Below are 57,671 nucleotides of genomic sequence, written 5' to 3' on the forward strand. Positions count from 1 at the left end.
TCTCACTTCAGAAGGTTCCGCTTGCTCATCTCATCGAGCGACCGCTGATACCCGTCCTCTTCGACGGGCTCCGAGAGGACCCATTCGACGAAAGCGGTGACGCCCTCCTGGAAGGAGACGCGCGGGGTGAATCCGAGCGTCTCGGCGAGGTGGGAGGTGTCCGCGACGTTGTGACGGATGTCCCCCAGGCGGTAGTTGCCGGAGATCCGAGTCGGCACCTCGCGCCCGAACGCGGTGAACAGCGCCGCGACCACCTCGTTCACGGTCGTCGCGACGCCGGAGCCGACGTTGAACGTCTCCCCCGCCGCCCGCGGGTCGGTGGCGGCGAGGAACGTCGCCTCGACGATGTCGTCGATGTAGACGAAGTCCCGGCTCTCTTCGCCGTCCTCGAAGATGTTGATCTCCTTGCCCTGACGGATGAGCGTGGAGAAGATCGAGAGGATGCCGGTGTACGGGTTCTTGAGCGACTGACCGGGTCCGTACACGTTCTGGTACCGGACCGACGTCCCCTCGATCCCGATCGTCGGTGCGACGGTCATGACCAGGGATTCCTGCATCTGCTTCGTGATGCCGTACACGGAGGACGGATGCAGAAGCGCATTCTCATCGGTCGGGACGAGGCGCAGCGGCCCCTCTCCTTGCACGTGCACGTCAAAGTCTCCCGACGCCATGTCGGCATCCGCACGATGGCCGGGGTACACCTGGCGCCCGTCCTCGGTGAGGTACGCGCCTTCGCCGTAGATCGATCTCGACGACGCGATCACGACACGGCGGACGGCGTGCTCCTCGTTGGCGAGGATGTCGAGGAGCTTGGCCGTGCCTCCGACGTTCGCCTCCACGTAGCGGTCGATCTCGTACATCGACTGCCCCGTGCCGGTCTCCGCGGCCAGGTGGACGACGATCGTCGCCCCGGAGAGCGCTGCGCGCAGGTCGTCCTTCGAGGCGACCGTACCCACGATCACATCCGCGATCCCGTCGAGCGAGCGCAGCAGGGGCGAGGTCTGCTCCGGCGTGTCCCCGTGCACCTGGGGGATCAGCGAGTCGAGCACCGTGACACGGTGGCCGTCACGAGCGAACCGCGCTGCGAGCCGGGTGCCGATGAAGCCTGCACCACCGGTGATGAGCACGTGTTCGGACATACGGGAGCCTCCTGCAGGTGTATCGACGCGGCGATCCGGCGCGCCGGTCTGTGATCAGACGGCGAAGATATGCGCCAGCGTCGATTGTAGCCCAGCGCGATTCCCGTGCCGGATGACACCGGGGAGCTCCGTCACGGCGTGCAGACGCGACATGACCCGCGCCCGAGCGGTCACACGGGTGCGACGCCACCCCTTCTCGTCCGCGAGGCCACGGGCGATCGCGAAGTACGCCCGCTCGTCGCGGAAGCGCCGCCCGTCGAGCAGCGTCTTCTGAGAGGCGCTCGACCCGTGGCGACGGTACGAGAAGGCGAGCTCGGGCACGTATGCGAGCGAACCGCCCTCGAAGGCGATGTCCATGAGCAGCGCCAGATCCTGGATGATCGGCAGCCCATCGCGGAAGTCGATCCGCTGGAGCGTCTCGGTCCGGAAGGTGAGCGACGGCCAGTAGAGCCAGTCGCCGCGGATGAGGCTGGTCGCCATGCGTTCCCCGGCGAGGAGAGCGATTCCCTTGCCGCCCCGAGGCGCGAGCAGGCCCTGCTTCACGCGGTCGACGAGCGGCCGGATCACGGTTCCGTTCTCGTCGATCACCTCGACACCGGGCTGGATGACGTCGACCTCGGGGAGGCGGGCGATCACCCGTTTCACGAGGCCGACGTAGTTCGGGTGGAGCAGGTCGTCGCAGCCGAGGATCGTGATGTGCGAAGTCGTCGCGCGACGGATCGCCTCGCGGTAGTTCTCGGTGATGCCGAGGTTCTTCTCGTTCCGGATGTAGCTGATCCGCTCGTCATCGATGCCTGCGAAGTACTCCGGCACCGACTCGTCGGGATAGCAGTCGTCGATCACGATCAGACGCCAGTCCCCGTCGCGCTGCGCGCGCACCGAGTCGACGGTCTCCCTGAGGAGCGCGGGGTCGCCCCAGAACGGTACGAAGATCTCCAGGGTCATGCTCTTCCCTCCTCACGATCGCGGATACCGCGGTCGTCTCTCGTCGCGCTCATCCGCACAGCACGACCTTGTACAGCACCGCGTCCCCGACCTCGTCGACCTTCTCGACGGCCTGGGACGATCGCAGTCGGTCAAGACCCTTGTACGGGTGCTTGCCGTCGTTGACCTCCTGGGTGCCGAAGTCGAGAACGTACTCCACTCCGAGGTCGTCGATCGCGGCGCACACCTCCGCCGAGCCCGGCTTCGCCGAGTCGAGTCGGTCGAGGAGCACGGACATCTCCTCGGTGATGTCCATCAGCGTGTGCGGCATGACCACCGGACGATCGGCGATCGCGTAGGCCAGGGCGGTTCCGGTCCAGGGGCTGCCGAGGATCACCGCGTCCTCCGGTACCTCGTCGTCGAGACGCTCGATGAGGGCGAGCTCATCCGAGGTCAGCAACGGTGACTCGTCGGTGGTCGCGAAGGCCCCCTGAGCGCTCGCCACGGCCTGACGCATCGTGCCGACCTGCGGGACCACGACGAGGACGAGCAGGACGACAGCCGCCAGCGACGCGCGGCGGAGACCCGTACGACGGATGCGGCGCGTGCTCCAGCGTGTCGCGGCGGCCCAGAGGGTCGCGCCGCCGACGGCCGCGAGCGGGACCCAGGCGATCGCGAGCAGAGCCGCGAGTCGCGGGGCGTTGTTGTACCACGCGCCTGTCAGGATGTCCCGCTGCACCAGGTAGGGCAGACCCGAGACGACGATGTACAGCCCCGCAGCCGCGGCGAAGAAGCCGACCGCCATCCAGTCGGTCGCCGATCGGCGACGGAGGCAGACGACGAGACCGGCGATCGCGAGCGCCGCCACGACCAGGTTGACGGGGCCGAACCAGACGGATGCGGTGAGGACCTCGCCGACCGCCTGCCCGACGGTCTCGGTCGGCAGCCACGACCGCGCGTCGACAGGAGGCCGGAGGACGTACCACGCGACCAGCGCGATGATCGAGTAGGCCGCCGCACAGACCGAGGAGACGATCTTCGCGCGCGTTGATGCCCGCGAGGCGAGCAGTCGGATCCAGAGCACCAGAAGCACCACTGTCGTGAAGACGAGCAGCGCCACGAACCCACCGGGATGCGCGATCGCGATCGCCGGCACCGAGCCCAGCGCGCCGACCACGAACGGCCAGCGCTCGCTCCACGACGCTCGCGCGCTGGCGGCGATGACGAAGGCGATCGGCACCCCGATCATGCTCAGCGACATCATGTAGGGGAAGAGCACGCCGTAGTCGACGAGCAGCAGCGGGAATGCCGGGATCGCGACGCTGATCGCGGCGCCCGCCACCATCTGCGGAGCCGAGGATCCCGCGAGCATCCGGGTCAGGAGCAGGATCGACACCGGCCACGCGAACGCCGCGAAGAAGATCATCACGGCATTGGAGACGATCGGGATGCTCACGCCCGTGAGCTGCACGACGAGCGAGGCCACAGCGTGCCAGCCGGACGGGTAGAACGGCAGTCCTCCGGTCGCGGCGGAGGTCATCGAGCCGATCGTGAGCGGCGACACCGACCCGGTGTCGAGCGCGTAGCGGATGGCGTTGAGGTGGAAGATGTTGTCGAAGGTCTGCGAGATGTTCTCGGGCGTGCCGATCACGACGATCAGCTGCACCACCACGACGGCGACGGCGCCGCCGATCGCGAGGAGTGCGGTCCGACCGAGACGGTCGCCGATGCGGAGCGCGGATGTCGAGAACCACGGCATGAACCGCAGGACCGTCGCGATCACGGCGATGACCGCGGTGACGGCGATGACCGGCACGAGGCCCCACCCGAGACCGACGAAGGGAGCCGCGAGGGCGGCGAGAACGATGACGGTCGTTCCGGCCGGCACCGCGAGCGCCCAGGCGACGTGCCCCCGGGCGCCGAGCAGCAGGGAGATGAGGAGCCCCGGGACGAGGACGATCGCTGCGGTGGCGAGCACGGCCAGACCGAGGTCGATCCATACCATGTGCGCAGCACCTCTCTCATCCTCGCAACCGGATGTCGGTCGCCGGCGTCGATCCTATCGAGGATCGCCTGGGCGACCGCCGACACACCGCACGCGGGCACGATGAGCTCGACGACTGGACGAGAACCTATGATTGGTGAGGCGTTCCACCCGAACCGGACGTCTGACGGAGGTGACGAGAACGCCGTGTCTCACACATCAGTACCCGATGAGCTGCGACTCACGCAGCCCGGCGGGAGTACCGGACTGCTCGACGTGTTCCGGCGGCGGTACCTTCTCAGCCTGATCGTCCGCAAAGAGGTGGGCATCCGGTATCGGGGCTCGGTGCTCGGATGGCTGTGGTCGTATGTCAAGCCGCTGATCCAGTTCCTCGTCTTCTTCTTCGCCCTCGGCGTCTTCCTCCGTCTGAACGACAGCATCGAGTACTACCCGCTCTACCTGCTGTCGGGCATCACCGCGGTGACCTTCTTCAACGAGTCCTTCTCGAACGCCACGAGGTCGCTGGTCGACAACGCCGCGCTGATCAAGAAGATCTACTTCCCGCGGCAGATGTTCCCGGTCGCGAGCACGATGGTCGCCGCCATCAACACGGTCCCCCAGATCATCGTCGTGGTGGTGATCGCCCTCTTCTTCGGATGGACGCCGACGTTCATCGGGATCGGCGCCCTCCTTCTCGGCCTCGTCATCATCGCGCTGCTGGCCACGGGGCTCGGCCTCCTCTTCGGCGCGATCAACGTCACCTTCCGCGACGCGCAGAGCTTCGTCGAGATCATCGTGATGGTGTCGGTGTGGGCGTCGCCCGTCATGTACCAGTGGCAGATGGTGGCGTCCAAGGTTCCCGAGTGGCTGTTCCAGCTGTACGCGCTGAACCCGATCACGGGTGCCGTCGAGCTGTTCCACTACGGCATCTGGCATGCACTCGACCCGGCCAACGCGGCCCCGCTGCCGTCGCTGTGGCTGCACTCGCTCATCGCTCTCGCAGTGTCCATCGTCATCCTGATCATCGGCGAGATCGTGTTCCGCCGTCTGGAGGGTCGCTTTGCCCAGGATCTCTGACGCGCCTCGCATCCTCGTCGAGGACGTGCACAAGCACTTCAAGCTCCGTCACACGCACTCCATCAAGGAGACGTTCGTGGCGGCCGTGCGGCGCAAGCCGCTCACCACCGACTTCCAGGCCCTGGACGGCGTCTCCTTCGAGATCGGCGAAGGAGAGGCCGTGGCGCTGCTCGGCTTCAACGGATCCGGCAAGTCGACGATGCTCAAGCTGATCTCGGGGGTGCTGCGCCCGGATGAGGGCCAGGTGCGCACCAGGGGCCGTGTGGCCGGTCTGATCGAGGTCGGAGCGGGCTTCCATCCCGACCTCTCAGGTCGCGAGAACATCTTCCTGAACGCCGCGATCCTCGGCATGTCCAAGCAGGAGACGAAGGATCAGTTCGACTCGATCGTCGAGTTCAGCGAGATCGAGAAGTTCATCGACACCGAGGTGAAGCACTACTCGTCCGGCATGTTCCTCCGGCTCGCCTTCTCCGTCGCGATCCACACGCACGTCGACGTGCTGCTCATCGACGAGATCCTCTCCGTGGGTGACGAGCCGTTCCAGCGCAAGTGCCTCGCCCGCATCCGCGAGCTGCACGCCCAGGGCAAGACCCTCGTGGTCGTGAGTCACGACCTGAACATGGTCTCCGACCTCTGCGAGCGGGGAATCCTGCTCCAGGACGGGAAGATCCGCTACGACGGGCCGAGCAAGGACGCCGTCGAGCTCATGCGCGTGTGAGGCGACGCGGGTCTCACAGATCCGCGTGCAGCCCCCACACCCGCTCGGCGGCTCCGAGCCAGGAGAACGCGCGAGAGCGATCTGCTGCCAGGACGCTGAGCCGACGCGCCCCGCTCCCGAGCGCGTCCACGACGGCATCCGGGATCTCCGCGGGGTCGACGATCGCGCCGCCGTCGGCGATGACATCGCGGTGCATCCCGCTCTCGACGGCGATCACCGGGACTCCGAGCGTCATCGCCTCGACGACGCGCCAGGGCCACGCGAACAGATCACTCGTGGCGACGAGCGCGGACGCCCCGGCGAACACCGCCGCGCGGTCGTCGCGCGACAGAGCACCGCGCATGTGCGCACGCGATTCCGGCAGACCGGCGGCCACCGCGATCTCGGCGAGTCGCGGCTCCGCGCCCTCTGCGACATCCAGCACCACCGCCTCGGCTCCGGCCGCGACCGCTGCGCGGAAGCCGGCTTCGAGACTGCGCTCCGACCCGGTCAGGACGATGTAGCCGCTCGGGAGCGACAGAGCGGCACGTCGCGCCGCCGCGTCGAGAGGCACGACGAAGCCCGATGGCGCGGCGCCCGCGATCACGCGGATCCGATCGCCGAGCTTGGTGGTCTCGCCGAGCCTCGCGGCCATCGCATGCGACGGCACGACGACGGCATCCGCGTGCTTCACCGCACGCTTCAGCATCGCCCGCTGCCACGCGACCGCCGACTTCGAGAGGGACTCCGGCGCATCCCACGCCAGCAGATCCCAGGTCGTGACGGTGGTCTGGTCATGATCGTGCAGCCGGTCGTGGCGGACCAGCGGCGCCATCAGGGTGGACGAGTGGATGAGCCCGCCGCCGACCCCCTGGGTCAGGCCGAGCTGCCAGGATGCCGCGAGCTCGCGGCGCGCGAGGGGCAGTCTGCGCACCTCGACGAGACCCTCGATCGACGGCTCGGACGCGGCGGGGACGATCGCCTCGACCACGCATCCCGACGGCGCCGTCCGGACGAGCCCCGAAGCGAGCTCGACGGACGCCGCGGCCTGGTCGGCGTCGACGACATGCGCCAGCTGATCGAGGACAACACGCAGCCGAGCACTCATGCGACAACAGTAGTCGTCGGCGACCTCGGATCCTCGCAGCGCGACCGCGCGTGACCCGGATTCGCCGCTCACACGCACGTCCTCGCCTCGCTTCGTGCTTGAATGCTCAGATGAGTGACGGACGCCTCCCGGTGCGACGCCGGTGGCTGCGATGGTCCATCGGTGCGGTCCTGACCCTGATCGTGCTGGCGATCGGGTGGGTCACCGTGCGCGGCATCGGAGCGGTCAACGATCTGCAGGAGGTCGCGTCGACCTCGCCAGAGCTCAAGGCGGCCATCGGCGAGGGCGACCTCGACCGAGCGGCCTCACTCGCGTCGGGGATCGCGCACCATGCCGACTCCGCCCACGGCCTCACGTCCGACCCCGTCTGGCATGCCTTCGGAATCATCCCCTGGCTCGGACCCAACTTCACCGCGGTCAGCGAGGTGGCGGAGATCGTGGACTCCGTCGCCGAGGACGCGCTCGTGCCCGTGCTCGACGTCGCCGACGACCTGGACCTCGCGAGCCTCGGGTTCTCGGGCGGCGCCATAGATCTTGCTCCGTTCACCGGTATCGAGCCGTCGCTCGCCGAGGCGAGCGCGACGCTGACGGTGGCCGAGTCCCAGGCGCTGCGCATCGACGCGGACGGCACCCTGCCTCCCCTCGCCGAGGCGGTGCGCGAGATGCGCGCGACGGTGACGCAGGCGGCGACGGTCGTCGGCTCCCTGCACGGTGCGGCCGTTCTGCTCCCGAGCATGCTCGGGGCGGAGGGGCCCAGGAATTACGTGATCGCCATGCAGAACAACGCGGAGCTGCGCTCGTCCGGCGGCATCATCGGCGCGATCGCCCTCCTGCACGCGGAGGGAGGTCGGATCAGTCTGATCCAGCAGGCCTCCACACTCGACTTCCCCGTCCTCGACGAGGCGCTCCCGCTCAGCGAGTCGACCATCGCGCTCTTCGAGGATCGTCCCGGCCGATATCTGCAGAACATCACCAGCATCCCCGACTTCACCGAGGCCGCCCCGCTGATCGCCTCCCGCTGGGAGCAGCGGTTCGGCACGCCGGTCGACGGTGTCATCGCGGTGGACTCGGTCATGACCGAGCACCTGCTGGCGGTCACGGGACCGCTCTCCTTCGGTCCGTTCACCGCCGACGAGGACAACGTCGTGAGCATCCTCCTGTCGGAGATCTATGCCGCTGTCCCCGACCCGGCCGTGCAGGACCAGGTGTTCGCGCAGGCCGCCAGCGCGGTGTTCGGCGCGGCTCTCACGGGCGGCGACCCGAAGCAGCTCCTCGGCGCCCTCTCGGCCTCGGCGGAGGAGAACCGCATCCGCATCTGGAGCGTGCACGACGACGAGGAGCAGGTGCTCGCCGCGACCACGCTCGGCGGTGCGCTGCCGACCGACGACACCGAGACCCACGTCGGCGTCCTGGTGAACGACGCGACCGGCGGCAAGATGGACTACTACGCGGATGCCGCCATCACCACCGCGGTCGGCGTGTGCGACGGCGAGCCGACGACGCAGATCCGCGTGACCTGGACGAACGGCGTCACCGCCGAGACGGCGGGCACGCTCTCGTCGTATGTCACCGGCGGAGGGTTCTACGGCGTGCCGCCCGGCTCCCTGCGCACCCTCGTCATGGTCTACGGACCCGAGGGAGCCACCCCGTCGCACATCGACCGCGACGGGACGGAGGAGACGGTGCAGACCGCGCTCCTCGGCGACCGCACGGCCGTGCAGCACGATGTGCTTCTCGCGCCCGGGGAATCCACCACGATCACGGTCGAATACACCGGCGAGGGTGCCGGTGAACGCCTCACGACGGTCGAGCACACGCCCCTGGTCGGCACCCCGGAGATCACCCGCGAAGAACTGCGTTGCGCATCGTGACTTTGCTCTCGCGATGATGTAGTGTCATCCCCACTGGGGAATATCTGGGCTCAGTGATTCTGTCGTGGGGACAGAATGAGCCCACACAGTCGGACGCAGGGGTGTGTCCGAATGTGATTCCGCGTGTATTTCTGGGGAGAATCATGCTGAAGAAACTGGCTGCAATCAGCCTTACCGCTGGCGTACTGGTGCTGATGGCACCCGCTGTCGCCTCTGCCGCACCGGCCGACTCCGATTCCTATGCGGAGACGCCGCGCGTCGCCGTCGGTGATCCGATCATCGACATCTGCGAAGTATCGACCGTCGTCTTCGGCGCAGGGTACTTCCAGCCGTCTGAGAACGTCGGCGTCTCGGTGTCGGGTTTCGACGCCGGAGCCTCGGCGGTGTCGGGCAACACGGCTGCTTCTGACGGCAGCATGATGGTCACGTTCCGTCCGCCCGCTGACGGGGAGGGTTCGTACTCCCTCGCCTTCGCGGGAACGCGTTCGTACACGGCGACGATCACCGTGTCCCACGGACACGACTCGGCCGTGAGCTGTGACCACGATCCGGCTGTGGCAGCAGCCGGAAGCGAGCTTCCGCTCACCGGCGGGGGGCTCGAGCTGGCTCTGACCGGCGCAGAGGTCTCCCCCTGGATCCTCGGTGGCGGCGCAGCCGCTGTCGTGGCGGGTGGCGCTCTCGTCGCCACAGGAATCGTGCGCCGCAACAAGCAGCGCGCCTAGGTCAGGCTCCCGCCGTGTGCGGGGGTCGGCTGGACGACGGTGATCCCTCCCCCTCCGATCACCGTCGTCTGGCGACTCCGGTGACTCACCGGAGGCCCACGGTCGCGCCCTTACTCTCGAGGAGCGGCCGTGGGCTTGTTCATGCACGGCGCACGATCACCCAGCCATCGCGGTGATCCGTCACCGCCCACCGCATGCCTCAGGTCGGCTCTCTCAGGGAGGGCGATCAGGGAGTGGGATCAGGCGTCGGCGTCGGCCGGTGCAGCGCCTGCTGGATCATCGAGTGGATGTAGGCGTAGTCGGGGCTGAGCTCCTCCACGCCGTTGTCCGGCGTGAGCTCGATCGTCGTGACCTCCTGCTCCTTCGCCTTCGTCATCAGCTCGAAGAACTCGGGAAGCTTGTCCTGAGGCAGATCCGTGCTGATCAGGGCGGTGCCGGCAGCAGCGACCTCGTTGAACCGCGTGAGCACGGTCTGCGGTGTGAACTGCGCGAGGATCGCCTCCTGCAGCTCCCGTTGGCGCTTCATCCGGTCCCAATCGCTGGTCGTGTAGCGCGAACGCGCGTACCACTGCGCGGTGTCGCCGTCCATCACCTGCGTACCGGGCTCGATCCACCCGATCGCCCAGGCGTCCACGTCGTAGGGGTCCGTGCCGTCCGGCGGCCCTCCCTTGGGGAGGCGCTCGGTCGCGGTGATCGTGACACCTCCGAGGGCGTCGACGAGCGCGGCGAAGCCGTGCATGTCGACGAACACGTAGTACGGGATCTCGATGCCGAGCACACCCTCGGCGGCGTCCTTCGTCGCCTCGATGCCCGGGTCGGATCCGTTGGCCACCGCGTCCGGATAGAGGCCGGTTCCGTTGTCCTCGCGGCAGATCTCCGCAGCGTTGCGGATGTGGTTCATCCACCCGTTCCATCCGCACGCACTCGACTGATGTCCTTCGAACCCGTTCGGGTACAGCGCCTGCATCGGGCTGCCCTCGCTGAACGGGGCGTGCGGCAGCTCGCGCGGGATTCCCGTGATCGTCACGGCCCCGGTCGACGCGTTGACCGACACCACCGAGATGCTGTCGTAGCGCATGGAATCGCGCCCCTCGCCGCTGTCCGCGCCGAGGAGGAGGATGTTGTAGTAGCCGTCACTGGGCGGCAGGCTCGGCCCGCTCTGCCCGAAGATCGTGCTGATCGTGTTCCTCGCGGAGCCGACGATCGACGCCGCATACGCGGTGCCGGTGCCGACGAGGCCGAAGATCAGGAGCGCGACGAGCGGGATCGCCAGCCGCGACAGCCCTGGCACCTTGACCAGCCGGACGAGGCGAAGGGTGTCGAAGGTGAGGACGAGCCACAGCACGACATACGCGATCAGCAGCACCTGGATCAGGGTCAGGACGGCAGCGGAGAAGAACCCGCCTCCCACCGTGAGCCAGAGGAAGAACGGACGAGCGAAGAGCCCGAGTCCCGCGGCCACGATCACGAGCAGCCATGCGACCAACGTGGCTCCGAGACCGAATCGGCCCAGCCGTCGGTGGCCCGCGAGCACCTGCGCGGAACCGGGGACGAGCACGTTCAGCAGCACCAGCCACCAGCCTCGCTTGGTCATCATCCCGCCGTCCGAGGAATCGGGATGACGCAGCGGTCTCGTCTCGATGAGAGGTCGCGCCGCACCACGCGGCGGCGCGAGGGTCACAGCGACCCCTTCAGCCGTTCGTTCTTCTCCTCGACCTGGGCCTCCAGGTCCAGGGCGTAGGCCTCGACCCGGTCGGCGAGGTCGTCGTCGGACGTACCCAGAATCCGAGCGGCGAGGAGTCCTGCGTTCTTCGCGCCGCCGATCGACACCGTCGCCACGGGGATGCCGGCCGGCATCTGGACGATGGACAGCAGCGAGTCCATCCCGTCGAGATAGGCCAGCGGGACCGGGACGCCGATCACCGGCAGCGGCGTCATCGAGGCGAGCATCCCCGGCAGGTGCGCTGCTCCCCCGGCTCCCGCGATGATCACCCGCACGCCGCGACCGCGCGCTTCGCGTGCATACTGCATGAGCTTGTCAGGCGTGCGGTGAGCCGACACGACCTCCACCTCATGCGGAATGGCGAAGTCCGTCAGCGCCTGCGAGGCGTCGCTCATCACTCGCCAGTCGGAGTCGGATCCCATGACGACCCCGACGAGGGGCGCAGCGGAGGAGTGCAAAGGCTCAGTCACCCACTCAGGCTACGGTCTGGTGCTGGGAGAAACCCCGAACGGCACGCCTCTCGTTCCAGCCCGTCGCTTCTCAATCGAAGTGGGCCGCGGCGGCACGTGCCACGTACACGGCGTCATCGAGGTCGTCTCCCGAGACGTTCACGTGTCCGACCTTGCGGCCGGGACGCGGATCCTTGCCGTAGGTGTGGATCTTCGCCGCCGGATGCTCGGCCATCGCGCCCGCGAATCGCTCCCCGAGCGACCCCTCGCGAGGTCCGCCGAGGATGTTCACCATGACCGACCACTGCGACCGAGGAGCGGTGTCGCCGAGCGGCAGATCCGCGACGGCCCGCAGATGCTGCTCGAACTGCCCGGTCACTGCGCCGTCCTGACTCCAGTGACCGCTGTTGTGCGGCCGCATGGCGAGTTCGTTCACGAGGATGCGCTCGTCGTCGGTCTCGAACAGCTCGACCGCGAGCATCCCGGTGACTCCCAGGCCCTCGGCGATGGAGCGCCCGATGCCCTCGGCCACCTGAACGAGCCGATCGGCTGCCGCCGGCGCCGGCGCGATCACCTCGGCGCACACTCCGTCGCGCTGCACGGTCTCGACCACGGGATACGCGACGATCTCGCCGCTCGGTCGGCGCGCGACCTGCTGCGCGAGTTCGCGCACGAACGGCACCAGTTCCTCGACGAGCAGAGCTTCTCCGTCGCCGAGAGCGGCGAGCCAGTCCTGCGCGTCGTCCGCCGAGCGCACGACGCGCACGCCCTTGCCGTCGTAGCCGCCGCGAGGCGTCTTGACGACTCCCCTGCCGTCGTGGTCGTCGAGGAACGCCTGCAGCTCGGTGCCGTCGTGCACGGCCGCCCAGTCGGGCTGCGGGACGCCGAGTTCAGCGAGCCGGGCGCGCATGACGAGCTTGTCCTGAGCGAACTGCAGGGCGTCGGGACCGGGATGCACCGCCACACCGTCCGCCACCAGGGCGCGCAGCACGGCCTGGGGAACGTGCTCATGATCGAACGTGACGACGTCGACATCCTTCACGAAGGCACGGACCACCTCGATGTCGCGATAGTCGCCGACCGCGGTCGCGGCGAGATCCGCCGACATCCCCTCGCCTTCGGCCAGCACCCTGAGGTCGAGACCCAACTCGACCGCCGGGGCGATCATCATCCTGGCCAGCTGGCCGCCACCGATCACGCCAACGCGCAGCGCCATGTGCGCCTCCATTCGTCCCGACCATTCTCCCGTATCCGCGCGCGTGTCGCTCGCACGCCCCGTCGACAGCGGCCCTCGGAGGTCAGAAGCCGCCGGAGGCGTCCTGGCCGGACTGCGCATCGCGGTGCGCGAGGATCTGGCTCACCTCGATCTGATCCGCCAACGCCTCGTGGACCAACGTCACGTTGGGCACGTTCGCGAGACGCAGCGGCGCATCGACCCCGTTCGACAGGGTGATGGTCCCGACACCCCACATCCGCTGCACGATGCCGCGGCGCACGCCGATCGTGTATCCCCGGATGTGCGACATCTCCCGACGGTTGCGGGAGCCGAGACCGTGATTCACGATCACCCGGCGCGTCGTCACGGTGGTCGACCGCGAGAACCAGATCGCGTAGGGAACGACCACGAGCAGCAGCAGCGCCGCTCCCGCCGCGGCGAGCAGCATCCAGTTCTCGAACGGAGCGGGAAGGTTGTCGAAGAAGAAGGCCGTCGCTCCGAACACCGCGATCAGCACGAGAGCGGACCAGAACAGCCTGCGGGCATGACCACGGAACCGAGCGATGAGCAGCTCTTCGGTGGGCACGCCTGGTGGCGGCATCGTGGGCCGACCACCGAGGGTCACGGGCTGGGTCACCCCTCCATTGTGCCCGCCGCCGCCGACAACGCCATCTGCGCGCCGGGCGTGTCAGGCTCCCGTCGGCCTGACATGCACGACATCCCCCGCGGAGACAGCGTGCAGAGCATCGCCCTCTCTGACGACGAGACGCCCCTCGGAGTCCAGCGAGACGGCCGTCCCCTCGAGCGCCCGATCACCCGGAAGCAGCACCCTCACCTGCTGCCCGAGGGTGCCGCAGCGCGCGCTCACGGCCGCGTGCAGGCCGCTGATCCCAGCGTCGCCGGTCGCGACCAGGCCGACGAGCGCCTGATCGAGTCCCTCCAGGTATCGAGCCAGCAGTCGGTCGACCTGCACATCGATCCCGAGCACGGCGAACGACGTCGCGGTCGGAACCGGGAGCTGTGCCGCGGTCATGGTCGTGTTGACGCCGGTGCCGACGATGACGGCGTCGCCGGTGGCCTCCGCGAGGATGCCGCAGATCTTCCGACCGTCGACGAGCACATCGTTGGGCCACTTGACGGACACCGTATGCGCCTCGGCCTGATCAGCGACCGCCTCCGCCATGGCGAGACCCGCGGCGAGCGGGATCCAGCCGCGGGCCTCCGCGACGACCGGAAGCCGACGCAGCAGCACAGAGACAGCGAGCGCGGTGCCTGCGGGCGCAGTCCACTGGCGGTCGAGTCGTCCGCGGCCCGCCGTCTGATCGTCGGTCAGCAGGACCGACAGGTGCGGCCACGCGTCGACGTCTGCCGCCAGCTCTCGGAGCATCGCATTCGTCGAACCCGCCTCCGCGATCACCTCGACGCGTGCGGCGATCGATCGCAGATGCGGAAGCTCGACCATCACAGCTCCTCGTCGGCGACTTCTTCGTCGTCGTCATCCTCGTCGCCGCGCACCGCGCCGACCTCATTCGCATGCCAGTGGTCCCACTCGTTCATGAGGTGCCCGATGGCCGCGTGGAACTTCTCGGTCGCGACCCCCTGTGTCGTGTCGCCGAAGTAATGCTGGACCCACATCCGGAGTCGCGCCGTCGCGGCCACGTCGGCGCGGACGCGTTCGACCTCGGTGATGATCTCGCCCGCGGCATCCGCGTCGAGCCACTCGCAGTCCGACAGATACCCGTTGGTGTCGACGGAGGCGCGGTCGTCCGTCGGGCGCGTGATCAGAAGCGGCTTCCCGACGGCGAGACGGTCGTAGACCATCGCCGAGATGTCGACCACGGCGACATCGGCGGCCGCGAGCTGCCAGCCGAGCTCGGCACCGTGGTCGTAGACGTGCGTCGCGCGGGGGTCGCGGTCGTTCGCCGCGGCGATCGACGCGATGATACGTCGGTGCGCGGCGCCGTACTCGGGGTCCACCACTCCGCTCCGGGGGTGGGGGCGATAGATGACCCGGTGCTTTCCCGAGGCGAGGAGAGCCGAGACGAGGGCCTCGCCGTGGGTCGCGATGGAACCGTAGTGCGCACTGGGGCGATCGCCCTCCCACGTCGGCGCGTACAGCACGACGATGCGATCATCCGGCGTGTACGGCAGGACGCCAGAGTAGTGGTCCGCCTGCGGTCGACCGATCTCCAGCGTCCGCTTGTCGATGTCGTAGTCCCACAGCGTCCGCGAGAGCCGATCGCGTGCGGCCTGGCCAGCGACGAAGGCGTAGTCGTAGGCCTTGTACTGGTTGGTGGTCATGTACATCTTGTCGGACTCGCCGTGGTTGATGAACACGTGCCAGCGCCGTCCGTAGCGGAACATCTGGAAGTTGCGGGTGTTCTGGTTCACGTAGAGCACGACACGGATGTCCTGCGTGGCGATGAAGCGCTCGAGGTCGCGCACAGTGGGGACGAATGCCACGGGCGGGGCGTCCTCGTCGAGAAGCTTGTCCGCCCCCGTCGCCGACCGCGCGAGCACGACCACGGGCCAGTGCTTCGCGAGCTCGGCGAGCGGCCGGTACCACTGACGCATCTGATACATGTTCACGGCGCCGTCGGCGAAGTACACCGCGACCTGATATCGACCCGGTTCATGCGGTTCATCCGCCGCCAGACGACGCCGCACCCGCTGGACCGCGGTGCGCGAGGCGAGCGCCCGCTTCAGCAGACGGTAGGCCTTCTTCGCATCCGACACAGCACCCATCTCTCCAGGATACCGAGCGCCCGGCCGCCTCCCGTCGAATCAGCGAACGTCCGACGAGCGCATGCCATGATCGTCATGTGCCCCACGACGATTCGCCCGCTCCCGAGACCGGGGTGTCCTTCGTCATGCCTGTCCTGAACGAGCGGGCGTATCTGGAGCACGCCGTCGCCTCGGTGCTGGCGCAGGAACTGACCATCCCCGCGGAACTCGTGCTGGCGCTCGGGCCCTCCTCCGACGGCACCACGCAGCTCGCCCGGCGTCTGGCTGCGGAGGACGGGCGGATCCGTCTCGTCGACAATCCCGCCGCGCACATCCCGGTCGGGCTCAATGCCGCGATCCGCGCGAGCCGGTACGCCACCATCATCCGCGTCGACGCGCACTCGGAGCTCTCTGCCGGGTACGCCGCGCGCGCCCTCGAGACGCTCGAACGCACGGACTCGGCCAACGTGGGCGGGGTCATGCATGCCGAGGGACGCACGCCGTTCCAGAAGGCGGTCGCGCGGCTCTACAACTCCCCTGTGGGCCTCGGCGGCGGCGCGTATCACGGTGGCACCCAGGAGGGCGAGGCCGAGTCGGCATATCTCGGCGTGATGCGTCGTGACGTGCTCGACGAGGTCGGTCTCTTCGACGAGACGATCCGCCGGGGCGAGGACTGGGAACTCAACCTCCGCATCCGGCAGGCGGGGTACCGGGTGTGGTTCGACCCTCGACTGTCGGTGACCTACTGGCCTCGGGAGAGCTGGATCCGCCTCGCCCGCCAGTTCCGCGCGACCGGCGCATGGCGTGGGGAACTCGTCAGGCGGTTCGGGCGACGGAACGGCATCCGCTACTTCGCTCCCCCCGCGCTCGTCGTCCTCGTCGTGGCCGCGTTGGTGACCGGCATCCTCCAGCTGACCGGCCTCGTCAGCGGATGGCTCTCCCTCGCACTCTCCCTGATCGTGCACCTGCCGATCGTGCTCTACGTCGTGCTGGTCGTCGCGGTGGCGGGCATGCGCGGCGGCGGCGGCCCACGTCAGCGCCTCTGGACCCTCATCGTGCTCCCCACCATGCATCTGTCGTGGGGGCTGGGATTCCTCGGCGGTGTGCTGCGCGGCGCCCGTGACACGGTCGACGCGTCGCGGCTCGGCACGCAGAACACTCCGCTTCCCTGATCTGCGCTTCCCTGATCCTGCGCTGCGCTTCTACCGGTGGGGTCTAACGCGTGAGGTAGCCCTGATCGAGGATGCGAGCCACGACCCGCTCAGAGGCGTTCCCGTCGTCACGCCTGTTGAACTGGGCTCGCCACGCCGAATATCGCTCAGCGAAGGTCTGCTCGTGCGTCTCGTCGGCCAGAGCCGCCACGAGCTCGTCCTGCGTGTGCACGAGAGGCCCGGGCGCACGGCTGGCCAGATCGAAGTAGAAGCCTCGCAGCTCTCCGCGGTAATGGTCGAGGTCGGGGACGAGGAAGTACATCGGCTTGCCGGTGACGCTGAAGTCGAACATCACGGAGGAGTAGTCGGTGATCAGGGCGTCGGCGGTGAGCAGCAGCTGCGCCGTCTCCGGGAATCCGGTCACATCGATGACGCGGGCCCCTGCGCGGTCTCGGCCCGTGTCGATCGTCCGCGAATGCCCGCGCACCAGCACGACCGAATCCGTCTGCTGCGCGAGTCGCTCGGGGTCGATGAAGTCCACCATCTCCTTGCGGTCGTCCCGCCAGGTCGGCGCGTAGAGCAGCACGTGCTCGCCCTCGGCGATGCCGAGCGCCGCCCGGATCGCTGAGGCATCTCCCGTGACCAGCGAGTCGTTGCGCGGGTAGCCCTCGACCCAGATCGGCCGGCCGAAGAAGGCGTACGCCTTGCGGAGGATGCGCTCTGCATAGGTGTTCTGCGCGAGAAGAACGTCCCACCGGCGCGATTCCTTCACGACCGCCGCCATGCGCCGCGGATCGAAGCCCGGGCGATGCAGAGCCAGACGCTTGAGCGGTGTGCCGTGCCATGTCTGCACGACCTTCTGGCCGGGTTTGCGCACGAAACGCCGCCTCAACCAGTCGTTCACGATCAGGAGCCGAGCGGCGGCACGGGCCCGCCACCACTCCGGGCTGCCCTCGACCACCGCGACGGCGCCCTCCGGCACCTCGACCGAGAGGTCGACGACGCTCCAGTACCGCACGACGTCCGGGGCCGCCGCGGCGAGCGCGCGGTCGATCGCTCGGGGGTTGCAGCCGACGCTGCGCCCATAGAAGCTCTCGAAGAACACGGCGTTCTCGGTCCCGCCCGGGTGCGAGACGTAGCGTCCTTCGAGGGTCGCCTGCCCCTCGGCCGTCTCGTAGACGGGGTCGATGGGCGCCGCGATCTGCGCGGTCGTGGAGTCCACGGCGATGCGGACGCCGTCGAGCACGACGGGTGCGACGGACAGGTCGTCGAGTTCGGCGCCGGGGATGCGGATCTCATACGCGCCGGCGGGCAGGGGCAGCTCCGGTCCGCCCCATCGTGCCGCTCGCAGAGGGAACGTCGCCTTCCAGGTCTTGCCGCCGCCTGACACGCGCGCAGTCACGCGGGCACGAGGTCCCACGAGCTCGGCGGCACGGGGACGGGGTCCTGTCCCCGCGATGATCAGCGTCTCTGCCGTCTCATCGATACGGGCCGTGGTCATGCTGCTCCCTTCGGCGCGGGGATCCCCCGCGCGCGGATCGTCTCGTACACCCGTCGGGTGTTGCGTCCGTCGCGGAACGCATGCATCTCCGCGCTGAGCGTAGCGGACCTCGCGGAAGCGTCTGCGAACGCCACGTCGTCGTCGAGCAGCTGCGCGAGCCGTGCGAGCAGCGCTCCCCAGTCGGCCGCGGGGTCCTCGCCCGCCACGTCCTGAAAGCGTCCGTAGAACCCGCGAGTCCGCGCGTACTCGTCCGCGTCGGGAGCGAGGAAGAGCACCGGCATCGCGATCAGCCCGACGTCGTACGCGAGCGACGAGTAGTCGGTCACGAGCACGTCGACCGCGGGGAGCACGGGCGTCACGTCGGGAAGCACGTCGGACCCCAGCGTCCGCACCCGATCCGTGGGCAGAGGCGGTGCGTACCCGCCCGCGCCGAGCGGGTGCGAGCGGACGAGCAGGATCGCATCGTGCTCGTCGAGCACCGCGACGATCCGCTCCCACTGCTGCGCTGACGGCACCGCGGGATCCGGGGATCCGTCGCGCCATGTCGGCGCGTAGAGGATCGTCCGTGCACTCCCCGGCAGAGAGCCGACGGCGTCGCGGAGGCGTGCGCGGGCCGTGTCGCGGCGGTCGTGGCTCGACCCGGCCGAGAGCACATCGACACGGGGCTCCCCTGTCACGACGACCCGGTCATCGCCGAGAGCGAACGCCGACTCGAGGCGTCCTCGCGCACGGTGCGATGCCGCCGGGAGCACCCGAATGCGCTGTGCCGTGGCCCGGTACAGCAGCGCGACGACTCGGCGCAGCATCGGCGCTCCCGGGACGTCGGGGACCTGGACCGTCGCCGGTGAATCCAGGCCGATGCGCTTGAGCGGGATCCCGTGCCAGAGCTGCACCACGAACGCGCCGGAGTTCGCGTACCGGTTCACATCTCCCAGACCGTGAGTGACGACGAGCACTCCGGCGCGGGCGGTCGCCCACCATCCGCGCAGTCCGGACTTCGGGACCGTGCGGATGCCGAGTTCGGCCGCATCTCGCTCTTCCCGTTCCGACGATGTGAGCCACAGGGTGTCGTGTCCGTGTTCGGCGGCGACACGCTGCAGAGCCAGGGCACCGTCCCCGATACCCGCGCCGCACCCGAAGACCCAGCGATCACCACGCGGGACGAGGGCCGTTCCGACGCGTCCGGCGAGGTAGAGCGGGATCCTGAGCAGCTTGGCCGCATTGCCGGAGCCGAAGGAGAAGGACGCCACCCCGCGAGCCTATCGCGGGGTGGCGTCCTTCTCGGCGCACTCGTCGTGACTGTCGTCAGCCGGCGAGCGTCCCCAGGGTCACATCGATCTCGTACTCCTTGCCGCCACGGATGTACGTGACGGTGGCGTCGCTGCCGCCGGCCGCCGCGCGGACCTGCGCGGTGAGGTCGGTGGCGCTCGTGACGGGCACTCCGTTGAACGCCGTCACGACGTCGTTCGCCTTGAGGCCCGCCGCCGCCGCAGCACCTCCGTCGGACACGTTCGCGATCAGCGCGCCGGCGACCTCGGCGTTCTCCGCGCTCGCGGCATCCTGCACCGAGGCGCCGAGCAGACCATGGCTCGCGGCACCGTCGGCGATGATCTCCTGCGACACGCGCTTCGCGACGTTCGAGGGGATCGCGAAGCCGATGCCGATCGAGCCCGACTCCTCGGAGCTGCCCGAGCTCGCGATGGCCACGTTGATGCCGATGAGCTCACCCTTGCTGTTGACGAGGGCACCGCCGGAGTTTCCGTGGTTGATGGCGGCATCGGTCTGAATGACGGCGATCGAGATCGACTCCGACGTCTGCTGCGAGGTGTTGCCGGGAAGGTCGAACTGGAACGGACCCTCACCCTGCCCGTTCTCCGGAGACTCCTCCTGCTGAGGGGCATCCTCCGACGACGAGTCGGGCAGCGCGGACGACGCGATCTGGATGCTGCGGTTGAGCGCGCTGACGATGCCGGTGGTGACCGAGTTCGACAGGCCCAGCGGCGCGCCGAGCGCCACCGCGGTGTCACCGACGTTGAGGTCGGAGGAGTCCGCGAAGTCCATCGGCGTGAGGTCCGTCGCATCCGTGAGCTTGATCACGGCGAGGTCGTAGAGCGGATCCGTACCGACCACCGTTGCCGAGAAGATGCGACCGTCGGAGGTCGTGACGCGGATCGTGGGGTCGGCGACCGCGCCGCCGAGCGTGACGACGTGGGTGTTCGTCAGCACGTATCCGTCGTCGCTGATGATGACGCCCGAGCCGCTGCCCGCTTCGCTCGACCCTGCGACCTCGATCGTGACCACCGACGGGAGCGCGGCGGTCGCCACCGCGGTCGTCTCGTTCACCGACCCGGGGTTGTTCACCGTCACGGTCTCGGGCCCCTGGGCGACGCCGGTCGAGTTCTGGTTCGAGATGCCGTTGAGGATCGCCCCGCCGCCGAAGCCGGCGACACCGCCGACGAGAGCCGCAGCGACCACGATCGCGGCGAACTTCACTCCGGCGCGAGGCTTCTCCTTGACCTTGGGGGCACCGGGTGTCGGCTCGCCGCCGACGCCGGGCTGCGCCGCGGTGTGGATGCCGAATGCGGCCCCGGGGGCGCTGGCGGTCGCTGCGCCGGGGGCCTGCGGTGCCGCGTACGGCGACTCGGGGCGCGGCGGAGTGCCGACCGGGTGCTGCGCGGCGGGAGGCGACGTGAAGGTCTGCGGGACCTCGTGCCCCTGACCGACGTTCGCGGCGGCGCGAGGGGTCTCAGCGGCTGCCTGGGTCGTCGAACGGTCGACGACCTCTGCTGCCTCGGTGGACGGCACGGCGTCGTGCGACGCGGGTACCGAGTGGTCCTGGGTGCTGTCTTCGTTCATGGTGTGCTCCTTCAACAACGCCCCTTCAGAGTGACGTGTGTATCTGTGCGTTTCGTATGGCGAAGATGAGTTTCACCTATGGCCTTAGCCTGTTCTTCATGAGTGTCATCCCCGGCGCATGGCGGCGCACGGCAGCGGGAGCCGGTCTGCTCGCATCCGACGGAACCGTCGCGCCCACCATCTTCGCAGAGATGTCAGCAGCTGCGGCCAGAACCGGCGCGATCAATCTCGGACAGGGGTTTCCGGACGAGGACGGACCCACCGAGGTGCTCGAGGCGGCTCGGGCCGCGATCGCCGCCGGCGCCAACCAGTACCCACCCGGGCGGGGCGTCCCCGATCTGCTCGCGGCGATCAGCGAGCATCAGCGACGCTTCTACGGACTCGAGGTCGACGCCGCGACGGAGGTGATCGTGACGGCGGGCGCGACCGAGGCTCTGACCGCGACGATCCTCGCGCTGATCGATGGGCCGGACGACGAGGTCGTCGTGTTCGAGCCGTACTACGACTCGTATGCGGCGGCGGTGGCGTTGGCGGGTGCTCGGCTGCGCACCGTCCCGCTGCGGGCCCCCGACTTCCAGCCCGACCTCGATCGCCTCGCTGCGACCGTCACCGATCGCACCCGCATCATCCTGGTCAATGATCCGCACAACCCCACCGGCGCCGTGTTCGACCACGAGGTCCTCGCGGAGGTGGTCCGACTCGCTGAGAAGCACGATGCGGTGATCGTCACCGACGAGGTCTACGAGCACCTGGCCTTCCGTGCCCCGCACACCCCGATCGCCACACTGCCGGGGGCAGCCGCACGCACGCTGACGATCTCGTCTGCCGGCAAGACGTTCTCGACCACGGGGTGGAAGATCGGCTGGGTGCACGGCCCGGCGGCCCTCATCACCGCCGTCCTCACGGTCAAGCAGTACCTGACATACGTCAACGGCTCGCCCCTGCAGCCGGCCGTCGCCGTCGGATTGCGGCTCGGCGACGAGTACTTCACCGGGGCGGCGTCGCTGCTCGCCCGCAAACACGAGATCCTCGGAGCCGGCCTGACCGCGGCGGGGTTCACGGTGCTCGCTCCGCAGGGCGGCTACTTCACGGTCGCCGATGCGACGGCGCTGGGCGGATCGGACACCGCCGCGTTCTGTCGCGCCCTTCCCGAACGGGCGGGAGTCGTCGCGATCCCGCTGTCGGCCTTCGTCTCGGAAGCCCATCGGGGCGATGTCGCCGGACTCGTGCGATTCGCGGCGTGCAAGCGCGTCGAGGTGCTCGAGGAGGCGGCGCAGCGCCTGGCGGCCAGCTTCTGAAGCGCACGGACGTCGTCAGCGCGGGACCACCGCGTACCGCCGCACACGGAGCGACGGGTTGCTCTCGCGCACGCGATCGATCGCCGAGCGCTCGACGGATGCCACCGCGATGCCCTCGCTCAGGCCCACGCCCGCGATCACGACGCCCTGCGGGTCGATGATCTGCGAGTGCCCCACGCCGACGGGGGCCGGGTGGTCCGCCGCGACCACATACGCCGTGCTCTCGATCGCCCGAGCCGCGAGGAGCGTGGTCCAGTGGTGCTCCTTGAGGGGGCCGCGCACCCACTCGGCGGGGACGACCAGCACATCGGCTCCGGCGTCGACCAGCGTGCGCGCCACCTCGGGGAAGCGCAGGTCATAACAGGTGAGGAGGCCGAAGCGGATGCCGGCGACCTCGAAGGTGGCGGCGCCGAGGTCGCCCGCCGCGATCCACTCCGACTCCGTCTGGCCGAAGGCGTCGTAGAGATGCTGCTTCCGGTAGGTCGCGAGGACGCCATCCCCGCGCACGGCGACGACCGTGTTGTGCACGTGGCGCGCGTCGGAGGCAGTCTCGACGAGACCCGCGACGATCACGACCCCGTGATCCGCCGCGAGCGCCGTGAGCGTCGACACGAAGTCGCCCTCGAGCGTCTCCGCATTAGCCGCGAGGGTCTCGTCCAGGGGATCGACGAAGTAGCTCGAGTACTCGGGGAACACGATGAGGCGAGCGCCGCGCGACGCGGCATCCGCGGTCATCGCGGCGATCCGGTCGCGGTTGTCCTCTCGCGACGCCGTGGGCGCGAACTGGCAGACGGCGACGGGAACGGCTGCGGACACGGTCTCGGTCATGCCCTCATCCTTGCGCATCGGGCGGACGGCGGCCTCGATTCGCGCACTCCCGATTCACGTGTTAGGCTATTCAACGTGCCGCGGGGTGGAGCAGTTCGGTAGCTCGCCGGGCTCATAACCCGGAGGTCGCAGGTTCAAATCCTGTCCCCGCAACGAGAATGCGACACACGAAAGGCCCCTGATCGGGAGAAATCCAGATCAGGGGCCTTTCGCATGTCCGCACGACACCGGCGCGTGGACATCTCCCGTGTCTGCTGCGGCCTCGGCCCCCACGGCGGCGCGTGGCCCTCCTCCGGAGACGACTGATGCCGCCCCTCGGGAGGGGCGGCATCAGTCACTGCAGGGGTGGCTACTCCCCCGAGTCCGCTTCCAGTCCGAGCAGCGTGTTCACGGCATCCGTGAGTCGCTTGTCGGCCTCGGCGAACTTGGTGAGGTCACCTTCCTTGAGGGCGGCCTCACGGTCGGTGAGCGCCTGCTGTGCGGCGGCGAGCGCCTCGGCTTCTGCATCCGTCGGCACGGTCGGCTCGGTGGGCACCTCACCGGTGTCGGGATCCGGCTCGGTCGGTTCGACCTGATCGTCTCCACCTGTCGCTCCGGAGTCGCCGCCGAAGAGGGTGTCGAGCGCCGCGGTGAGCGTGTCCTCGAATGCGACCTTGTCACCGAAGGCCACGAGGACCTTCTGCAGTCGCGGCAGCTTGGTCCCCTCGGACGACTGCACGTAGACCGGCTGCACGTAGAGAAGACCGCCACCGACGGGCAGTGTCAGCAGGTTTCCGTAGAGCACCTCCGACTCACCCTGCTGGAGCAGGTTGAGCTGCGGCACCACGGCCGTGTCGGAGTTGTACGTGTTCTGCACCTGACCGGGACCGGGCACTGTGGTGTCGGTGTCGATCTCGAGCATCCTGAGCTGCCCGTACCCCTCGGCCTTGACGCCGGCCTCGGACCCTGCGTCCGAGTCGACGGCGAGATAGCCCATCAGAACATCTCGGTTGCCGCCGCTCCCCGTCGCCGACGGGATGAACGTCGAGAACATCGAGAACCGGGGCGAATCCTGACCCGGCATCTGCATCGTCAGGTAGTACGGAGGCTGGAGCACCGCGTCGCTGCGCGGGTCGTTGGGCGTCTGCCAGCGGTTGTCCTGCTGGGCGAACGAACCGGCGGTGTCGATGTGGTAGATCCCGAGGACGTCGCGCTGGACCTTGAAGAGGTCGGTCGGGTAGCGCACGTGGCTCATCAGGTCCGACGACATGTCGCTGACCGGCTTGAGCGTCGTCGGGTAGATGTTCTGCCAGCTCTGCAGCACGGGATCCTCGTCGTCCCAGGCGTACAGCGTCACCGATCCGTCGTAGGCGTCGACCGTGGCCTTGACCGAGTTGCGGATGTAGTTGATCTCGTCGATCGCAAGGGTCGGCGAGGGGATGTTCGAGTCGGCGATCGCCTCGGACAGGCTCACGCTCGTCGAGTAGGGATACGTCGAGCTCGTGGTGTACCCGTCGATGATCCAGACCACACGCCCGTCGACGACACTCGGGTACGGGTCGCTGTCGAGCTCGAGGTACGGCGCCACCTTCTGCACGCGCGTCTTCGGGTCGCGGTCGTAGAGGATCTGCGACTCGTCGTTCACCAGGTTGGAGAAGAGGATCTGCTCGGACTGGAACTTGAGCGCGTAGAGGAGCTTGGTGAACGTGTTGCCGATCGCCGGCCCGCCGTCGCCCTCGAACGTGGTCTTGGTCTCGGTAGACCCGTCCTTGCCTCGCGGGTAGTCGATCTCGACGGGGTCAGTGCCGTCCGGAGATCCGACGATCGAGTACTCGGGCGAGTTCTCGCCGAAGTAGACGCGAGGTTCGAACTCCTCCTGCTCGGTGAGGAATCCGGCGGACGGGATGCCGCGCTCGAGGAAGACGGGCTCGCCGTCGGGCGTGCGCTGGTTTCCCGCTGCGACGACGAGTCCGTAGCCGTGCGTGTAGACGGCTGCGCGGTTGTTCCAGTTGGTGACGTCGACGCCCTCCATGTCGAGGTCGCGCACGGAGACGACGGTGTCCTGCATCTCGCCGTCGATCTCATAGCGGTCGACGTCGAGGTTCTCCTGGAACTGGTAGTAGCCGCGGTACTGCTCGAGCTGGCGCACCGCAGGGCTGATGACGGCGGGGTCGACGATGCGGATGGATGCGGTCGTCTCCGCGTCCTCGCGCAGCTGACCCGCTTCGGCGTCGGTCTCGGCCTCGAACGGCGTGGTCTCGAGGTTCGCGACGCCGTAGGCCTCCTTCGTGCCGTCGATGTTCTTCTGATAGAACTCGGCCTGGTAGGCGTTCTGGTTCGGGCGCACCTGGAAGGTGGTCACGGCCCACGGGAATCCGACCCCGACGACCAGCGACGCGACGATGAGCAGAGCGGTCGCCGCGAGCGGGAAGCGCCAGCGGCCGATGACGGCCGTGACGAAGAACAGGATCGCCACGATCGCGGCGATGATCGCGAGGATCGCGAGACCCGGGATGGTCGCGTTGACACCCGTGTACGCGGGGCCGACGATCCGGTCGTCCTGCGCGACGAGCGTCTTGTAGCGGTCGAGCCACAGGCTGGCCGCCTGCACGAGCAGGTACAGACCGGCGATGACCGCGAGCTGGATGCGGGCCGGCTTCGAGATGCGCAGCTCGCCCTGGCCGATGCGGACCGAGCCGTAGAGGTACGACACCAGTGCGGTCACGATCAGCGTGAGCAGGAGCACGGCAGACACGAAGGCGAGCAGGATCGAGTAGAACGGCATCGCGAACATGTAGAACCCGGTGTCCAGGCCGAACTGCGGGTCGAGGGTGTCGGTGGCGACGCCGTTGGCCCACAGCCACACCGTCTTCCACTGGCTCGCGGCCGAGAAGCCGGCGAACAGACCGAAGAAGATCGGCATGCCCCACATCGCGAGGCGGCGGAGCGGCTCGATGACCTCCTGGTACCGGTCGAGCTGCGAGCTGAGCCGCACGTAGACCGGCCGCAGACGGTACGCCAGCTGTATCGCGACGAACAGCGGCACGGCCATGCCGAGGAACCCGACGACGAACATCACCGCCGTGGCGAACCACTGGGTGGTGAGAACTCCCGCGAAGCCCACCTGGTCGAACCAGAGGAATTCGGTGTAGAACGACGCGAAGACGAAGAAGACGGCGATCAGCGCGGCGATGATCGCCAACGAGATGCCGAAGATTCTTCGCGAGGTTCGGGGAGTGGCCGGGTTCGGTGCAGAAGTCGAGGTCACCGTTCCATCCTAGGCATCCCTTACTGTGCTGCGGCTGTCATCCCGGTCACGGCGAGGTCACGACGTCGCAGCTGGGAAGGGAATCGACGTCGCCGCCGTCGGCGATCACCTCGAGAGCCGCGAGCGAGTCGTCGAGCGTGGCGGTGCTGATCACGGTGAGCCCGTCGGGTACATGACCGGTCACCTCGTCGCAGTTCGACTCCGGTGCGAGGAAGAAGTCCGCCCCCGCATCGCGCGCGCCGTAGAGCTTCTGACGGATGCCGCCGATGGGGCCGACCGTTCCGTCAGCCTCGATCGTCCCCGTGCCCGCGATGTTCTCGCCGCCGTTGAGTTCGCCCGGCGTCAGGGTGTCGACGATGCCCAGGGCGAACATCATCCCCGCGCTGGGACCGCCCACGTTGTCGAGCTGGAGGGTGACGTCGATCTCGAAGTCGTAGTCGGTGCGCAGGGTGACGCCGATCAGCCAGGTCGTCACGTCGCCCTCGACCTGCTTCTCGGGCGTGACCTCGACGGTCTTCTCCTCGCCGCCGCGCAGCACCGTGAGCATGACGGGGTCGCCCCCGGCATCCTGGATCGCCTGACGCAGCTGCTTGGCCGAGTCCACCGGAGTCCCGCCGATCGCGGTCACGATGTCATCGGGCTCGAGAGCGCCCTGCGCCGGAGAGTCCTCGAGCACATCGACGACCGCGACCTGCGCGCCCGTGTCGTAGTCGAGCGCGTTCAGGGCCGCGGCGGTCGCCTCGTGCTGCGAGTCGACCATGAGCGTCGCGTTCCGCTCGTCGCGCTGCTCGGTGGTGACGCCCTCGGGGAAGACCGAGTCGAGCGGGACGACGGCGCGGGAGCGGTCCATCCAGGCGAGGGCCAGCTCGAACCAGCTCGGTGTGCGCTCCCGGTTGCCCACGACCTGCACGGTGGTGAGGTCGAGCGTGCCAGCGGTCTCGAAGGTCTCCGTGCCCTCGATGCTGATCAGCGGGACCTGCTCGCCCTCGGCATCGGCAGCAGTGCCGAGCGTGTCGTACACGGGCCCCGGCCGCTGGATCACGTACGGCGTCGGCAGGAAGGTCAGGACCACGAGCGCGACCAGGGCGACGACCAGCGCCCAGACTCCGAGTCCGAGCCTCACGGGCCGGGTTCGATCCACAGGGTTCCTCCGTCGTTCGCGGGCGGCGTACAGCTATCTGTCCGCGTTCGGGGTCCCGCGGCCGCTCCTGTGACTAGCGTAGAGGCCACGGCTTCAGACGTGCTGAGAGGCGACAGCGATGGCAGACAACGATCCGACCCCCGAGGACTTCGAGGAGTTCCTCCGACGAATGATGTCCGGCCAGGGAGCCGGCGACATCGACCCCGAGGCGCTGCGCAACGCGCTCTCCGGGATGGACGGGCTCCAGCTCGACCCGGCCATGATGCAGACGATCATGGCGCAGCTGCAGGGAGCCTTCGGCGGCGACGCCTGGGAGAACTCTCTGCGACAGGCGCTGCACATCGCGAACCGCGACGGCCTCGGCATCACCGACGGCTCGCGCACATCGCTGACCGATTCCTTCGCGCTCGCGAACCTCTGGCTCGGAGAGGCGACGACCATCTCGGAGCTCGCGGAGCCGCCCAGGGCGATGACCCGCGGCGAATGGGTCGAGGCGACCCTGCCGGTGTGGAAGGAGATCGCGGAGCCCGTGTCGACGAGCATCGCCGACGCGCTCACCAGCGCGCTGGACACCCAGGTGCCCGAAGACATGCGCGGCCTCGTGCAGGGAGCGGGCAAGCTCATGCGCGGTCTCGGCGGATCCGTGTTCGCCGCCCAGTTCGGACAGGTGCTCGGCAATCTCTCGCTCGAGGTCGTGTCGGGCGGCGATGTCGGCATCCCGGTGCTCCCGGCCGGGACCGCCGCGGTGATCCCGCAGAACCTCACCGCCTTCGGCGAGGGTCTCGAGATCCCCGAAGACCAGATCACCCTCTATCTCGCGACACGCGAACTCGCCTACGCGCGCCTGTACCGCCATGCCAAGTGGCTGCATCTGCACGTGATGGCGCAGATCACCGACTTCGCGCGCGGAGTCACGGTCGATGTCGATGCGCTCGAGGACGTCGCGAGCCGGCTCGATCCCTCGAACCCCGAGGAGCTGCGCGCGGCGATCGAGGGCGGTGCGCTGCTTCCCACGCAGAGCGAGGCTCAGAGCGAGGCTCTGGCGCGGCTCGAGAACCTCGTCGCCACGATCGACGGCTGGGTCGACGTGGTCACGGCGCAGGCGACATCGCGCCTTCCCGACGGCGCACGCATCGCCGAGGCGGCACGCCGCCGACGCGCGGTGGGGGGACCTGCCGAAGACGCGCTGGGCGCGCTCGTCGGGCTCAAGCTGCGTCCACGCCGCCTGCGGGAGGCCTCCGCGATGTGGCAGGCGGTGACCGACGCCGTCGGCACCGCGGGACGCGACGCCCTCTGGGACTACCCGGATCTGATGCCGACCGCGGAGGACATCGACGACCCGTCGGCGCTCGTCGCACGTCTGCAGGCCACGGCACGCGGCGAGCAGCCTGTCGCCGACGAGTTCGATGAGGCCCTCGCCCGCCTGCTCGACGGCGACGACTTCTCCGGAGACGGCTCCGGCGCGACGGATGCCGACACGGACACCGACACCGATCCGAGCGATCAGGGCGAAGAGGACGGGCCCGGGGGCGACCGCCCCGTGTGATCCGACGACGGCGACGCGGGAGTTCTCCACGGATGCTGCGCCGGCGCCCACCGCGCACGGCCGAGTCCGCAGAATCGAGGGATGTCTCCGCTGACGCCCAGGATCCTCACCCGACTCGACCCCGACGTACCGCTGCTGTGGCGTGACGGGGAGACGCTGCAGATCGGCATCGAGGGGACTCTGCGCATCCCCGCGTCGGCCCCCTGGGTCGAGCTTCTCGTCGGCAGGATGGCGGCGGGCTTCCGTCGCGGAGCCTTCGATGTGGTGGCGCACTCCGTGGGTGCGCCCCGCGGTGAAGCGCGGATGCTCCTCGCCCGTCTCGAGCCGCTGCTCGTCGACGACTCTCCCCCGCCGCGGGCCGCATGGGTGGAGAGCATCGACGTGCTCGACGCGCGGTGCGAGTTCCGGCTGCGCGAGGCGCTCTCCGACGAAGGAGTCGCGCTCGGCACACGGACCACCGCCGAGGACATCGGCGTGATCCTCGTCGAGGGGGCCGCTGCGGCGCTGCAGTTCGCCCGCTACCTCCGCGAGGACACTCCGCATCTTCCCGTGTCGCTGGAGCGGGGGCGCACCACGGTCGGCCCTCTCGTCGTGCCCGGAGAGTCGCCCTGCCTCTCCTGTCGCGACGCCCACGAACGCGATCGAGACCCCGCGTGGCCGCGCATGCACGCGCAGCTCATCGGCAGGCCCGCGGGCCCCCTGAGCGTGGCACGCATCGCGGATGCCGCGCGACTCGCCGCGAAACTCCTTCTCGCGGATTCGGCGGCAGGCTCGTTCGTCGAGGTCAGCGCCGACGGCCACCACGCGTGGCGTTCGGTGACGTTTCACGAAGAATGCCGGTGCCGCGAGCTGTCGTCCCTATCTCCGCGAGGAACCGCGACGGAGCCCGATCCCCTCGTCCCGCCGACCGCGACCACGACAGTGCGAGGGTACGCGCAGCGCGCGTGACGCCGACGTAGGCGAGACGTCTCTCCTCGTCGATCGCCTCGAAGCTGGTGGCATACGAGATCGGCAGCGCTCCCTCCGCCCAGCCGGCGAGATGGACGTGCGGCCACTCGAGGCCCTTCGCCGCGTGCAGGGTCGACAGGGTCACCGTGCGCATCGTGGGCTCGTGCTGATCCTTCGCGCGGGCCATCAGCGCATCGCTGAAGCTGCGGAGGTTCTCGTCCGGCCCGGCCTCCTCGGCGAGACGCAGAATCGCTCGGCGTGCCTCCCAGCCGTCACGCTGAGCACCGCCGGCGGCCGGCGGCTCCTCGGTCAGGCCCAGCTCGCGGAGCACCCGCTGGACGCCGGGGAGGAATCCGTGCTCGGTCGGCGCCACCGCAGCGGCGCGCAACGCGAGGATCGCCTGGCGCACCTCGGGCATCGCGAAGAAGCGCGTGCCGCCGAGCACCGATGTCGCGATGCCCTCGGCGGCGAGAGCCTGCTGCAGAACAGCGGACTGCGCGTGGGCGCGGTACAGCACGGCGATGTCGGCGGGCGACGCTCCGGCCTCGATGCGGGCGGAGACGGCCGTGGCGATGCCCGCGGCCTCGTCGTGCTCGCTGTCGTACGCGGTCACGGTCGGCGCCTCGGCGTTGAAGGTCTCGCGCGCCGGCACGAGCTCGAGGGCTCCCGGGCGATCGTGCATCAGGGCGTTGGCCGCCTCGAGGATCGGCGCCTGCGACCGGTAGTTCGTCTCCAGTCTCACCACGGTGGCATCCGGATGGCGTCGCTCGAACTCCAGGAGGAAGCGCTGCTCCGCTCCCGCGAACGAGTAGATCGTCTGGCTCGCATCACCGACGACGCAGATGTCTCGGCGATCGCCGAGCCAGAGCTCCAGCAGGCGGTTCTGCAGCGGCGAGACGTCCTGGAACTCGTCGACGGTGAAATGGCGGTACTGCTCGTGGACGGATGCCGCCACGCGAGGCTCCGCCTCGAGCATGCCCGCGCACGCGAGCAGCACGTCTTCGAAGTCGAGCTGATGCCGCTCGTCCTTGAGCGCCTCGTATCGCTGCTGCAGCTCGACGAGCTGGGTCTGATCGATGCCCGTCACCGCGCGACCGAGTGCCGCGTGCTGATCGATCGAGAGCATCGAGACCTTGCGCCACTCGATCTCCGAGGCGATGTCGCGGAGCGTGGCCGTGCTCGGACGCATCCGCATCGCGTCGGCGGCCTGGCCCAGCATCCGGACCTTGTTGTCGATGATCGACGGAGCAGGAGACCCGGCGAGCGTCGGCCAGAAGAAGTTCAGCTGTGCGAGCGCCGCCGCGTGGAACGTCCGCGCAGCGACCCCCTCGACTCCGAGCGCCCTGAGTCGGCCGCGGAGTTCTCCGGCGGCCTTGGCGGTGAAGGTCACGGCCATCACCCGCGAGGGCGAGTACGCGCCGGTGTCGACTCCGTGTGCGATGCGGTGCGTGATCACACGGGTCTTGCCGGTCCCCGCTCCGGCGAGCACGGCCACGGGTCCGCGCAGCACCGATGCCGCCTCCCGCTGCCGTTCGTCGAGCGCTTCGAGTGCACTCACTCGCGATCCTCGAACCACGCCACGATCAGGGCGCGTGCGATGGATGCGGGTCCGGGGAGCCCCACAGGGCCCTCACCGGCGAGCGCCGTGGCGATCTCCGCCCGCGTGAACCATCGGACGTCGATGATCTCCTCGCCGTCCGGACGCACCTCGTCCTCGTCGACGGCGACGGCGCGGAACCCGAGCATCAGTGAGCGAGGGAAAGGCCACGGCTGCGAGGAGACGTAGTCGAGGGAGGCGAGGCGCACGCCGGCCTCCTCCTCCAGCTCGCGGTGGACGGTCGACTCCAGCGACTCCCCCGCCTCGGTGAACCCCGCGAAGCACGAGTACATCCGTCCGCCCCAGTTCGCGTTCGCCCCGAGGAGCAGACGTTCGCCGTCGGGGCTCTCGACCGCGACGATGACCGCCGGGTCGGTCCGCGGGAAGTGCTCCTTGCCGCACACGAGGCAGTGCCGCGACCATCCGGCCTGGCGAAGCTCGGTGCCGCCGCCGCAGGCGGGGCAGAACGGTGCATCCCGCAGCCACCCGGCGAGTGCGAGCGCCTCGATCAGCAGCTCCGTCTCACCGGCCGCGAGCCGGCCGCCGAGATCGCGAAGCCCGAGCCAGGTCTCGTCGGGCGCGGCATCGAGCGTGTCGGCCTCCGGCGGCAGGGCTGCCAGCAGGATCGCGGATCCCTGCTCATCGCGTCCCAGCAGCGCCCAGGTCGCGTCATCGATCTGGGAGGGCTCGACGCGCAGCAGGGAGACCTCGCCGACCTCGCCCCCGACGATGCGGGTCCGCCCCTGGCGGACGGCGATCACCCTGGTCGTGGCCTCAGCGCGGAGTCGATCGATGACCGCCGCTTCGGTCCTCAGATCGGCGGCGCGGTCGAGGGACGGGCGCATTGTGGTCATCGACTCCCTCTCTCACGGGCGTGGCGGAGGCGGGACCGCCCCCGAGCCGACCTACCCTAAGGGGATGGGACGCTCTCCTTTCACTCTAGCCGCGGCAGTGACGGCCGCACTGCCCGGAGCGGAGGTCACGGGCGCCCGCGCCCTGTCGTCTGCCGCGGACGGCCGATTCGACTCCGCCGTCGCCACGCTGGCGGACGGCCGCGAACTCGCCATCCGCGTCGCGGAAGACGAGGAGTCGGCGCGTGAGCTGGCCGCCGAGGCCATCGCGCTGCGCGCCCTCACCGCCGGCGCCCGTGCGATGCTGCCGTTCCGCGCACCCGGGTATGTCGGCGAGACCCGCCTGGGAGACGCACCGGCTCTGGTCACCGAGCTCCTTCCCGGGTTCCAGATCGACGCGGCGCTCGTCCCGGCCGGCCGCGGGGCGGCGGAATCGATGGGAGCGGCGATCGCGGCCGTCCATGCGCTGCCCACCTCGGTGGTCCGCAGCGCCGGGCTCCTCGCACGCTCCGCACAGGAGAGCCGCGACGAACTGGCCCGCCTGATCGACACGGCCGCAGCGACGGGTCGCGTTCCCGCCCGCCTCACCGTCCGCTGGCGTGAAGCGGTGGACGACGACGAGCTGTGGCGCTTCGAGTCGACCGTGGTCCTCGGGGGCGCGCAGGCCTCGTCGTTCGTCTTCGCGGACGAGTCCGACCGAGGCCCGGAGGTCACCGGGGTCCTGGGCTGGCACTCCCTGTCTGTCGGAGATCCCGCGATCGACCTGTCCTGGTTGTCCACCGCGCCGGATGCCGCGGCCGATGTGCACTCCGCGTACGCGCGATCGATCGATCGCGCCTCCGACCCTGCGCTCGAGATCCGGGCGCGCCTGCTCGCAGAGCTGGAGTTCGCGCGCTGGCTCGTGCACGGCGATTCCCTGCGCCGGACCGACATCGTCGACGACGCCGCCGCCCTGCTTGAGGCGCTCGCCGACGGACTGCACTCCGACGACCTCTCGGTCATCGCGTCGCGCGCTGCCGGCGTGGATTCGGCGATGGACGCCCTCGACCGGGTTCCGGCCAGCGCGGTGTCCGGAGTCGACACGTCGATGCAGACCGACGCGTACAACCCGGAAGACCTCTGGCACGCGTCGGACGATGACGCGACCGGAGACATCACCGCTGCGACCGAGGCGGCACGGCGCGCTCAGGCCGGGGCGCTGGAGACGGAGGATCTGTCGGGCGTGCGCGACTCGCTCGGCGATGCGGAGTACGGCGAGAGCGACGACGAGTCACGGGTCGCCTCGTCCTCGGCGGCGCGCACAGCGGCGAGACGGACGGAGTCCGATGACGACACCGCGTCGAGCTCGCCGGAGGACGAGGCTCAGCGGGCAGCCCGCGCGGCGCTCCAGCGCTGGAAGAGCTCGAGTTCCGAGTAGACCCTGTCACCACGGATGATCAGGTCGTCGGCGACGTAGTAGAGCGCCACGTCGATCTCCTCGAGCGGGACCCCGAACCGCCGGTGGTAGGCGAGCCGATAGAGCGCCAGCTGCAGCATCCGCTCCTCGCGCTCCTGCGGGGTGCGTGGAGCCTTGCCGGTCTTCCAGTCGACGATCTCGATGCGCCCCCCGCGGTCCGCTCGACGGTAGACGGCGTCGAGCTTGCAGATGACGATGTTGCCGGCCTCGGACGCACCCGGCGCGTCGGGCACGTCGGCGATCTCGGTCGGATGCTCGCGCACGATCCCGCTGCCGAGCGCGAAGTCGATCTCGATCTCGACCGCGATGGGCTGCAGCCCTCCCCATTCGCTGCGCTCGAACACGGCCTGCAGAGTCGACAGGTCCGCGGCGTCCGCGGCGGACACGTCCGCGCCTGCCTCTCCCCAGGACGCGTCCTCCTCATCGAGCTCCCAAAGCGCCTCGTCGACACGTGCGCCGACGCCCACCAGCTCGCTGCGCCGCTCCACCCAGGCGTGGAACAGCGTGCCCAGGCGGGTCTGCCGGTAGGGCCTCTCCGGCATGGGGCGCACGATCGAAGACAGAGTGCCGCTGAAATCGGTGACGTAGTCCTTGAACCGCGATGCGGGGACCCTGGTCGGCGGCGGAGCATCGACACCCCGCAGACGCGCGGCCCGCTCGGCGAGCAGCCGTGCGAGTTCCGGCGTCGCCACGGGGTCTTCCGCCGCCGCCTCGCGCACGGCCTGCGCCGCGGCCTCCACGACACCGCGGCGCCCGCCGAGCGGGTCGAGCGGCCACGTCAGCGTCGATCCCGGACCCTCATACGGGTTCTCATCGGGGTCGACCTCACCGATCTCCTCCAGTCCGCGGACCTCGATCGCCTCGACCAGATAGGGACTCGGCACTCGGGGTGACTTCTGTCCCGCCCAGTGCGCCCCCGTGAGCAGAAGGTCGGTGCGCGCACGGGTCACGGCGACATAGGCCAGCCGACGCTCCTCCTGCTGCTGATAAGCGCGGTAGGCGTCCTTGAACCGACGGAGCGCGCCGCCCTGCGGATTGGCCTTCGAGATGCCGCCGGAGAGCGAGGACTGCGCGAGCGCCTGACGCTTCTTGGGATCGGCTTCGTCGCCGATCGCCGCGGCGGGATCCCACTCGAAGCGCGGGAGGGCATCCCGGTCACCGCGAAGCGCGAACGGCACGACGCCGAATCCGAACCACCCCGACGTGTCGGACACGCGGCTGGGCAGTTCATCGGAGACCAGGCGGACGACGGCGACGGCGTCCCATTCGAGACCCTTGGACCCGTGGATGGTGAGCAGCTGCACGACGCCCGGCTCGGGAGGTTCGGGCCTCGGCATCAGCTCGTCGGTGCTCTCGGCCTTGTCGAGCCAGGCGAGAAGACTCGCGATGGTGCCGCGGTCGTCGGCTGCCAGGAACGCGCGGACCTCGTCGGAGAACGCCCTCAACTGGGTGGCGGCGACACGGGCAGGGCCGCGGGTCTCGTTCGCCGCGAGCTCGATGTCGAGCCTGAGCTCGAGCTCGATGAGACGGACCAGCTCGGGAATCGGCTGCGACGAGGCTCGGCGCAGCCGCTCGAGCATCTCCCCCGCCGCGCGGATGCGCGATCTTCCCTCGGGCGTGATGTCCGCGATGAGGCGATAGTCGTCCCGCACCGCTCTCACGACGTCGACAGCGTCGATGATGGAGACGGCCTCGTCGGCTCCGCGCGATGACCGCAGTCGTACGCGCACCTCTTCGGGCAGCGGCACCATGCCCGTGTCTCGTTCGGAGAGCGTGCGGCCGAGGTCGTACAGCGCTGCCATGTCTGCGACCCCCACCGCGAACCGGGGCCCCGTGAGCAGACGGATCAACGCCGACCCTGCGGTGGGGTCGTGGACGGCCCGCAAGGTCGACACGACGTCGACGACCTCCGGAGTGGCGAGGAGTCCGCCGAGCCCGAGGATGCGATGGGGAATGCCCTGAGCCGCGAGGGCTGCCGCGAACGTCTGCATGTGCTTCTTCGAGCGGAACAGGATCGCTCCGGTGTGCGGTCGCCCTGCCGACGCCGAGTCGTGGGCCGCCCGGCGCTCAGCGAACCAGGTCGCGACCTCGTCGGCCTCCGCATCGACGGTGAAGGGGAAGCGCACCTCGACCGCGCCCTCCGCCGCCCCGGGTCGGGGTTCGAGCGGAGGCACGTCGAGTCCGGGGCGCTGGAGGGGTACGAGGATGCGATTCGCGACGTCGAGGATGCCGGTGTCGTTGCGCCAGCTCGTCATGAGGCTGTAGGTCTGCGCGCCCTCGCCGGCAGATGCGAAGGCTCCGGAGAACGCGTACAGGTTGTCGGCGCTCGCTCCCCGCCAGCCGTAGATCGACTGGTGCGGGTCGCCGACCGCCATGACCGCCGAATCGCGGAAGAGCTCCGCGAGGAACTTCGTCTGGATGACGGAGGTGTCCTGGTACTCGTCGAGGAGGACGACCCTGTGCTGCTCGCGCAGGTCCGTCCGGACGTCCGGAGCGGATTCGACGATGTCGAAGGCGCCGCCGACCTGGTCCGCGAAATCGAGCACTCCGCGTCGGCCCTTCTCGGCGATGTACTCGCGCACGAGCTGCGCCAGCGTGCCCAGACCGAGCAGGTTGCCTGCGGCCTTGTCGACATCGCCGTTGCCCCGATACGACTCGAAGGCCGCAGCCTGGTCGCGCGCGATACCCACCGCACGGTCGAGGTCGACGCGGTGATCGAGCACGTCACCCGCCAGACGCTGCACCGCATCGATCACGGTACCCAGCGCGAAGTCGATCTCCTCGAGCTCGGGAAGATCCGAGCGCAGCACGACCTCGCGCGCCAGCATCCAGGATGCCGCCTGGCTGAGCATCGCCACGTCGGAATCGCGCCCGATGCGCGCGGCATGCTCGCGTACGATGCCGTCGGCGAACGCGTTGTACGTCGAGACCCGTGGCCGGATCATCAGGTCCTCGGCCGCGCGTGGGGTCGCCGGATCCCACCCGGTGGAGTAGTGCTCCGCGAGTTCGTCGAGCACCTGCCGGCGCACGACCTCGCGCTGCCGTCCGGCAGCGGCGGCGTCGACCCGCCCCAGCACGCCGGATGCCACGATCTCGGGCAGGAACGGGAGCAGACCGCGACGACCGTACTCGTCGATGACAGCCAGGCGAGCGCCGATGCGTTCGGCCAGCTCCCCTGCGGCCTTGCGGGTGAAGGTCAGTCCGAGGATCTCGTCGCGTCGCACATGGCCGTTGGCCACCAGCCACACCACCCGCCCGGACATCGTCTCGGTCTTGCCGCTGCCCGCTCCGGCCACGACCAGTGCGGGCGCGGGCGGCGCCTCGATCACACGCTGCTGCGCGGGAGTCGGCGAGGGCTGCCCGAGGGCGGCGGCGACGTCCGTCGCCGAGATGCCGAGGGTCCCCGGCCACCGTGCGGGCGCCGCCGGGTCGAGCGCACTCGCCGTCGTCTCGGACATGGTCATGCGCTCACCGCCGGGACCGTGTGGATACGGCACGGATTCACCCGCCGCTGAGTGTCGGCGCAGTGCGACTCGACCTGCGCCGTGAAGCTGGACGCCGACATGCCCCGCGCCGCCTCGCCCACTCGTCGGAGGAACGCCTCCCGCGAATCGTGGTCGAGAGTGTGCTGGTGCGCGACCCGATAGTCGCTCTTCGCGAGGGTCTTCGACACGATCACGAGGCGTGCGCCCGCGAGAGCGTCGGCCGACGCGCCTTGCACGAGCCCCTGCTGCACCGCCACCTGATACGCGGCGAGCTGCGCGTGTTCGACGACGCCGGAGTCCGATTCCGGATCGGTCCTGCCGGTCTTGAGATCGACCACGACGACACGCTCCCTCTGGGCCGCTGCGGCATCGCCCCCGCCGATCGGCTGCCACCGCTGTCCCCGGGCATGCGGGTGATCGCCCGCGCCGGGCGGATACAGCTCGACTCGGTCGATGAACCCGTGGATGACGGCCTGGTTCGCGGTGTCGTCGCCGACCGGGCGCACGCGGTCTTCGCCGGCGGTCTCGGCATCGGAGACGTCGACGGCGAACCGGAACTCCACCTCGCTCGCGAGCTCACGTCCGCCGTCGCGGCGCACGTCGCCGAGATACGTGTGCAGTCGATCGATGAAGGTGTCTGCGCGGCGTCGCTCCTTGCGACCGATCCACTCGGTCTCGAAGTCCAGCTCGGGCCAGTGCTCGGCGACGACCGCCCGCATCCGCTCGAGATCGCCGTCGGGGACCCTCTCCATCGCCTCGTGGACGATCGTCCCGATGCCCGCCGTCGGCGGCATCACCGTGTCGCCGCCCAACGCGGACACCGCCCAGTTGAGGCCGCACTCCTCGAACGACTCCATCTTCGACGGAGACACCCGCGCCCCCTCGGTCGCGAGGTCGCGCAGGGCGGCATCCGTCGAGGGCGGGGTCACGCCGTACCAGTCGTCCGGGTCGGCGCCCGGAACGCCTTCGTGCGCCAGCACCGCGAGCTGCGCGGCGGCGTGCGCACGCGCGGCCTGCGACGACGACGTCGTGAGCACTCGGCGGTGTCGGGCGACGAGCCCCCGCAGCGTGAGCGGATGGTCCGCGGAGGCGTGATGCTCGGGCGGGTCCGGGGGCGGGAGGAAGGAGAAGAACGGGCTCGGGGTCATGTCGTCGTCGTCGACCGCGGTGATGAGCAGCCGTCGCCGGGCACGGGAGATCGCGCGGACGAACAGCCGCAGCTCGTCGTGCAACGCGGCGCGTCGTCGATCGAGCGCAGCCGGCGGCTCTTCGGGCACGCCGGTGCGACGGGCCAGCACGGCATCGGCGAGACGCCAGGTCTGGAGCATCCCTCCGCGCAGGCGGACGTTCGGCCAGACTCCGTCCTGCACCCCGGCCACCACGACGGCGTCGAACTCGGTGCCGAGCGCCGTCGCGGGGGTGAGCAGTGTCACCCGCGCCGGCCGGTCGGGACTCGACAGCGAGTCCTCGGGCACCTCGCTGTCGAGGACATCGCGGACGAACACCTCGGGCCGCTCGTTCGGCGTGCGCTCGACGAACCTCTTGGCCGCACCGAACAGCGACACGAGAGCATCCAGCGCCCTCGCCGTCTCGGCGCCGCTCGCCTGGAGCGACATCTCTCGCCAGGCGACCTGCAGCCGGCGACCGTCGACGGCGCGAGACGCGTCCCACACCCGCCACAGGAGATCGTGGATCGTCTCCCCCGCATCGGCGGCGCGCGCCACGGCGGCGACCGTCTCGGCGAAGCGTGCGGCCGTGCGAGACTCCTGCGCGTCGATGAGGGTGAAATGGTCAGGGGCGGTGAGTGCCTGACGCAGGAGCTCCCTGGCCGGGGTGGATCCGCCGTGCTCGAGTTCGATGTGCCGCAGCCGCGCACGCAGCCGTCGAAGGCCGATCGCGTCCATGCCGCCGAAGGGAGTGCGCAGCGCCTCCTCCCAGTCAGAGGATTCGCGCTCGTCGGCGGGCGTCAGGCCCAGCCGGACGATGCCCACGATGTCTCGCACGACGGATTCGCTGCCGAGCGGTCGCTGCACACCGGCGGCACGTGTGGGGATCTCCCTCGCGGCCAGCTCCGCCTCGAGCTGCGACACCTGACGGGTGTCATGCGCGATGACGGCCATGCGGTCCCACGGCACCTGATCGGAGAGATGCCACTCGCGCATGACGCCTGCGATGCGGTCGAGCTCCTCATACGGCGACGGCGCGATGAAGGTCCCGACGTTCGCGTCGACGTCGTCCGCATCGAGCACGACCGGAGCCCGACGGTGGTCGACCCGGCCGGATGCCCCGATGGCCTGTGTGACGGTGCGGGTGAGCGCGGTGAGCGCCGGCGACTGACGATGCGGCTCGTCGAGGACGTGGACCTCGCCGAGCGCGGCGGCGAGCTGCGAGAACAGCTCGGGGCTCGCTCCGCGGAAGGCGCCGGAGGAGATGTCGGGGTCGCCGAACGCGAGCACCGCGACGCCGCGGTCGCGGAGCGCCCTGACCACCGCGATCCCGCCCCTGGTCAGCTCCTGCGCGTCGTCGAGCAGCACGGCCTTCAGATCGGAGAGGACTCCGAGCGCGGCGTCGTCTGCGGTGCGCAGCACCTCCCGTGCTTCGGTGAGCAGATCGGCGGCGTCGCGGTGCGCGGCGCGCGCCTGGTCGAGGACCGACCGGTACTCCACCAGGAAGTCCGCCACGGCCGACCACGCCGGATCCCCCGCGGCCCGCAGCTCGTCGGGGTGCACGCCGAGCTCGGCGCATTCCGCGATGAACGCGCGGAGCTCGGAGCGGAATCCCTTGGACGCGCGCACCGCAGGGCTCAGCGCGTCGGGCCAGGAGATCACGCCGTCTTCGGCATCGCCCTCGAGCAGGTCGGCGATGAGGCGGTCCTGATCGGCTCCGGTGAGCAGAGCAGGTGGTTCCTCGCCGTCTCGCACCATCGCGCCGCGAACGACCTGGAAGGCGAAGGACCCGAGCGATCGCGCCAGCGGCCCCGGCGTCGCCTGAGCGGTCCGCACTCCGATGCGGTCACGCAGCGCCGTCGCCGCCTGACGACTCGGGGTCAGCACGAGGACCTCTTCGGGCCGAAGGCCTGCGACGTCGAGCAGGTGCACCACGCGCTCGGTGAGCGTGCGCGTCTTCCCCGTTCCCGGCCCGCCGATGATGACCCCGGATGCCGAGACGTCGGCCCCGATCACGGCTCTCTGGGCGGCGTCCTGCGTCATACCCTCCACGCTACTGCGACGGACCGACATCGCCGGTTCCGGGCCCCGGCCGGCCGTCACCCGTCGCCTCCCCCGCTCTGTGCGCTCAGGGCGAAACCGAGCCTCCGCCCCGATCCCTCCCTGTGCGCCCGGGGTAGAGTTGGGCGCATCGGTCGCCGGTCTTGGCCGACCGAGCACTGCACCGTCTACGGGACAAACACACAGGAGTACGCGTGGAAATCCGCATCGGCATCATCAACACCGGCCGCGAGCTCAGCTTCGAGACCGCCGCGACGGCGGACGAGGTCCGCACCCAGGTCTCCACCGCGCTCGAGCAGAACACCTCGCACCTGAACTTCGCCGATGTGAAGGGCAACTCCTACGTCGTCCCCACCGCGAACCTGGCCTACATCGAGCTCGGCACCGAAGAGTCGCGTCGAGTCGGTTTCTTCGCCTGACCCGACCATGTACATCCTCCTCGCGCTCATCGGCGCGTGCGCGCTCGGCATCGCCGTCCACTTCGCGATCGGCGGTCGCGAGCTCCGCGGAGTGGCGGTGACCCCGGCCATCGCGACCGCGGCGGCCGCGGTCCTCTACACCGGGCTGCAGTGGCTCGGCGTGGGCGAGGACAGCGTGTGGCTGTGGCTGACGAGCATCCTCGGATCCGTCGTCATCGCCGCGGCGGCCACCGTGGCCATCGTCGTCCTCCGGCGCCGGTCCGACGCCGCCGCCCGGGCAGCGCTCGGGATCTGAGTACGCCGCCTCTCAGGAGGCGAGGCCCATCGCATCCATACGACGGGCGTGCGCGCCCATGAGCTCCGTGTACACGAGCTCGACGCGATCCTCGCTCATGGCGGCCAGCTCGGGCTGGCGCAGTGCCGAACGGCAGACGAGGATCGTGTCGCCGACGAGTCGACGGGCCCACATCGAGAGAAGCGAGCGCCATTCGCCGTCGCCGTCGCCGTCGATGGTCTCCTGGATGATCGCGACGATCTCGTGGCGCGCGTCGTCCTCGCTGAGGATCGCGGCGACCTTCTCGCCCGTGTCTCCGTAGCTCGAGGCGAGCGCGAAGTAGAAGTCGTCGAGCATCCCCGCCGTGATGTAGACGGCGAGAAGGGTCTCGCGGGGCCGCGCACCGATCGTCTTGCGACGGAAGGCGTCGAGGTTCTCCCGGAACGGGAGCATGAGCTGGGTCGGATCGTCGCCGCGCTCGGCGATCAGCTCGACGATCGCGCGGTGCTTGGTGAGGGCCGCACCCGCCGCGCGCGACAACGACTCCTTCTCGGAGAGCTCCGGTGTCGCGCGGATCAGCCGCGTGAGCGTCTCGAAGTAGCCGAGCTGCAGGTAGGCCGCCTGCCCGAGGAAGCGAGTGAGTTCGGGGGCGAGCTCGGCGAAGTCCACGCGCGTCGCGGTGCCCTGCTCGCCACGACTGCGCAGCGCCAGTGTGCGCCGCGGCGTCCTCCGCTTCCAGAACCAGTTGACCACGGGTTCACACTACCCGGGACGGCGAGCACTTCCCGGCGTTCGCGACGCGCTCGGGTAGGCTGTCGGTGTCCCCGCCGTCGGAGCGGGGCCCGCGCCTGTGGCACATGAGACGGCGTGGATCCGTGAAACAGGGCGATCATCGAAGGTCGCCGGACAGGCATCTGAACATTGACAACCTTCGCTGATCTCGGAATCGATCAGGACATCGTCGACGCACTCGCCTCCAAGGGCATCGTCGACGCGTTCCCCATTCAGGAGCAGACCATCCCCCTCGGCCTCCCCGGCCAGGACATCATCGGCCAGGCCAAGACCGGAACCGGTAAGACCTTCGGCTTCGGCATCCCCGTCGTGCAGCGCCTCGGGCTGAACCCCGAGCACGGCGTCAAGGCGCTGATCGTCGTCCCCACCCGCGAGCTCGCGGTGCAGGTGTACGAGGACATCGATCTGCTCACCAGCAACCGCTCGACCAGCGTCGTCGCGATCTACGGCGGCAAGGCCTACGAGGGTCAGATCGACCAGCTCAAGGCCGGCGCGCAGATCGTCGTCGGAACCCCCGGCCGTCTGATCGACCTCGCGGGCCAGCGTCTGCTCGACCTCTCGAACGCGACCGAGGTCGTCCTCGACGAGGCCGACAAGATGCTCGACCTCGGCTTCCTCGCCGACATCGAGAAGATCTTCCAGAAGGTCCCCGCCGTGCGGCACACGCAGCTCTTCTCGGCGACCATGCCCGGTCCGATCGTCGCGCTCGCGCGGCGCTTCATGTCGAACCCCATCCACATCCGTGCGAGCGACCCCGATGAGGGCCTCACGCAGGCGAACATCAAGCACCTCGTCTACCGTGCGCACTCGCTCGACAAGGACGAGGTCATCGCGCGCATCCTGCAGGCCGAGGGCCGTGGCAAGACCGTGATCTTCACCCGCACCAAGCGTGCGGCGCAGCGCCTCGTCGACGAGCTCGGCGACCGCGGCTTCAACGTCGGCGGCGTGCACGGCGACATGGGCCAGGATCAGCGCGAGCGTTCGATGGCCGCGTTCAAGGCGGGCAAGAAGGACGTGCTGGTCGCGACCGACGTCGCCGCCCGCGGCATCGACGTCGACGACGTGACCCACGTGATCAACCACACGATCCCCGATGAGGACAAGACGTACCTGCACCGTGCTGGCCGCACCGGCCGTGCGGGCAAGACCGGCATCGCCGTCACGTTCGTCGACTGGGAGGACCTGCACAAGTGGGCCCTCATCAACCGCGCTCTCGAGTTCGGTCAGCCCGAGCCCGTCGAGACGTACTCGTCGAGCCCCCACCTGTACGAGGACCTCGACATCCCCGCCGGCACCAAGGGTCGGCTCGTGAGCGCACCCAAGGCCGAGAAGCCGGCACGCGCACCGCGACCGGAGCGCGCCGCCGACGTGGCCGCCGAGGGCACCGGCGAGGGCGGCACCCGTCGCCGTCGTCGCCGTCGCGGGGGCTCGGAGCAGGTCGGATCGACCTTCGCCGAGGGGACGACCGAGACCTCGACCTCCGACTCCTCGGCCCCCGCCGCCGACCGCAGCGCGGAGGGCGCCGGAACGCATGACGGCGCGGGCAAGGAGCACCACGACGGCAAGCCGGCTCCTGCACGCCGCCGCCGTCGTCGCCGTGGCGGCTCGGGTGCGACGGGAGCAGCGCCGGTCACCGGAGCCTGACACCCACCACGAACTCCGAGAAGGGGCGGATGCTGCTGCGGCGGCATCCGCCCCTTCCGCGTCCGGTCAGGCGTAGGCGGGTGCGGACCCCGTCGCCCGGTCGATCAGTCGCGCGACCATCTCGTCCGCCGTGGTGTTCTCTCCCGGGAGATTGGGCTTGCCGGCCCCGTGGTAGTCGCTCGACCCCGTGACGATCAGGTCGTGCTCGGCGGCCAGAGCGTGCAGCGCTCGCTTGCCGGCTTCGGTGTTCTCACGATGGTCGATCTCGAATCCACCGAGTCCCGCCGCGATGAGTCTCTCGATGAACGGCACCGGCATCATCCGATCACGCCCCGCGGTCACCGGGTGCGCGATGATCGCCACTCCCCCGGCATCGGCGATGAGCCGCACGGCGGTGAGGGGGTCGGGCGCGTAGTGCGGCTCGTAGTACCCCTCGCGCGGATGGAGGATGCCGTCGAACGCCTCCGTGCGATCGCGGACGATGCCGCGCGCCACGAGGGCGTCGGCGATGTGAGGTCGACCGACCGTCGCGTCCAGGGTGGTCTGTGCGACCACGTCGTCCCAGACGAGGTCGTAGTCGCGGCCGATGTTGCGCACGATCCGCTCCGCCCGGCCTATGCGGTCGCCGCGGATCCGCTCCGTCTCGGCGCGCAGCGCGTCGTCGAGCGGGTCGAAGAGGTACCCCAGCACGTGAACGCTGCGCCACTCGTGCTTGGCCGAGAGCTCCATCCCCGGGATGAAGGTCATGCCGAGCGCGGTGGTCTGGCGCGCGGCCTCCTCCCATCCCGTGGTCCGGTCGTGGTCGGTGAGCGCGAGGGTGCGGACCCCGTGTGCGTGAGCCTGGCGCACGACCTCAGCCGGCGTCTCCGTGCCGTCCGAGTGGTTGGAATGCAGGTGCAGGTCGGAGGGTCCAGCGAAGGGGTGGGATCGAGCGACGGCCATCCTCCGAGAGTACCCACGCCCGGACGCCCCGGGGGCGCGCGCCGAGGCAGGGTCTTCACAGCGAGGGCTTCTAGGCTGGACGGGATGCTTCGACTTCTGGGGATTCTCTTCACCGTGCTGCTCGCGATCGCCACGGCGATCGTCGTGTGGCCGCAGTTCTTCCACCTGGAGCAGACCTACCCGTTCGCGCAGATCGTCGCGGCTCGTGGCGTCGTCCTCGCGGCCTTCCTCGTGGTCGCGCTGCTCGCGCTGCTGCTGCTGTTCGCCCGGCCGCTGCGCGGGTTCGCCGCGTCGGTGCTCATCGTCGCACTGCTCGGCGCCGGTGCGACCGGCGTGATCGGGATGCTGCGCGGATTCGGTTCCGGCTCGCTGCCCGCCGCGACAGACACCAGCGTGCGCGTGCTGAGCTGGAACACCGCGGGCGACAAGGTCTCCGCGCCGCAGATCGCGCAGCAGATCCTCGATCAGGGCGCCGACATCGTGGCGCTGCCCGAGACCACCGAGGCGGTCGGTGAGGAGATCGCGGTGATGCTGCGCGAACAGGGACACCCGATGTGGGTGCATCATGTGCAGTTCCAGCCCGATGTCGTGGATGGACCGAAATCGTGGCACACGACGGTCCTCGTCTCGCCCGATCTCGGCGAGTACTCGGTGATCGAGTCATCGGAGGACGGGTCGAACAACACGGGCTCGGTGCCCAGCGCCGTGCTCATGCCGGTCGACGGCTCGGGCCCGACGATCGTCGCCGTGCACGCCGTGGCGCCGCGGGTCGAGGACATGGCGCAGTGGAGCAGCGACCTGCGCTGGATCGCGGATCAGTGCCCGGAGGGCGACTTCCTTCTGGCCGGGGACTTCAACGCGACCGTGGATCACATGGCCGGCCTCGGTGTCGAAGGCGGCGACATGGGCTATTGCCGCGACGTCGCCTCGCGGACAGGCAACGGATACAGCGGGACCTGGCCCAGCTCGTTGCCCGCCCTGCTCAGCACGCCGATCGACCATGTCATGGCATCCCCGAACTGGACTCCGACCGGCTCGGTCGTGATCGACGACGCCGGTGGGAGCGACCACCGCGGCCTGATCGTCCAGCTCGAGCCGGCCGGCTGACCCCGCGCGCACCGCGCGCAGGTGACAGACTGGAGGGATGAGCACCGCAGAGCGCGACACGATCGCAGAACCCGCCGTCGAGACCCCCGTCGAGAGCAGCACGACCAACCGCAAGCAGCCCTTCCCCCAGGGCTTCCTCGACACGATCTCCACCGGCTGGGCTGAGCGGACGGAGACTCTTCCCGAGCCCCGCGCGCAGGCACCGTTCGCGGCCGAGCGCCGGGCGGCCGTCTCCGCGGCCTTCCCCGGCAAGCGACTCGTGATCCCGGCCGGGTCGCTCAAGCAGCGCAGCAACGACACGGACTACGTGTTCCGCGCGCACTCCGCGTTCGCGCACCTCACCGGCTGGGCGTCCGACTCCGAGCCCGACTCGATCCTCGTCTTCGAGCCCACGGCCGACGGTCACGACGTCACCCTGTACTTCCGCGAGCGCGCAGACCGCACGACCACCGAGTTCTACGCGGACGCCACTGTCGGGGAGTTCTGGATCGGCCCGCGCCCGTCCCTCGCGGGCGTCGCCGCCGACCTCGCCGTCGCCACCGATCACCTCGACCGGTTCGCGCCCGTCGACGGAGAGCTCGTCCTCGATGAGGACGAGCACCTGACGCGCGTCGTCTCGGAGCTTCGCCTCGTGAAGGACGACTACGAGATCGCCGAGATGCGCCGCGCCGTCGACATCACGGCGCAGGGCTTCGACGACGTCATCCGCTCGCTTCCCGACGCCGTCGCCCACGCCCGCGGCGAGCGCGTCGTCGAGGGTGTCTTCCACCGCCGCGCCCGCGAAGACGGGAACGGCGAGGGCTACGACACGATCGCCGCGTCCGGCCCGCACGCGTGCTACCTGCACTGGACTCGGAACGACGGCACGGTCGTCCCCGGCGACTTGATCCTCGTGGACGCCGGCGTCGAGGCCGACAGCTATTACACCGCGGACATCACCCGCACCCTCCCCGTCTCCGGAACCTTCACCGAGGTCCAGCGCCGCATCTACGAGACGGTGCGGGAGGCGGCGGATGCCGCGTTCGCCGCCGCGCGGGTCGGAGTGCGCTTCCGTGAGGTGCACGAGGCCGCCATGCGGGTCATCGCGGCGCGCGTCGCCGAGTGGGGTCTGCTGCCCGTGACCGCTGACGAGGCCCTCGACGGCGACTCCGGCGGTCAGCACCGGCGTTACATGGTGCACGGCACCTCGCACCACCTCGGCATCGACGTGCACGACTGCGCGCAGGCGCGCCGCGAGATGTACTACGACGGCATCCTCGCGCCGGGCATGGTCTTCACGATCGAGCCGGGACTGTACTTCCAGATCGACGACCTCACGGTTCCCGCGGAGTACCGGGGCATCGGCGTGCGCATCGAGGACGACATCCTGATGACGGCCGACGGTCCGGTCAACCTCTCGGCGGGCATCCCGCGCACGGCCGACGAGGTGGAGGCCTGGATCGCACGGGTGCAGAGCTGACCGCGCCGACCGCATGAGGGTGAGCTCGAGCTCACCGAGGCGGGGGCTGGGCGAGCGATCGGCCGGCGGGCGGCCCCCCGCGGGTTACCCGCGGGGGGGAGGGGGCGGCGGTGTCGGGGCTGAAGCCCCGGGGGGTCTCGGGGCGGCCCGCGTGCGGGCCCCCCCGCGCCGCCCGCACGGGGCAGGGCCGGACCCCGCCGGGGCGCCCCCCGGGCGCCTGCCGCCCCGCCGCCCGCCTCTCGGCGATTAGCCTACGAGGGCGAGTCGGCGACGATCTCGGCCTTGAACCCCTGGGGGTTCTCGAGCCACCCCGCGTAGTGGTCGGGACCACCGGCATGCGGATAGCGATCCTGGTACAGCGGTTGCCATCCGTGCGCCGGAGCCGCTGTCATCACGGCGTCGACCTCGGCGCGCGTCCCACCCCGGAACGCGAGATGGTTGACCCCGGGTCGACGCCGGTCATGCACGGCGGATGACAGGTTCGGCGAGGAGGTGAGAGTGACATACGCGCTCCCCGCCTCCCAGGTGCGGCCATCGGGCCACTCGGCGGTGAGGTCGAACCCCAGTCGTGCGAGCAGCCACCCCCAGCTGTCCGCGTCCCGGTCGAGTTCCGGCACCCAGATCTCGACGTGATGCAGTCCCCGCACGCGCTCAGCCCTGCGCCGTATCGACGAACTCCGCGACGAAGGGAGCCAGCGATGCGCCGATCTCGGATGCCGGTCGCTTGCGTCCCTTGATCTCGAACGTGTGACCTGCGCCGTCGATCCAGATGACACGCGCATCCTGACACGTCGCGACCACCTCCTCGAACTGCGACACCGGCTGGATGAAGGGATCGTTCGTCCCCTCGATGAACAGCTGCGGGACGGTGATCGCGGGAAGATGCTCCGCGCGCGGCTTCTCGGGCTTCCCCGGGGCGTGCAGCGGGTAGCCGAGATAGGCGAGACCGTCGACGACGAGCCCTTCCGCCACCGCCAGGGACGCCATGCGGCCGCCGTAGGACTTGCCGGTGGCCCAGATCGAGGCGTCCGGGTCCTGTTCGCGCGCGAAGGCGACGACCGCGCGCCAGGTCGCCGTCGCATGCGTCGCCGGACCCGGCATCCGCCGCCCCTGTTCGACGTAGGGGAAGTTGAAGCGCAGCGTCGCGAACCCGCGAGCGCCGAGGGCGTCGGCGAAACCGGTCAGGAACGGATGGTCTTTGCCCGTTCCCGCGCCGTGCGCGATGATCACGGTCGCACCGCCTGTGCCCGCGGTCCACTCCGCCGAGACGGTCAGGGTGCCGGTGGGCAGGTCGACGGCGATGTCCGCCATCAGGCGCGGAGGTACGGGATAGCGAACGGCACCCGCATGACCTTGCCGGCAGCGGCCTTGACCATGCCCATGATCACGAGGACGACGTGCAGCAGGGACACGGCGAAGTAGATCGTGATCGGGATCCCGATCGGATAGAAGCCGCTGGACGGCGAGTCGGACGTCAGTGTGAAGAGGACTACGAAGTGCGTGATGAGGAGCCCGGTCGACGCGAGAAGGTAGGTGAGCCCCCAGTTCAACGCCGCGCGCGCATTCTCACGAGCGACTCCGCCGAAACGACGGGATGCTCCTCCGCTCACCGCCATCGCGATGCCCGAGGCCAGGCCGCCCACGAACGGGAACGGGATGAAGATCAGCAGGCCGAGAGCCCAGGGCAGCAGTCCACGCGGGGGCGTCGCGACCGGGTACGCACCGGCCGGATACCCCGGCGGCGGATACGCCGGGGCCTGCGGCGGCGCGTACGTGGGCGCCTGCTGCGACGGCGCGGCGTATCCGGGAGCGTGCGGGGGCGCGTAGGTCGGAGCCGGCTGCGGCGCCACATACCCGGGAGGCTGCGGCGGCGCATACCCGGCAGGAGCCTGCGGGGGCGCGGCATACCCGGGCGACTGCGGCGGCGCGTACCCGGGAGCCTGCGGCGGCGCGACGGAATCCGGAGCGAACGGCGGCGCGAACGGACCCGCGGGTGGAGCAGGCGGGACCGGCGGCACCGTGGGCTTCTCCGCCCCTGAGTCGTGGAGAGGATCGTTCATCAGACGGTCCCCGCGGGCCGCGGCGGGATGCCAGGCGCTCCGGGATCTGCGGGCGGCGCGGGCTCAGCAGGCGGCGCGGGGTCCGCAGGCGGCGCGACGGGGTCGGCGGGCCGCGGCGGGACGACGGGCTCCTGCGGAGTCGCCTCGCCCCCTCCGAGCGGAGGCGTCGGCGCTGCACCGGGTTCCGCGTCGCTGCCCGGCGTCGGCTCCTCGGGCACAGGCGGTGCGGTGGGCGCACTCGGGGTGCCGGGGGTGATCCGCTCGCCGTACCGCGGCGGCTCATCGAGGTTCACCGGAGGGCGCGCCGGAGCGGGCGTGGCCGCACCCAGCGCCGCACGCGCCTTGGCGAGCGAGACCGCCTGCACACGTACCTCGTAGTGATCGGCCGCGAACTGGGTGACGCTCGCAAAGTCGCGCCGACGGCGGACGATCGCGTACGTCACGAGGCTGAGCAGCATTCCGAGGGCGACGCCGATGAAGACGAATCCGACGAACAGCTGGATCGGGACCTCGGGGTTCCCGATCACGAGGATCGCGGAGAGGAAGAGCCCGATGAGAACACCGTTGATGGCGCCGGAGCGGGCGGCCGCGGCGTAGCCGAGGCGTCCGGTGATGCGCTCGACCGTGCGGACGCTCTGCCCGACGATCGCGATGTCGCGCGCAGGCACCTCTTGAGCGATCAGTTTGGACACCGTCTTCTGCGCGCCCTCGTAATCGCGGGTGGAGGCGACGATCTCGCCCTCATCGCGGCTGTCAGCTGGACGGTTCAGCATGCTCATCCCGCCATTGTTCCATGCCTGCCGATGCACGGCCCGTGAGCCGCACCCCCAGGAGCCGCCTGGCCCGTGCGCGAGGCCTTCTCGCAGGCCCCGCGCACTACGCTGGACGGGTGAGCACACAACGGGTATTCGCCGCGCGCCTGGCAGGCTGCGCCGTCTTCGACCCCGTGGGCGACCGGCTCGGCAAGGTCCGGGATGTCGTCATCGTGTATCGAAGTACGGCGGCGCCGCGCGTCATCGGTCTCGTCGTCGAGATCCCCGGCCGCAGGCACGTCTTCCTCTCGATCGGCCGCGTCACCTCGATCCGTGCGGGCCAGGTCATCACCACCGGACTCATCAACGTGCGGCGGTTCTCACCGCGTGCCGGCGAGGTGCGGGTGCTGGCCGAGCTGCTGGGGCGCAGGGTCGACCTCGTCGACGGCAGCGGCAACGCCGTGATCGAAGACGTCGCGATCGAGCCGAACCGGCTCGGAGAATGGGCGATCAGTCAGCTCTTCCTGCGCCGTCCCAAGACCAGCGCCTCGCCGTTCGCGAAGGGTCCCACCACGTTCGCCGCCTGGAGCGAGGTGTCCGAGCAGCGCTCCCCCGGCGAGGCCCAGTCCGCCGAGCAGCTCGTCGCGTCGTACTCGGAGCTGCACGCGGCCGACCTCGCGAACACGCTGCTCGATCTGCCGCAGCAGCGCATGATCGAGGTCGCGGAGGAGCTCTCCGACGACCGCCTCGCCGACGCCCTCGAAGAGATGCCCGAAGACGAGCAGGTGCACATCCTCGACCGTCTCGGCGATGAGCGCGCCGCCGACATCCTCGACCAGATGGAGCCCGACGACGCGGCCGACCTGCTCGCGCAGCTCCCCCCGAGCCGGCTGGAGCAGCTTCTGGAGCTCATGGAGCCCGAAGAGGCCGAGGACGTGCGGATGCTGCTCCGCTACGGCCCCGACACGGCCGGTGGCCTCATGACGCCCGAGCCGATCATCCTGTCCGCGGATGCGACGGTCGCCGAGGCGCTCGCCCTCATCCGGCGCCACGAACTGCATCCCGCTCTCGCCGCGGCCGTGTTCGTCACGCTCCCCCCGTTCGAGACCCCCACGGGTCGCCTGCTCGGAATGGTGCACTTCCAGCGCATGCTGCGCTATCCCCCGCACGAGCGACTCGGCGCGATCGTCGACGACAGCCTCGAGCCGGTGGCCGTCACGGCGTCCGCGGCCGAGGTGGCGAGGATGCTGGCGAGCTACGACCTCGTGTCGCTCCCGGTGATCGACGCCGCACATCGCCTCGTCGGCGCGATCAGCATCGACGACGTGCTCGACTACCTGCTGCCGGATGACTGGCGGACGCACGACGACGATGCACCGACCATCCCGGGGAAGGTGAGCTGATGGCCCGTTCCCGCTCCCGCTCCCCTCAGCTCGACGCCCCGCTCGGTCGGGGATCGTCGCGACAGCGATCGACCTCGCGCGATCGCTTCGGACGGTTCACCGAGTGGGTGGCCCGCGCGATGGGCACCCCGGCCTTCCTGCTCATCCTCACGCTGTTCTGCGTGCTCTGGATCTGCTGGAACACGCTGCTGCCCGACCACCTGCGCTTCGACGACGCGGCGCTCGGCTTCACGGCTCTCACGCTGATGCTGTCCCTGCAGGCGTCGTACGCCGCGCCACTGATCCTGCTCGCACAGAATCGCCAGGACGACCGCGACCGCGTGCAGATCGAGCAGGATCGCCAGCGCGCCGAGCGCAACCTCGCCGACACGGAGTACCTCGCACGCGAGATCGTCGCGCTGCGCATGTCTCTCGAGGAGCGCAACAACCAGGTCGTGACGCGCGACGTGCTGCGTCACGAGCTCAAGGCCCTTCTCGCCGAACTCGGCGAACCCGACGACGAGCCACGTGAGTCGCCGCGGTCCGGCCCCCGATCGACATCGTGAGCTCCACCGACGCCGTCCGGGCGGCCGTCGCCGCTGTCACCGACCCCGAGCTGCGACGCCCCATCGGCGACCTCGACATGGTCAGGGACATCTCCGTCACCGACGGAAGGGCCGACGTGTCGATCGTCCTCACGATCGTGGGCTGCCCTGCGGCATCCCGCATCGAATCAGACGTGCGCGCCGCAGCCGCATCCGTCCCCGGTGTGACAGACGTGCAGGTCGACGTCGGGGTGATGACCCCCGCCGAACGCAAGGCCCTGACCGAGAAGCTCCGGGACGGTCGCGCACCGCGCCAGATGCCCTTCGGCCCCGACTCGCTCACCCGGGTCGTCCTCGTCTCGAGCGGCAAGGGCGGCGTGGGCAAGTCGACGGTCACCGCGAACCTGGCGGTCGCGCTCGCAGAGCAGGGTCTCGCGGTCGGTCTCGTCGATGCGGACGTGCACGGTTTCTCGATCCCGGGGCTGCTCGGCATCCCTGCGGGCACACAGCCGACCCGGATCGACGACCTCATGCTCCCGCCGGTCGCCCACGGCGTGAAGACCATCTCGATCGGCATGTTCCTGCGCGACGGCGAGGCGGTCGTCGCCTGGCGCGGTCCGATGCTCCACCGCACGGTGCAGCAGTTCCTCACCGACGTCTTCTTCGGCGACCTCGACGTGCTGCTGATCGACATGCCTCCCGGCACCGGCGACATCGCGATCTCGATCGGCCAGCTGCTGCCGCACGCCGAGGTGCTGGTGGTCACGACGCCTCAGGCAGCGGCATCCGACGTCGCCATCCGCAGCGGACTGGTCGCGCGCCAGACCGGGCAGCGCGTGATCGGCGTGATCGAGAACATGGGCCCCTTCACCCTCCCCGGCGGAACGGTGATCGATCTCTTCGGGTCCGGCGGCGGGGCTGCTGTCGCCGCCGCCCTCTCGGAGACCGATCCGGTGCCCCTGCTCGCCTCGATCCCCCTCAGCCCCGCTCTGCGTGCGGGAGGTGACGACGGCACCCCGATCGTCGTCGGAGACCCCTCCGACGCGGCAGCCATGGCGATCGACGCCCTCGCCCGCACTCTCGCCGGACGCGGTCGCGGACTCTCCCGACGCCCGCTGCCCCTGTCGCTCGGGTGACGATCTGCTCCTCCGCTAGCGGCGTGCCCGGCGGCGTGTGAAGAGTCGACGCAGCACGATCACCAGCGGGATGAGCACGGCGAGCGGCGGACACAGCACGGCGCAGAAGACCAGGACCTCGCCGATCCCGAAGTCGCTCGCACCGGTGCGGCCGAGTCCGATGGCGCCGGTGCCGAACGAGTCACCCGCCACGAGGAACTCGCCGTCATAGGTGTCGAGCGGGTCCTCGCACCGCACCAGATGGGGTCCGGCGTCGACGGAGGTGAACTGCGACCGCTGTTCGAAGCCCGGCCGCGGGGTCACCCACCAGAGCACGTCGTCCCAGCGGAGAGCGGATCCCGCTCGCTGCAGAAGCGCCGAGCCGTCGGGGCCGGTGACGACACACTCCATCGTCCCCAGGGACGCGGCGCGCCCGCTCGCCCAGACTCCGGCCGTCTGACCGGAAGACAGCTCGACCGAGATCGATCCTCCGATCGCCGAGGGTTCGGCATCCTCGACGGACCGGACGATCGGCAGCACCCAGAGGGTCCAGATCAGCACCGAGACCACGGCGCAGAACGCGGCGGCGATGAACGCCGCCTGGTCCCTGGTCGTGAGCCGATCAGCGGAGGGGGCTGCGGTCACGTCGCTTCGAGGTCGAACGGCGGCGGGTTCGACACCGAAAACTCGGGGCGCACGCGCACCGGACGCACGGGAGCCACGTCCGGTTCCGCGACGACCGTGGCGGCCTGCGTGGCGGCGACGGCCGGCGAGTCCTCGAAGAGAGCATCGCGGATGATCCGACGCGGATCGTACTGTCGAGGGTCGAGCTTGCGCCAGTCGACATCGTCGACCTCCGGCCCCATCTCCTCACGCACCCGCGTCTTCGTGTCGCGCAGGAACTCTCCGGCACGCCGAGCGAGCTTCGCCACGCTCTCTGCGTAGCGAGGCAGCCGCTCAGGTCCGACGAGAAGAACAGCGACCAGCCCGATCAGCAGAATCTTCTCGAATGAGATCCCGAGTTCCATCTGACCAGGCTACCGCCGCGCCTGCCTCCTTGCCGCCCACCGAGCGCATACGCTGGGAGAACACACATGTGAGTCGGGAGAACAGGGCAATGAGCGAGAACGATGCGAACGCACGTTTCCTCCGGGAATCCATCGTCGAGCCGTCCTCGATCGCGCGTGCTCGCGCCAACGCCCTCGAGCTCGGCGCGGCGCCCATCAGCGCGGCCGTCGGCTCGCAGATCGCCGTTCTCGCCGCCGCGACCAACGCACGTTCGATCGTGGAGATCGGCACCGGCGCCGGCGTCTCCGGTCTGTGGCTCCTGAGAGGCGCCCCGCAGGCCGTCCTCACCTCCATCGACAACGAGCCCGAGCATCTCGCGGCGGCCCGTCAGTCGTTCGCCGACGCGCGGGTCCCCGCGACCCGTGCTCGCTTCATCAGCGGACGAGCGGCCGATGTCCTCCCCCGCATGAACGAGTCCTCGTACGACGTCGTCCTCGTCGATGCCGACGCGGAGAACGTCATCGAGTACGTCGAGCACGGCCTGCGCCTCGCGCGCGCAGGCGGAATCGTCCTGGTGCCGCGTGTGCTCGCGGGCGGTCGCGTCGCCGACCCCGTGCAGCGCGATGCCGTCACCTCGGCCTATCGGTCGCTCATCCAGGAGACGCAGGAATCGGCGGCCGTGCTCGCCACCGTCTCGACGTCGGGCGAGGGTCTGCTCCAGCTGATCCGCGTCGCCGAGTCCTGACTCCTCCCCCGCAGACGACGAAGGCGACGGATCGATGATCCGTCGCCTTCGTCGTCTGTCTCCGCTCGATGCGGAGGGGATGTCGATCAGGCTGGCGCCACGACGGCTGCCAGCACGTCGTGGAGTTCCTTCGCCTCTGCGTCGTTCACGGACACGACCAGGCGGCCGCCGCCTTCGAGGGGGACGCGCACGATGATGAGTCGCCCTTCCTTCACGGCCTCCATGGGTCCGTCGCCAGTCCTCGGCTTCATCGCTGCCATCGTGGGCTCCTTTTCCTCCGGTGGTATCTGACCAGTTTATCGGTTGTCACCGAACCCTGTATGTCACCCGTGAAGAAATGCATCAAGCATTAACATTCACGGCACCTGCCAGAACGTGTTGCCGAGGGCATACATGTGGTGGATCCATGCCCACTGGCCGATGAGACACGCGACCAGAACGCCGATGCGCCATGCACGCGAACGGGGCACGGCGACGGCTCCCCAGAGCGGACTCAGCGGCAGCAACAACCGGAAGGTGCTCGACTGGGGGAAGAACACCGCCAGCAGGTAGAGCAGGTAGCTGGCGCTCCAGAGGCGCAGGTCAGGACCGAGCCGTCGCACCTGCGGGCTCAGGAGCAGCGCCGACCCGGCGCCGATGACGAGCAGTACCAGGCCGACCGGCCCCAGCGCCGACGGCAGTCCCCACTGGGCGAACCAGAACTGCGAAGCCTGCACCCATCCGTCGAACGGCATGAACGCGGGGGCACCGCCCGCGATCCAGTTCCGCCGCCACGAGAGCTCGGTGGCGAGGTAGGCACCGGGATCGCCCGTCGCTATCGCCGCGATCACCTGCCAGGCGAAACCGCACACGGTGGCCAGTGCACCGGCCGCGATGATGTGCGCGATCTCGCGACCCGCGAGCGGGTCCTCGCGGCGGCGCAGCCACCGGACGATCCCGTGCAGGCCGAGGAACAGCGCGAAGGCGAGGATTCCGGGACGGGTGAACGCCATGACGGGGATGACCGCGTACAGCCACGCGTACCGGCGCCGCACCGTCAGGTCGAGGGCGAGGAAGAGCAGGAGGAGGAAGAGGGTCTCCGCGTAGCCCACCTGGAACATCGCGGCGAGAGGACCGGACGCGAAGAACACGACCGCCCACATCGCAGCCGAGCGTCCGACACGATCGCGGAGGAGCCGGTGGAGTGCGAGGCAGGCGAGATAGCCGGCGACGAAAGAGAGGAGGAAGGCGCCGGCGCCCCACGATCCGAACAGCAGGCCCAGGAGCTTGGCCGCATATGCGAACACGGGCATGAACGCCCACGCGTTCTCCGCGACCTCGCCGGAAGCCGTGAGGGGCAGTCGGCTCGGGTACCCCTCTTCCGCCACGAGCCAGTACCACTGGGCGTCCCACCCCAGGACGAAGTCGACCAGTCCCGGCTCGGCGCCGAACCGCGAGAGTGTGGTCGACTGCGCGGCCGCCGCGATCATCAGCCCGGTCGTCACCGCACGGGCAGCGAGGTAGATCAGCGCGATGCGCAGCGGCAGAGGCAGCTGCGCCCAGCGGCGCGCGACACTCAGCGCGACGTGAGCCATGCCCGCAGTCCGCGCTCGACGGCGTCGATCTGCGCGAGGGGAACCCGCTCCTCGTCATGGTGGGCGAGGTGGGGGTCGCCGGGGCCGTAGTTGACGGCCGGGATCCCGAGCGCCGAGAACCGAGCGACGTCGGTCCATCCGTACTTCGGGCGGGGCTCGGCACCCACGGCGGACACGAACTGCTGGGCGATGGGAGCGTCGAGTCCCGGGCGAGCACCCTCGGCGGAGTCCGTGATCTCGACGTCGAAGCCGGCGAGCAGGTTGCGGATGTGCGCCTCGGCGTCGGCTGCCGTCTTGCTCGGAGCGAACCGGTAGTTCACCTCGACCTCGCAGGCGTCGGGTATCACGTTGCCGGCGACCCCGCCGCTGATCCGCACGGCGCTCATGCTCTCCCGGTACAGCAGACCCTCGACCGGGACCTCCCTGGCCCGGTACTCGGCCAGACGAGCGAGGATCGGAGCCGCCCGATGGATCGCGTTCTCGCCGATCCAGGCCCGCGCCGCGTGCGCTCGGACGCCGGAGGTCCGCACGATCGCACGCATCGTGCCGTTGCATCCGCCCTCGACCTCGCCGTTCGACGGTTCGCCGAGGATCGCGAAGTCGGCCCGGAAGAGGTCAGGACGAACCGCAGCGAGAAGTGCGAGGCCGTTCTTGGACGCCTCGACCTCTTCGTTGTCGTACCACATCCAGGTGATGTCGACCGCGGGCTCGGTGAGCTCGGCGGCGAGCTTGAGCTGCACGGCGGTGCCGCTCTTCATGTCGACGGTTCCGCGACCCCACAGGTATGCGGCGCCGTCGATCTCGATGTCCCTGGTCGGCACATTGTCGTTGATCGGCACGGTGTCGATGTGACCGGCGATCGCGACCCGCTGCGCGCGGCCGAGGTTCGTGCGCGCGACGATCGTGTTGCCGTGTCGGATGACCTCGAGATGGTCATAGGCCGAGATCGCCTCCTCGATGGCATCCGCCAGGGTCTTCTCGTCACCCGAGACACTCGGGACGTCGCAGATCGCGCGGGTCAGGTCGACGGAGGAGGCTGTCAGATCGAGCACCATGCCCCCAGCCTACTTACCCGACATCTGTCCTC

General features: G+C 69.7%; 48 protein-coding genes and 1 tRNA gene. 18 read left to right on the forward strand and 31 right to left on the reverse strand.

The features are described from left to right. Positions 1-2: 2 nt before the first annotated feature. The 3 genes from HWD99_RS16220 to HWD99_RS16230 are packed head-to-tail and all read right to left on the reverse strand — an operon-like array spanning position 3 to position 4,068. The gene (locus HWD99_RS16220; protein ID WP_241797228.1) at positions 3-1,139 is read right to left on the reverse strand and encodes an NAD(P)-dependent oxidoreductase; all 1,137 of its coding nucleotides are present in this window, start codon (positions 1,137-1,139) and stop codon (positions 3-5) included. Between the two features lie 54 nt (positions 1,140-1,193). After that, entirely contained in the window at positions 1,194-2,084 is an 891-nt protein-coding gene (locus tag HWD99_RS16225; protein WP_241797229.1) for a glycosyltransferase family 2 protein, read from the reverse strand. A gap of 49 nt (positions 2,085-2,133) precedes the next feature. After that, positions 2,134-4,068 (reverse strand): DUF6541 family protein, encoded by a 1,935-nt coding sequence (locus HWD99_RS16230; protein ID WP_241797230.1) that lies wholly within the window; start codon positions 4,066-4,068, stop codon positions 2,134-2,136. 186 nt (positions 4,069-4,254) lie between these two features. On the opposite strand from HWD99_RS16230, the gene HWD99_RS16235 reads away from it, so the two are divergent. Together HWD99_RS16235 and HWD99_RS16240 are read left to right on the forward strand one after the other, a co-directional pair. Continuing rightward, positions 4,255-5,124: an ABC transporter permease gene (locus HWD99_RS16235; protein ID WP_241797231.1), complete on the forward strand. Its 870-nt coding sequence runs from the start codon at positions 4,255-4,257 to the stop codon at positions 5,122-5,124. Further along, positions 5,108-5,842, forward strand: a complete 735-nt coding sequence (locus HWD99_RS16240) for an ABC transporter ATP-binding protein (protein WP_194764692.1) — start codon at positions 5,108-5,110, stop codon at positions 5,840-5,842. The genes HWD99_RS16235 and HWD99_RS16240 overlap by 17 nt, the downstream gene beginning before the upstream one ends. A 13-nt stretch (positions 5,843-5,855) precedes the next feature. Here HWD99_RS16240 and HWD99_RS16245 read toward each other — a convergent pair whose 3' ends face one another. Continuing rightward, positions 5,856-6,929: a glycosyltransferase gene (locus HWD99_RS16245; RefSeq protein WP_241797232.1), complete on the reverse strand. Its 1,074-nt coding sequence runs from the start codon at positions 6,927-6,929 to the stop codon at positions 5,856-5,858. Positions 6,930-7,039: 110 nt separating this feature from the next. Between HWD99_RS16245 and HWD99_RS16250 the strand changes: the two genes are divergently transcribed. Beyond that, positions 7,040-8,800 (forward strand): DUF4012 domain-containing protein, encoded by a 1,761-nt coding sequence (locus tag HWD99_RS16250; RefSeq protein WP_241797233.1) that lies wholly within the window; start codon positions 7,040-7,042, stop codon positions 8,798-8,800. A gap of 143 nt (positions 8,801-8,943) precedes the next feature. After that, positions 8,944-9,522 (forward strand): hypothetical protein, encoded by a 579-nt coding sequence (locus HWD99_RS16255; RefSeq protein ID WP_241797234.1) that lies wholly within the window; start codon positions 8,944-8,946, stop codon positions 9,520-9,522. Positions 9,523-9,748: 226 nt separating this feature from the next. Here the strand turns inward: HWD99_RS16255 and HWD99_RS16260 are convergent, their stop codons facing one another. The 6 genes from HWD99_RS16260 to HWD99_RS16285 all read right to left on the reverse strand — a co-directional run bounded on the left by HWD99_RS16260 (position 9,749) and on the right by HWD99_RS16285 (position 15,655). Further along, positions 9,749-11,119, reverse strand: coding sequence for an LCP family protein (locus HWD99_RS16260; protein WP_241797235.1), 1,371 nt, complete (start codon positions 11,117-11,119; stop codon positions 9,749-9,751). Positions 11,120-11,199: 80 nt separating this feature from the next. Continuing rightward, positions 11,200-11,667 (reverse strand): 5-(carboxyamino)imidazole ribonucleotide mutase, encoded by a 468-nt coding sequence (purE, locus tag HWD99_RS16265; protein WP_241797403.1) that lies wholly within the window; start codon positions 11,665-11,667, stop codon positions 11,200-11,202. Positions 11,668-11,785: 118 nt separating this feature from the next. Continuing rightward, on the reverse strand, positions 11,786-12,922 hold the full coding sequence (locus HWD99_RS16270; RefSeq protein WP_274618354.1) for a 5-(carboxyamino)imidazole ribonucleotide synthase: 1,137 nt from the start codon (positions 12,920-12,922) through the stop codon (positions 11,786-11,788). A gap of 70 nt (positions 12,923-12,992) precedes the next feature. After that, the gene (locus HWD99_RS16275) at positions 12,993-13,547 is read right to left on the reverse strand and encodes a PH domain-containing protein (RefSeq protein WP_374205482.1); all 555 of its coding nucleotides are present in this window, start codon (positions 13,545-13,547) and stop codon (positions 12,993-12,995) included. A 51-nt stretch (positions 13,548-13,598) separates the two neighbouring features. Beyond that, positions 13,599-14,372 carry a biotin--[acetyl-CoA-carboxylase] ligase gene (locus tag HWD99_RS16280; RefSeq protein ID WP_241797237.1) on the reverse strand — a complete coding sequence of 258 codons (774 nt, stop codon included), beginning with the start codon at positions 14,370-14,372 and terminating at the stop codon, positions 13,599-13,601. Then, positions 14,372-15,655 (reverse strand): CDP-glycerol glycerophosphotransferase family protein, encoded by a 1,284-nt coding sequence (locus tag HWD99_RS16285; protein WP_241797238.1) that lies wholly within the window; start codon positions 15,653-15,655, stop codon positions 14,372-14,374. The genes HWD99_RS16280 and HWD99_RS16285 overlap by 1 nt, the downstream gene beginning before the upstream one ends. A gap of 125 nt (positions 15,656-15,780) precedes the next feature. Between HWD99_RS16285 and HWD99_RS16290 the strand changes: the two genes are divergently transcribed. Continuing rightward, entirely contained in the window at positions 15,781-16,806 is a 1,026-nt protein-coding gene (locus HWD99_RS16290; RefSeq protein WP_241797405.1) for a glycosyltransferase family 2 protein, read from the forward strand. A gap of 43 nt (positions 16,807-16,849) precedes the next feature. On the opposite strand, the gene HWD99_RS16295 is transcribed toward HWD99_RS16290, so the two are convergent. The 3 genes from HWD99_RS16295 to HWD99_RS16305 are packed head-to-tail and all read right to left on the reverse strand — an operon-like array spanning position 16,850 to position 21,142. After that, positions 16,850-18,286, reverse strand: a complete 1,437-nt coding sequence (locus HWD99_RS16295; protein ID WP_241797239.1) for a CDP-glycerol glycerophosphotransferase family protein — start codon at positions 18,284-18,286, stop codon at positions 16,850-16,852. Beyond that, positions 18,283-19,536 (reverse strand): CDP-glycerol glycerophosphotransferase family protein, encoded by a 1,254-nt coding sequence (locus HWD99_RS16300; RefSeq protein ID WP_241797240.1) that lies wholly within the window; start codon positions 19,534-19,536, stop codon positions 18,283-18,285. The genes HWD99_RS16295 and HWD99_RS16300 overlap by 4 nt, the downstream gene beginning before the upstream one ends. 55 nt (positions 19,537-19,591) lie before the next feature. Continuing rightward, on the reverse strand, positions 19,592-21,142 hold the full coding sequence (locus HWD99_RS16305; RefSeq protein ID WP_241797241.1) for a S1C family serine protease: 1,551 nt from the start codon (positions 21,140-21,142) through the stop codon (positions 19,592-19,594). A gap of 98 nt (positions 21,143-21,240) precedes the next feature. Here HWD99_RS16305 and HWD99_RS16310 point away from each other — a divergent pair, with 98 nt between their 5' ends. Next, a complete protein-coding gene (locus HWD99_RS16310; protein WP_241797242.1) occupies positions 21,241-22,440 on the forward strand; it encodes an aminotransferase class I/II-fold pyridoxal phosphate-dependent enzyme in 1,200 nt (399 codons plus the stop codon). Positions 22,441-22,455: 15 nt separating this feature from the next. On the opposite strand, the gene HWD99_RS16315 is transcribed toward HWD99_RS16310, so the two are convergent. Then, on the reverse strand, positions 22,456-23,268 hold the full coding sequence (locus HWD99_RS16315; RefSeq protein WP_241797243.1) for a carbon-nitrogen hydrolase family protein: 813 nt from the start codon (positions 23,266-23,268) through the stop codon (positions 22,456-22,458). 79 nt (positions 23,269-23,347) lie between these two features. On the opposite strand from HWD99_RS16315, the gene HWD99_RS16320 reads away from it, so the two are divergent. Beyond that, positions 23,348-23,421 (forward strand) — tRNA-Met (locus tag HWD99_RS16320). A 196-nt stretch (positions 23,422-23,617) separates the two neighbouring features. Here HWD99_RS16320 and HWD99_RS16325 read toward each other — a convergent pair. Further along, positions 23,618-26,515 (reverse strand): UPF0182 family protein, encoded by a 2,898-nt coding sequence (locus HWD99_RS16325; RefSeq protein WP_241797244.1) that lies wholly within the window; start codon positions 26,513-26,515, stop codon positions 23,618-23,620. A 46-nt stretch (positions 26,516-26,561) separates the two neighbouring features. Next, on the reverse strand, positions 26,562-27,656 hold the full coding sequence (locus HWD99_RS16330; protein ID WP_241797245.1) for a PDZ domain-containing protein: 1,095 nt from the start codon (positions 27,654-27,656) through the stop codon (positions 26,562-26,564). Between the two features lie 118 nt (positions 27,657-27,774). On the opposite strand from HWD99_RS16330, the gene HWD99_RS16335 reads away from it, so the two are divergent. Beyond that, entirely contained in the window at positions 27,775-29,202 is a 1,428-nt protein-coding gene (locus HWD99_RS16335) for a zinc-dependent metalloprotease (protein ID WP_241797246.1), read from the forward strand. A gap of 784 nt (positions 29,203-29,986) precedes the next feature. Here HWD99_RS16335 and HWD99_RS16340 read toward each other — a convergent pair. Continuing rightward, a complete protein-coding gene (locus HWD99_RS16340; RefSeq protein WP_241797247.1) occupies positions 29,987-31,708 on the reverse strand; it encodes an ATP-dependent helicase in 1,722 nt (573 codons plus the stop codon). Continuing rightward, positions 31,705-32,601: an NAD(+) diphosphatase gene (nudC, locus tag HWD99_RS16345; RefSeq protein ID WP_241797248.1), complete on the reverse strand. Its 897-nt coding sequence runs from the start codon at positions 32,599-32,601 to the stop codon at positions 31,705-31,707. The genes HWD99_RS16340 and nudC overlap by 4 nt, the downstream gene beginning before the upstream one ends. A 64-nt stretch (positions 32,602-32,665) precedes the next feature. Between nudC and HWD99_RS16350 the strand changes: the two genes are divergently transcribed. Then, the gene (locus tag HWD99_RS16350) at positions 32,666-34,015 is read left to right on the forward strand and encodes a phosphotransferase (protein WP_241797249.1); all 1,350 of its coding nucleotides are present in this window, start codon (positions 32,666-32,668) and stop codon (positions 34,013-34,015) included. On the opposite strand, the gene HWD99_RS16355 is transcribed toward HWD99_RS16350, so the two are convergent. Together HWD99_RS16355 and HWD99_RS16360 are read right to left on the reverse strand one after the other, a co-directional pair. Beyond that, the gene (locus HWD99_RS16355) at positions 33,961-37,512 is read right to left on the reverse strand and encodes a UvrD-helicase domain-containing protein (protein ID WP_374205484.1); all 3,552 of its coding nucleotides are present in this window, start codon (positions 37,510-37,512) and stop codon (positions 33,961-33,963) included. The genes HWD99_RS16350 and HWD99_RS16355 overlap by 55 nt on opposite strands. A 2-nt stretch (positions 37,513-37,514) precedes the next feature. Beyond that, the gene (locus HWD99_RS16360; RefSeq protein ID WP_241797251.1) at positions 37,515-40,748 is read right to left on the reverse strand and encodes an ATP-dependent DNA helicase; all 3,234 of its coding nucleotides are present in this window, start codon (positions 40,746-40,748) and stop codon (positions 37,515-37,517) included. Positions 40,749-40,960: 212 nt separating this feature from the next. Here HWD99_RS16360 and HWD99_RS16365 point away from each other — a divergent pair, with 212 nt between their 5' ends. Together HWD99_RS16365 and HWD99_RS16370 are read left to right on the forward strand one after the other, a co-directional pair. Further along, positions 40,961-41,185: a DUF3107 domain-containing protein gene (locus tag HWD99_RS16365; protein WP_194764715.1), complete on the forward strand. Its 225-nt coding sequence runs from the start codon at positions 40,961-40,963 to the stop codon at positions 41,183-41,185. Positions 41,186-41,192: 7 nt separating this feature from the next. Continuing rightward, positions 41,193-41,480 (forward strand): hypothetical protein, encoded by a 288-nt coding sequence (locus tag HWD99_RS16370; RefSeq protein ID WP_241797252.1) that lies wholly within the window; start codon positions 41,193-41,195, stop codon positions 41,478-41,480. A gap of 12 nt (positions 41,481-41,492) precedes the next feature. On the opposite strand, the gene HWD99_RS16375 is transcribed toward HWD99_RS16370, so the two are convergent. Beyond that, positions 41,493-42,212, reverse strand: coding sequence for a ferritin-like fold-containing protein (locus HWD99_RS16375; RefSeq protein WP_241797253.1), 720 nt, complete (start codon positions 42,210-42,212; stop codon positions 41,493-41,495). 168 nt (positions 42,213-42,380) lie between these two features. Between HWD99_RS16375 and HWD99_RS16380 the strand changes: the two genes are divergently transcribed. After that, positions 42,381-43,895 (forward strand): DEAD/DEAH box helicase, encoded by a 1,515-nt coding sequence (locus tag HWD99_RS16380; RefSeq protein WP_241797254.1) that lies wholly within the window; start codon positions 42,381-42,383, stop codon positions 43,893-43,895. A gap of 66 nt (positions 43,896-43,961) precedes the next feature. Here HWD99_RS16380 and HWD99_RS16385 read toward each other — a convergent pair whose 3' ends face one another. Continuing rightward, positions 43,962-44,837: a PHP domain-containing protein gene (locus HWD99_RS16385; RefSeq protein ID WP_241797255.1), complete on the reverse strand. Its 876-nt coding sequence runs from the start codon at positions 44,835-44,837 to the stop codon at positions 43,962-43,964. An 84-nt stretch (positions 44,838-44,921) separates the two neighbouring features. On the opposite strand from HWD99_RS16385, the gene HWD99_RS16390 reads away from it, so the two are divergent. Then, positions 44,922-45,944, forward strand: a complete 1,023-nt coding sequence (locus tag HWD99_RS16390; protein WP_241797256.1) for an endonuclease/exonuclease/phosphatase family protein — start codon at positions 44,922-44,924, stop codon at positions 45,942-45,944. A 37-nt stretch (positions 45,945-45,981) separates the two neighbouring features. Then, positions 45,982-47,403: an aminopeptidase P family protein gene (locus HWD99_RS16395; protein ID WP_241797257.1), complete on the forward strand. Its 1,422-nt coding sequence runs from the start codon at positions 45,982-45,984 to the stop codon at positions 47,401-47,403. A gap of 251 nt (positions 47,404-47,654) precedes the next feature. Here the strand turns inward: HWD99_RS16395 and HWD99_RS16400 are convergent, their stop codons facing one another. The 4 genes from HWD99_RS16400 to HWD99_RS16420 are packed head-to-tail and all read right to left on the reverse strand — an operon-like array spanning position 47,655 to position 50,242. Further along, entirely contained in the window at positions 47,655-48,050 is a 396-nt protein-coding gene (locus HWD99_RS16400) for a VOC family protein (protein ID WP_241797258.1), read from the reverse strand. Between the two features lie 4 nt (positions 48,051-48,054). Further along, positions 48,055-48,714 carry an alpha/beta fold hydrolase gene (locus HWD99_RS16405; RefSeq protein WP_241797259.1) on the reverse strand — a complete coding sequence of 220 codons (660 nt, stop codon included), beginning with the start codon at positions 48,712-48,714 and terminating at the stop codon, positions 48,055-48,057. Next, complete coding sequence (locus tag HWD99_RS18620; protein WP_274618355.1) at positions 48,714-49,463, reverse strand: DUF4870 domain-containing protein; 750 nt, start codon at positions 49,461-49,463, stop codon at positions 48,714-48,716. The genes HWD99_RS16405 and HWD99_RS18620 overlap by 1 nt, the downstream gene beginning before the upstream one ends. Next, complete coding sequence (locus tag HWD99_RS16420; RefSeq protein WP_241797260.1) at positions 49,463-50,242, reverse strand: general stress protein; 780 nt, start codon at positions 50,240-50,242, stop codon at positions 49,463-49,465. Before HWD99_RS16420 ends, HWD99_RS18620 begins: the two co-directional genes overlap by 1 nt. A 110-nt stretch (positions 50,243-50,352) precedes the next feature. Between HWD99_RS16420 and HWD99_RS16425 the strand changes: the two genes are divergently transcribed. The 3 genes from HWD99_RS16425 to HWD99_RS16435 are packed head-to-tail and all read left to right on the forward strand — an operon-like array spanning position 50,353 to position 53,278. After that, positions 50,353-51,618, forward strand: a complete 1,266-nt coding sequence (locus tag HWD99_RS16425; protein WP_241797261.1) for a magnesium transporter MgtE N-terminal domain-containing protein — start codon at positions 50,353-50,355, stop codon at positions 51,616-51,618. Next, positions 51,618-52,163 (forward strand): DUF1003 domain-containing protein, encoded by a 546-nt coding sequence (locus HWD99_RS16430; protein WP_241797262.1) that lies wholly within the window; start codon positions 51,618-51,620, stop codon positions 52,161-52,163. The genes HWD99_RS16425 and HWD99_RS16430 overlap by 1 nt, the downstream gene beginning before the upstream one ends. Continuing rightward, entirely contained in the window at positions 52,160-53,278 is a 1,119-nt protein-coding gene (locus tag HWD99_RS16435) for an Mrp/NBP35 family ATP-binding protein (RefSeq protein ID WP_241797263.1), read from the forward strand. The genes HWD99_RS16430 and HWD99_RS16435 overlap by 4 nt, the downstream gene beginning before the upstream one ends. 15 nt (positions 53,279-53,293) lie before the next feature. Here the strand turns inward: HWD99_RS16435 and HWD99_RS16440 are convergent, their stop codons facing one another. Beyond that, positions 53,294-53,902, reverse strand: coding sequence for a hypothetical protein (locus tag HWD99_RS16440; RefSeq protein WP_241797264.1), 609 nt, complete (start codon positions 53,900-53,902; stop codon positions 53,294-53,296). Then, complete coding sequence (locus HWD99_RS16445) at positions 53,899-54,285, reverse strand: twin-arginine translocase TatA/TatE family subunit (protein ID WP_241797265.1); 387 nt, start codon at positions 54,283-54,285, stop codon at positions 53,899-53,901. Before HWD99_RS16445 ends, HWD99_RS16440 begins: the two co-directional genes overlap by 4 nt. An 89-nt stretch (positions 54,286-54,374) precedes the next feature. Here HWD99_RS16445 and HWD99_RS16450 point away from each other — a divergent pair, with 89 nt between their 5' ends. Beyond that, the gene (locus tag HWD99_RS16450; protein ID WP_241797266.1) at positions 54,375-55,010 is read left to right on the forward strand and encodes an O-methyltransferase; all 636 of its coding nucleotides are present in this window, start codon (positions 54,375-54,377) and stop codon (positions 55,008-55,010) included. An 86-nt stretch (positions 55,011-55,096) separates the two neighbouring features. Here HWD99_RS16450 and HWD99_RS16455 read toward each other — a convergent pair whose 3' ends face one another. The 3 genes from HWD99_RS16455 to dapE all read right to left on the reverse strand — a co-directional run bounded on the left by HWD99_RS16455 (position 55,097) and on the right by dapE (position 57,639). Further along, entirely contained in the window at positions 55,097-55,270 is a 174-nt protein-coding gene (locus HWD99_RS16455) for a DUF3117 domain-containing protein (protein ID WP_017203323.1), read from the reverse strand. Positions 55,271-55,366: 96 nt separating this feature from the next. Then, positions 55,367-56,584: a hypothetical protein gene (locus HWD99_RS16460; RefSeq protein ID WP_241797267.1), complete on the reverse strand. Its 1,218-nt coding sequence runs from the start codon at positions 56,582-56,584 to the stop codon at positions 55,367-55,369. Next, positions 56,566-57,639 carry a succinyl-diaminopimelate desuccinylase gene (dapE, locus tag HWD99_RS16465; RefSeq protein WP_241797268.1) on the reverse strand — a complete coding sequence of 358 codons (1,074 nt, stop codon included), beginning with the start codon at positions 57,637-57,639 and terminating at the stop codon, positions 56,566-56,568. The genes HWD99_RS16460 and dapE overlap by 19 nt, the downstream gene beginning before the upstream one ends. Between the last annotated feature and the right edge of the window lie 32 nt (positions 57,640-57,671).

The organism is Microbacterium sp. C5A9 (assembly GCF_022627955.1).
GTDB lineage: Bacteria > Actinomycetota > Actinomycetes > Actinomycetales > Microbacteriaceae > Microbacterium.

Bases quoted from the DNA above. Each gene is read 5' to 3' on its own strand.
- HWD99_RS16220 (WP_241797228.1), bottom strand. From the start codon at position 1,139: ATGTCCGAACACGTGCTCATCACCGGTGGTGCAGGCTTCATCGGCACC.
- HWD99_RS16225 (WP_241797229.1), bottom strand. From the start codon at position 2,084: ATGACCCTGGAGATCTTCGTACCGTTCTGGGGCGACCCCGCGCTCCTC.
- HWD99_RS16230 (WP_241797230.1), bottom strand. From the start codon at position 4,068: ATGGTATGGATCGACCTCGGTCTGGCCGTGCTCGCCACCGCAGCGATC.
- HWD99_RS16245 (WP_241797232.1), bottom strand. From the start codon at position 6,929: ATGAGTGCTCGGCTGCGTGTTGTCCTCGATCAGCTGGCGCATGTCGTC.
- HWD99_RS16250 (WP_241797233.1), top strand. From the start codon at position 7,040: ATGAGTGACGGACGCCTCCCGGTGCGACGCCGGTGGCTGCGATGGTCC.
- HWD99_RS16255 (WP_241797234.1), top strand. From the start codon at position 8,944: ATGCTGAAGAAACTGGCTGCAATCAGCCTTACCGCTGGCGTACTGGTG.
- HWD99_RS16260 (WP_241797235.1), bottom strand. From the start codon at position 11,119: ATGATGACCAAGCGAGGCTGGTGGCTGGTGCTGCTGAACGTGCTCGTC.
- purE (WP_241797403.1), bottom strand. From the start codon at position 11,667: ATGGGATCCGACTCCGACTGGCGAGTGATGAGCGACGCCTCGCAGGCG.
- HWD99_RS16270 (WP_274618354.1), bottom strand. From the start codon at position 12,922: ATGGAGGCGCACATGGCGCTGCGCGTTGGCGTGATCGGTGGCGGCCAG.
- HWD99_RS16280 (WP_241797237.1), bottom strand. From the start codon at position 14,372: ATGGTCGAGCTTCCGCATCTGCGATCGATCGCCGCACGCGTCGAGGTG.
- HWD99_RS16285 (WP_241797238.1), bottom strand. From the start codon at position 15,655: ATGGGTGCTGTGTCGGATGCGAAGAAGGCCTACCGTCTGCTGAAGCGG.
- HWD99_RS16290 (WP_241797405.1), top strand. From the start codon at position 15,781: ATGCCTGTCCTGAACGAGCGGGCGTATCTGGAGCACGCCGTCGCCTCG.
- HWD99_RS16295 (WP_241797239.1), bottom strand. From the start codon at position 18,286: ATGACCACGGCCCGTATCGATGAGACGGCAGAGACGCTGATCATCGCG.
- HWD99_RS16305 (WP_241797241.1), bottom strand. From the start codon at position 21,142: ATGAACGAAGACAGCACCCAGGACCACTCGGTACCCGCGTCGCACGAC.
- HWD99_RS16310 (WP_241797242.1), top strand. From the start codon at position 21,241: ATGAGTGTCATCCCCGGCGCATGGCGGCGCACGGCAGCGGGAGCCGGT.
- HWD99_RS16315 (WP_241797243.1), bottom strand. From the start codon at position 23,268: ATGACCGAGACCGTGTCCGCAGCCGTTCCCGTCGCCGTCTGCCAGTTC.
- HWD99_RS16335 (WP_241797246.1), top strand. From the start codon at position 27,775: ATGGCAGACAACGATCCGACCCCCGAGGACTTCGAGGAGTTCCTCCGA.
- nudC (WP_241797248.1), bottom strand. From the start codon at position 32,601: ATGACCACAATGCGCCCGTCCCTCGACCGCGCCGCCGATCTGAGGACC.
- HWD99_RS16350 (WP_241797249.1), top strand. From the start codon at position 32,666: ATGGGACGCTCTCCTTTCACTCTAGCCGCGGCAGTGACGGCCGCACTG.
- HWD99_RS16355 (WP_374205484.1), bottom strand. From the start codon at position 37,512: ATGTCCGAGACGACGGCGAGTGCGCTCGACCCGGCGGCGCCCGCACGG.
- HWD99_RS16360 (WP_241797251.1), bottom strand. From the start codon at position 40,748: ATGACGCAGGACGCCGCCCAGAGAGCCGTGATCGGGGCCGACGTCTCG.
- HWD99_RS16370 (WP_241797252.1), top strand. From the start codon at position 41,193: ATGTACATCCTCCTCGCGCTCATCGGCGCGTGCGCGCTCGGCATCGCC.
- HWD99_RS16385 (WP_241797255.1), bottom strand. From the start codon at position 44,837: ATGGCCGTCGCTCGATCCCACCCCTTCGCTGGACCCTCCGACCTGCAC.
- HWD99_RS16390 (WP_241797256.1), top strand. From the start codon at position 44,922: ATGCTTCGACTTCTGGGGATTCTCTTCACCGTGCTGCTCGCGATCGCC.
- HWD99_RS16395 (WP_241797257.1), top strand. From the start codon at position 45,982: ATGAGCACCGCAGAGCGCGACACGATCGCAGAACCCGCCGTCGAGACC.
- HWD99_RS16405 (WP_241797259.1), bottom strand. From the start codon at position 48,714: ATGGCGGACATCGCCGTCGACCTGCCCACCGGCACCCTGACCGTCTCG.
- HWD99_RS18620 (WP_274618355.1), bottom strand. From the start codon at position 49,463: ATGAACGATCCTCTCCACGACTCAGGGGCGGAGAAGCCCACGGTGCCG.
- HWD99_RS16420 (WP_241797260.1), bottom strand. From the start codon at position 50,242: ATGAGCATGCTGAACCGTCCAGCTGACAGCCGCGATGAGGGCGAGATC.
- HWD99_RS16430 (WP_241797262.1), top strand. From the start codon at position 51,618: ATGGCCCGTTCCCGCTCCCGCTCCCCTCAGCTCGACGCCCCGCTCGGT.
- HWD99_RS16445 (WP_241797265.1), bottom strand. From the start codon at position 54,285: ATGGAACTCGGGATCTCATTCGAGAAGATTCTGCTGATCGGGCTGGTC.
- HWD99_RS16450 (WP_241797266.1), top strand. From the start codon at position 54,375: ATGAGCGAGAACGATGCGAACGCACGTTTCCTCCGGGAATCCATCGTC.
- HWD99_RS16455 (WP_017203323.1), bottom strand. From the start codon at position 55,270: ATGGCAGCGATGAAGCCGAGGACTGGCGACGGACCCATGGAGGCCGTG.
- HWD99_RS16460 (WP_241797267.1), bottom strand. From the start codon at position 56,584: ATGGCTCACGTCGCGCTGAGTGTCGCGCGCCGCTGGGCGCAGCTGCCT.
- dapE (WP_241797268.1), bottom strand. From the start codon at position 57,639: ATGGTGCTCGATCTGACAGCCTCCTCCGTCGACCTGACCCGCGCGATC.